We start from the raw sequence: 57,054 nt of genomic DNA, 5'->3' as shown, positions 1-57,054 counted from the left end.
CCGCCAGTCGGTGACCGGCGCGCCCGCGACCGCCGCGTGGAAGACGTCCGGACGGCGCAGCACGGCGAGCGCGGCGAGGTAGCCGCCGTACGACCAGCCGCGGATCGCGACCCGGTCGAGGTCGAGCGGGAACTCCTCGGAGAGCGCCCGCAGCGCGTCGACCTGGTCGTCCAGGGTGGCCCCGGCGAAGTCGAAGGCGATCGACTTCTCCCAGGCCGGCCCGCGCCCGGGGGTGCCCCGGCCGTCGGCGACGACCACCGCGAAGCCCTGGTCGGCGAACCACTGCGAGTTGAGGTGCGGGTTGTGCGCCTGGACGACGCGCTGGCCGTGCGGGCCGCCGTACGGGTCCATCAGGACGGGCAGCAGGCCGTCCCGCTCGCGGTCGTAGCCGGTGGGCAGGAAGACCGCGGCGGGGATCCGGCGCTCGCCGGCGAAGCGGAACACCGGGCGGGCGGTGATCACCGGGGCCTCGGCGAAGGAGGCGATGGTGGCGATGTCGTCCACCACGACGCCCTCCGGCAGGTCCCGGGCGACCTGCACCAGGGTGCCGGGCAGGTCGGGCTCGGCGGTGGCCCGCACGGTGATGCCGGCCGCGTGCACGGCGGTGCTGACGGAGGTGAACGGGCGGCCGTTGGCGGCCTCCCAGGAGAGCCGCTTGCCGTCGTGGCCGATCCGGCCGACGGCGATCCAGCCGGGCTCGGGGTCGGTCTCGGCGGCGCCGCCGGAGGCGGTGAAGAGGACCTCCTCGGCGGTGACCGCGAGCACCGAGCGCAGGTGCAGGTCGGGGCCGGTGACGGTGTGCTCCCCGACGACCAGCGCCCGGGCGCCGGACTCGTCGGAGATCCGCACCAGCTTGCCGTCCGGGGTCCAGGCCGGGACGCCCCGGAACAGCTCCAGCCAGGCCTCGTCGCGCTCCTCGTGCAGCGGCTCGGTGGCGCCGGTGGCGGTGTCCAGGCCGAGGATCCGCTGGACCCGCTGGTCGCGGGACTGCACGAGCAGCAGCGGCACGCCGCCCTGCGACCAGTGCACCCGGGCCAGGTACGGGAACGCCGCGCGGTCCCAGAGCACCTCGGTGCGGCCGCCGTCCAGGTCGAACAGCCAGAGGCCGACCTCGGCGTCGGCGGTGCCGGCCGCCGGGTAGGCGACCTCGGCGGGCTCGCGGTCCGGGTTGGCCGGGTCGGCGATCCACCAGCGGTTGACGGGGGTGTCGTCGGCCCGCTCGACGAGCAGCCGGTCGCTGTCCGGCGACCACCAGTGGCCCCGGTCGCGGTCCATCTCCTCCTGGGCGATGAACTCGGCCTGGCCCCAGGTCACGTTCGGGCCGTCGGGCTCGGCGAGGGCGCGGTCGCCGGTGCCGTCGGTGCGGGTGAGCCGCAGCTCGCCGGCGGTGGTGGCGTAGGCGACGTGGGTGCCGTCCGGGGAGAGGCGCGGGTCGACCAGCGGGCCCTCGGCGGGCAGCTCGGCGGTGGTGCCGGCGACCAGGTCGGCGACGAACAGGCGGCCGGAGAGCGCGAAGGCGGCGAGCCGGCCGGCGCCGTCCAGGGTGTAGCCGACGATGCCGGCCGAGCCCTCGCGGCTGCGCTCGCGGCGGGCCTTCTCGGCCGGGGAGAGGTCCTCCTCCCCGCCGCCCAGCAGGACGGCCGGGTCGGCGGCGATCCGCTCCTCGCCGGTGGCGGTGTCGAGGGTCCAGAGCAGGTTGGCGCGGTCGCCGCCGGAGGGCGAGCGCAGGAAGACGACCCGGGAGCCGTCGGGTGCGACGGAGAACGACCGGGGGGCGCCGACGGTGTAGCGCAGGGTGCGCGCGTACTGCCTCGGGAAGGTGTCCGCTGAGGTATGGGTGGTCATGGCACCAGACCCTATGACGCGGTCCCCCCGGCGGTGATCACTCGTTCGGAGCATCGTGCGCAAGTACGCCCGGAAGGGGGCCGCACCCCCTCCGACCGGCCCATGCGCCCCACGAGTGCCCCTGTGCCCCGGGGTGTGCGGACTCACTCCTCGTAATGGCCGACTCACTCATCGGGTATGACTGGTGCACGAGTGATCGTCGGGCCCCGTCCCGGACCCCGGTCGCCCGACCGCAGGTCCCGCAAGTCCCGCAGTCGCCCGACCGCAAGTCCCGCACGGTACGACCGCCGCCCCTCCCCCAAGGGGGTGGCGCACCCGGAAGGGGTGTGAGCCGCCATGGCCCTGTCCATCTCCGCAGCCATGCTGATGCTGGTCATCGTGGTGGTGCTGATCCGCCGCTCCGGTCTGAAGCTCGCGCACGCGATCGTCTGCGCGCTGCTCGGCTTCTACCTGGCGTCCAGCTCCATCGCCCCCTCGATCAGCCAGGTCACCAGCAACCTCGCCGGGATGATCAACGGTCTGAAGCTCTGACCCGCCGCATGCGGCCGCCGGGCCCCGCCCGGTCGTTAGGCTTCCTCCCATGACCGCGACTACCGGCCGCCGCCTGCTCCTGGTGCACGCCCACCCCGACGACGAGTCGATCAACAACGGCGCCACCATGGCCCGGTACGCCGCCGAGGGCGCCCACGTCACCCTGGTGACCTGCACCCTCGGCGAGGGCGGCGAGGTGATCCCGCCCGAGCTGGCCCACCTGACGGCCGACCGGGAGGGCACCCTCGGCGCGTACCGGATCGGCGAGCTGACGAAGGCGATGGCCGAACTCGGGGTCACCGACCACCGCTTCCTCGGCGGCCCGGGGCGCTACCGCGACTCCGGGATGATGGGGGTGCCCGACAACGACGCGCCCGGCTGCTTCTGGCGGGCCGACCTGGACGAGGCCGCCGACCGGCTGGTCGCGGTGGTCCGCGAGGTGCGCCCGCAGGTGCTGGTCACCTACGACGAGGACGGCGGCTACGGCCACCCCGACCACATCCAGGCGCACCGGGTCGCGATGCGCGCGTACGAGCTGGCGGCCGACCCGGCCCACCGGCCCGAACTGGGCGCGGCCTGGCGGATCGCCAAGGTGTACTGGAACCGGGTGCCCCGGTCGGTGGTCCTGCGGGCCCTCGCCGAGACCGCCGAGAAGGCGCCGTTCCCGGGCGTGGCGGAGCCCTCGGACATCCCCGGGGTGGTCGACGACGAGTTGGTCACCACCGTGCTGGACGGCGCGGCGTACACCGACCGCAAGGCCGCCGCGCTGACCGCGCACGCCACCCAGATCACCGTGGACGGCGCGTACTTCGCGCTCTCCAACCACCTCGGCCAGCCGCTGCTCACCACCGAGTACTACCAGCTGGTGCGCGGCCAGGCCGGGCCGCGGCTGCCGGAGCAGGACCTCTTCGCCGGCCTGGACCTCGACGCCCCGGCCACGGCCGCGGCCTCCGCCCCCGAGGAGGGTGCCCGATGACCGCGACCGACGCCCGGCCCGCGCGCCGTTCGATCCCGGCGAGGCTGCTCGGCACCCGTGCGGAGCGGCTGAAGGAGCCCCAGCCCCCGCGCGCCGCACGGATCGCGGCTTATGTCCTGTTCTTCCTGCTGGGCATCGCGGTGTCGATCTGCGGAGCCTTTGTGCAGGCCTTGTGGCCGCCGGTGGGAGTCCTGCTGGCCCTCGCCGCCACCGCCGCGACCTTCTACGGCGGGCTGCGGGTGACCGGCACCCGGCTCGGCGCGGGCGTCCCGGCGGCCGGCTGGTTCCTGGCCCTGCTGCTGGTGATGGTCCCCCGCCCGGAGGGGGACAACGTGCTCTGGACCAATGCCACGTCGCTCTGCTGGCTGTTCGTCGGATCGATCCTGGGCGTGATCTGCGCCACCCTGCCCACCCGCGCCGGCTGGTTCCCCGGAGTACCGGGGCCGCCGCGCTGACCCGGGCGGGCACCCGCGTACGGTGGCCGGTACGACGGGCAGTCAGCACCGCCCGGTCGTACTCTCATACCGGAGGAACCGGACGTATCGGGATCTGTCCGAACCCGTTCACCGGTCGGTTCTTCCCAGTATGGTGGTGCCGCAGAACGCCGTACCCGACGCCGCCCGCCTGGTCCGGCGCCGACGAACCGCGGTCGCGCCGCACGGCCCGGCCCGCGAACCCGGAGCAGAGCAGCATTGAGCAGCCGCGAATCTGACAACGCCCACCCGACGCCTCGGCGCACGGGCCCGGACGCCTACCCGTCGGGCACCCCGCCCTACGGCACACCGGGGTTCCCCGGCGGCGACCGCACGGGTACCGGCGCCGCCAACGGCTCGGCTCCGGAGGGCGAGGACGAGACCCCCAAGACCGAGACCACCCTCACCACCCGCGTGCGGATCAACATCCCCGGCTCGCGCCCGATCCCGCCGGTGGTGGTCCGCAGCACGGTCAAGAACGAGGACGGCCCCGGCGAGGACGCCCCGGCGCCCGCCCCCGAGCCGGCCGGCCCCCGGCACCGCTCCGCCGCGCCCGCCTCCCCGGTGCTCGGGGTGATGGACGGCGGCAACCGCTCCACCCCGCCGGACCTGCCGCCGGAGTGGGAGATCCCGCCGGCCCCCTCCGAGGCCGAGTCGACCGGCGCCTGGTTCCGCCCCCGGCAGAAGAAGGCCGCGGCCGACGGCGCCGCCCCGGTGCCGGCCGGCGCCACCGCCGCCGCCACCGCCGCGCCCGCTGCCCCCGCCGCCCCCGCCGCGGCGCAGCGCGGCGCCACCCGGCCGAACGGCGCCCACCCCAACGGCAACCGCCCGCAGAACGACCGGCCCCAGAACGACCGGCCGCAGAACGACCGCCCGCAGACCGAGCGTCCCGCCGCGGCCCGTGCCAACGGCCGCCCGGTGCCCGCCCAGGCCCAGGCCCCCGGACCGCGTCCGACCGGCGCGCCCGCCTCCCCGTACGGCGGCCCCGAGCTGCCCGCCGACGAGGCCGGCGTCTACGCCGACACCCCGGCCGACGCCTTCGCCCCCGGCGCCGACCCGTTCGCACCCACCGGCCCGACCGACCCCTTCGGGACCACCGGACCGGCCGACCCGTTCGGCCCGGGCGCCGGCCGGCCCGGCGGCGCCCCGCAGGGCCCGGGCCACCGCCCGGCCCCCGGCGGGCCCGGCACCGCGAACCCCGAGGACACCTCGGTGGACGGCTTCGCGCCGATCCGCGACAACGCCCCGGCCGCCCCCATACCCGGCTCCCCCGCCGGCCCGAACGCCGGCGGCCCGAACGCCGGCGGCCACCCGCAGCCCGGCCTGTTCGCCTCCGCCCCGCCCACCGCCGACCCGTTCGCCACCCAGCGCCCGCCGGTCGCCGGCCCGAACAGCGCCCCGGCACCCGCCGGCCTCTTCCCCGGTGCCCCCGGCCGCCCCGGCGGGCCCGGCCCCGCCGGCTGGCAGGAGGGGCCCGGCGCCGCTCCCGCCCACCCGCGCCCCGCGGGCGCGCACACCGAGCCGCCCGCCGGCCCGTCGCCCGACGCCGCCCCCGCGGCGGACGGCCCGTCCGGCCCGAAGCCCGCGCCGGCCGCCAAGCCCGCCGCGGCCGCCAAGCCCCGGCCGAGCGCCGCCAAGAAGCTGGTCAAGCTCGCCACCTACGCCGTCGCCGGGGTGCTCTTCCTCGGCGCCGCCGCCTACGGCACCGGCCTGATGCTGAACCAGTCCGACATCCCCAAGGGCATCGTGGTGCTCGGCACGGACATCGGCGGCAGCAACCGCGACCAGGCCATCCACCAGCTCGACGAGAGCGTCGGCAAGGCCGGCCAGCAGCCGGTCAAGCTGAAGGTCGGCGACCAGACCCTGGACCTCGACCCGACCGCCGCCGGGCTGGCCTTCGACACCACGGCCACCGTGGACAAGCTCACCCAGCACTCCTACAACCCGGTGGACGTCCTCAAGTCGCTCAAGGGCGACGAGAAGGCCGTCCCGCCGGAGGTCAAGGTCGACCGGGCCAAGCTCAAGTCCGCGCTGGAGGCGCTGGCCGGCGGCTCCGGCCAGGGGCTCCAGGAGGGGTACGTCAAGTTCGCCGAGACCGGCGAGCCGGTCGTCGTCCCCGGCAAGGCCGGCCAGGCCGTGGACTCCGCCGCCGCCGTCGACCTGGTGGACGCGGCCTACCGCGACCGCGCCGCCGGCAAGCCCGAGCAGCCCGTCGCGCTGGCCGTCACGGCCGCCCAGCCGAAGACCTCGCCGCAGGCCCTCCAGGGCGCGGCGGACACCCTCGGCAAGTCCGTGACCAACGGCCAGATCCACATCCTGGCCGGGACCAAGAAGTTCGACTTCGGGCCGAGGACCGCCGCCGCGGCGCTCACCCTCGTGCCGGACGCCAACGGCAAGTTCGTGCCCAAGTGGGATCTCGACGCGCTCAACCGCCAGCTCGCCGGCGCCTTCGACAAGCTGAAGACGAAGAAGAACGGCCAGCTCGTCCCGATCACCCCGCAGGACGTCGCGGACCAGATCACCGCGCTGTTCGACAAGACGGGTGACAAGGACCGCACCTTCAAGTTCCCGGCCTGATCGAACCGTTACCGAGGGGCGGGTCCGGATCCGGATCCGCCCCTCGACAACGCCGCCCACCGGTCAGCAAGATGTGACGCCTACCGTCCGCCGCATCCGCCCCGGGAGATCCGCCATGGGCCGCCCCCCGCACCACCGCACGGCCCTGCTCGCCGGTCTCACCGCCGTCTCGCTCTCGCTGACGCTGTGCTCCTGCGCCCCCGGCGACGGCTCCGGCGGGAGCGCCCGCGCCCTGCCGAGTTCGGTCGAGACGCCCAAGCTCACCGCCGTCGACATCAACCCGCACGACCGCGCCGAGCTGCGCCAGGGCGGCACCCTGCGGGTCGCGGTCTCCCAGTACTCCACCCAGTGGTCGCCGATCCAGGCGGACGGCGGCGAGTCCTCCACCATCACCGTCACCAAGCCGCTGCTGCCGACCTTCTTCCGCTCCGACGCGGCCGGCACCCAGACACCCAACCCGGCCTATCTGCAGGACGCGCACACCGAGCAGCGGAACGGCCGGCAGGTCGTGGTCTGGACGCTCAACCCCAAGGCCCGCTGGTCCGACGGCACCCCGATCACCTGGCGCGACATCGAGGCCAACTGGCGGGCGCTGAACGGCAAGGACCCGGCCTACCGGGTGGCCAGCAACACCGGCTTCGAGCTGGTCTCGGCGGTCGAGCGCGGCAAGGACGACTACCAGGCCGTGATGACCTTCGAGCGGCCGTTCTCCGAGTGGCAGAGCATGTTCAACGGCGCCGCCAACGCCCCGCTGCTGCCGGCCGCCAAGGTCGCCACCCCCGAGCTGTTCAACACCGCCTACCTGGACGCGATCCCGGTCACCGCGGGCCCGTTCAAGGTGGAGCGGCTGGACCGGGCGGCGCAGACCGTCACCCTGGTCGCCGACCCGGCCTGGTGGGGCGAGAAGCCGCTGCTGGACCGGATCGTCTTCCAGGCGATCCTGCCCAACGCGATGGCCCCCGCCTTCTCCAGGGGCGAGATCGACCTGTTCAACAACGGCCCGGACGTGGCCGGCTACCAGCTGATCCGCAGCACCCCCGGCGCCGCCGTCCGCCGGGCCGGCGGGCCCGACTTCCGCCAGTTCACGCTGAACGGCCGCAGCCCGGCGCTCAGCGACCCGGCCGTCCGCCAGGCCGTCTTCCAGGCGATCAACCGGGACGTCATCGCCCGCTCCGACCTCGCCGGGCTCGACTGGCCGACCGTCACCCTCAACAACCACCTGCTGGTGGCCAACCAGAACGCCTACCGGGACAACTCCCTCGGCCTCAGCCGCTACGACCCGGCCGAGGCCGTCCGCAAGCTCGACGCGGCCGGCTGGAAGCTCGACGGCGACGTCCGCCGCAAGGACGGCAAGGAGCTCAACCTCTGGATGGTCATCCCGGCCGGCGTCACCCAGGCCCAGAACGAGGCCGCCGTCGCCACCGGCATGCTCAAGGAGGTCGGGATCAAGGTCACCTCGTTCACCGCCAACCCCAACGACTTCTTCGACAAGTACGTCAACCGGCGGGACTTCGACATCGCCGCCTACTCGCTGATCGGCACGCCGTTCCCGGCCAGCGGCAACCGGGCCAACTTCGTCCAGAACGGCGGCGCCAACCACGCCCAGGTCGGCAACCCGACCGTCGACGCCGCGCTCGACCGGGCCGCCGGCGCGAACGACGCGGCCACCGCCTTCGAGGCCATCAACCAGGCCGACGCCGAGCTGTGGAAGGTGGCCGGGGTGCTGCCGATCTACCAGCGCCCGCAGCTGTACGGCGCCCGCGCCGACCTCGCCAACATCGGCGCCCAGGGCCTGACCGACATCGTCTGGGAGAACGTCGGCTTCCAGAAGTGACACCCCGCCACGACGGCGGAGGTGCCCCGGAGTCGCGCGGACTCCGGGGCACCTCGGCTGCGCAGCCGGGCGCGGTCAGCCCGAGCCGATCACGTCCCGCACCTCCGCGAAGTGGCAGGCCGACTCGTGCGCGGCCGGCCCGCGCAGCGTCGACGGCACGGCCAGCAGCGGGAGTTCCTCGGTGCACCGCTCCTGCGCCTTCCAGCAGCGGGTGCGGAAGCGGCAGCCGGACGGCGGGTTGGCCGGCGAGGGGATGTCACCGCTGAGCAGGATCCGCTCGCGGTGCTCGCGCCCGCTCGGGTCGGGCACCGGCACCGCGGAGAGCAGCGCCTGGGTGTACGGGTGGGTCGGGTGGGAGTAGATCTCCTCCTCCGTCCCGATCTCGACCATCTTGCCGAGGTACATCACGCCGACCCGGTCGGAGATGTGCCGGACGATCGAGAGGTCGTGCGCGATGAACATGTACGACAGCCGGAACTCGTTCTGGAGCTGCTCCAGCAGGTTGATCACCTGCGCCTGCACCGAGACGTCGAGCGCCGAGACCGGCTCGTCGCAGATGATCACCTCCGGCTTGAGCGCCAGCCCGCGGGCGATGCCGATGCGCTGGCGCTGACCGCCGGAGAACTGGTGCGGATAGCGGTTGATGTACTCCGGGTTGAGGCCGACGACGTCCAGCAGGTCCTGGACGGCCCGCCGCCGGTCGCCCTTGGGCGCCACCTCGGGGTGGATCTCGAAGGGCTCGCCGATGATGTCGCCGACCGTCATCCGCGGGTTCAGCGAGGTGTACGGGTCCTGGAACACCATCTGGATGTTCCGGCGGACGGCCTTCAGCCCGGCCCCGGAGAGCCGGGTGATGTCCTCGCCCTTGAACAGCACCTGCCCGGAGGTCGCCTTCTCCAGGTTCATCAGCACCTTGGCCAGCGTGGACTTGCCACAGCCGGACTCGCCGACGATGCCCAGCGTCTCCCCCTTGACCAGCTCGAAGGAGATGCCGTCCACCGCCCGGACGGCGCCGACCTGCTTCTTGAGGACGATGCCCTGGGTCAGCGGGTAGTGCTTGACCAGGTCCTTGACCTCCAGGATGGGCTCAGCCATGGAGGGTCTCCTTCCAGAAGTGGCAGGCGCTGCGGCGGCCCGGCAGGTCGGCCCCCTCGGCGTCCAGCACCGGGACCAGGCGCGGGAGTTCGGTGTGGCAGACGTCCCGGGCCCGGTCGCAGCGCGGGTTGAACGCGCAGCCGTCCGGGATCCGCAGCAGGCTCGGCGGCAGGCCCTGGATGGCGTAGAGGTTCTGGCCCTTCTGGTCCAGCCGGGGGATCGAGTTGAGCAGGCCCTTGGTGTACGGGTGCGCCGGGCGCGCGTACAAGTCGTGGACGGGGGCCGTCTCCACGATCCGGCCCGCGTACATCACCGCGATCTTGTCGGCGACGTCCGCGACCACGCCGAGGTCGTGGGTGATCAGGATCAGGCCCATGTTGAACTCGGCCTGGAGCTCGGCCAGCAGGTCCATCACCTGGGCCTGGACGGTGACGTCCAGCGCGGTGGTCGGCTCGTCGGCGATGATCAGGTCCGGCTCCAGCGCCAGCGCCATGGCGATCATGATGCGCTGGCGCATACCGCCGGAGAACTGGTGCGGAAAGTCGCCGACGCGCTGGCGGGCGGCGGGGATGCGCACCCGCTCCATCAGCTCGACGGCCTTCTCCTTGGCCTCCTTGCGGCTCGCCCCCTGGTGCACCCGGAACATCTCGCCGAGCTGGTAGCCGACGCTGAGCACCGGGTTGAGCGAGGAGAGCGCGTCCTGGAAGATCATCGCGATCTTCCGGCCGCGCACCGCCCGCCGGGCCCTGGGGGTCATCGTGAGCAGGTCCTCGCCCCGGAACCGGATCGAGCCGGCCGTGATCCGCCCCGGCGGCATGTCCAGGATGCCCATGATCGCCTGCGCGGTCACCGACTTGCCCGAGCCGGACTCGCCGAGCACCGCCAGCGTCTCGCCCGCCGCGACCGAGTAGCTCACCCCGTTGACGGCCTTGGCGACGCCGTCCCGGGTGTGGAACTCGATGTGCAGGTCGTCGACCTCCAGCAGCGGCGTGCCGGGCACCAGGTTCTCCCGGCGCGCTCCGAGCACCTCCACCGCGTCCGGGTCCGGCCCCGCGCCGTCCCTCGCCGGTTTCGTCGTGTCAGTCATGGTCCGCGGCCCTCCTCAGCGCAGCTTCGGGTCGAGGGCGTCGCGCACCGCGTCGCCGAGCATGATGAACGCGAGCACGGTGATGCTCAGCACGGCGGCCGGGAACAGCAGCACGTGCGGGGCGTTCAGGAAGCGGGCCTGGGCGTCACTGATCATCAGACCCCAGGAGATCGCCGGGGACTGGATGCCGATGCCCAGGTAGGACAGCGCCGCCTCGGCGCCGATGTAGACGCCCAGGTTGATCGTCGAGACCACGATCACCGGGGCGACCGCGTTCGGCAGGATGTGCCGGCCGACGATCCGCCCGGTGCCCGCGCCGAGCGCCCGGGCGGCCACCACGTAGTCGTTGTGCTTGTTGGCCAGCACCGCCGAGCGCATCAGCCGGTAGATCTGCGGCCAGCCGAGCACGGCCATCACCGCGGAGACCGTCCAGGCGTTGCCCTCGCCCCAGGTCGACATGATCAGCATGCCGCCGAGCAGCAGCGGGATGGCGAAGAAGATCTCGGTGACCCGGGAGAGCACGCTGTCCCCCACGCCGCCGATCCAGCCGGCCCACAGGCCCAGGGCGCCGCCGACCAGGACCACCAGCGTGGTGGTCACCAGGCCGACGATGATCGAGTTGCGGGCGCCCCAGATGGTGCGGGTGTAGATGTCGCAGCCCTGGACGTCGAAGCCGAACCAGTGCGAACCGCTGGGCCGCTTCAGCGAGTCCGCCAGGTTGCAGAAGCCGCCGGCGCGCGGGTTCGCGTCGGTGAACAGCTGCGGGACGACCGCGAGCAGCACCATGAACAGCACCAGGAACCCGCCGATCAGGAACAGCGGGCTGCGGCGCAGGTCCGTCCAGGCGTCGCTCCAGAGGCTGGCGACCCGTTCGCCGCCCTTGCCGCCCGCTGCGCCGCCCTTCCCGGGGCCGGCCTGGGCGGGGCCGGCCTGGGCGGGGATCGACGCCCCCGTGTTCTCGCTCTTCGTCGGCTCACTCATAGCGGATCCTCGGGTCCAGGACGGCGTACAGCAGGTCGACCACCAGGTTGGCGAACAGGTAGACCATCACCAGGGCGCTCACGATGCCCACGACGATGGTGCGTTCCCGCAGGTAGACGGACTGGAAGAGCTGGTGTCCGACGCCGGGGATGTTGAAGATGCCCTCGGTGATGACCGCGCCGCCCATCAGGCCGCCGAGGTCCATGCCCAGGAAGGTGACGATCGGGATCAGCGCGTTGCGCAGACCGTGCCGGACCACCACCCGCAGCGGGCTGAGCCCCTTGGCCACCGCCGTCCGGACGTAGTCGGCCCGCATGACCTCGATCAGGCTGGTCCGGGTGAGCCGGGCGACGTACGCCAGTGAGGTCGAGGCGAGCACGTAGCCGGGCAGCAGGTAGGAACGGAAACCGGCCTCCTCGTTGAAGGAGACCGGGAAGAAGTCGATGCCGTAGTCGGTGTTGAGCTTCACCCCGATGAGCAGTTGGAGCACGAAGCCGATCACGAAGACCGGGATCGAGATGACCATGAGGGTCGAGATCAGCACCACGTTGTCGATGAACTTGCCGCGTCGCAGGGCGGCGACCACACCGGCGGTGACGCCCACCACCATCTCGATGGCCAGGGCGACGAACGCCAGGTTGATGGTGTACGGGAAGGCCCGCCGCATCACGTCGACGACCTCGTTGCCCCGGTAGTCCTCACCGAAGTCGCCCTTGAACAGGCCGGTCAGGTAGTCCCAGTACTGGACGAAGAACGGGTCGTCGAGGTGGTACCGGTCCCGCAGGACGGCCACCACGGCGGGGTCCTGCCGCTTCTCGCCGGCCAGGGCCTGGACCGGGTCACCGGGCAGGAGGAAAACCAGTGCGTAGATCAGGAACGTCGCGCCGAGGATCACAGGTATGGCCTGGATGATCCGGCGGACCACATAGCGGCCCATGCGGTCTCCTCATGATCGGGGACGCCGGAGCCGGGCGGCGCGGGGGTCGCCCGCACCGCCCGCCTCGGCGTGCCGTTCGGACTGGAAGGACGTCAGGCCAGCTCGACGTTGGCCAGGTCGATGCGGTTCTGGGCGTCCACGACCACGTTCTTGACGGTCTTGGCGTAGGCGGCCGAGGTCATGTAGGTGTAGACCGGGATGTACGGCAGGTCCTTGATGAGGATGTCGTCGGCCTGCTGGTACAGCTTCAGGCCGTCCTCCAGGCTCTTCGCCTGGTCGGCCTGCGAGAGCAGCGACTCGAACTGCTCGTTGACGTAGCCGCCGTAGTTCGAGCCGTTCTCGATCGCGACCTTGGAGAAGATCGGCCGCAGGTAGTTCTCCATGGACGGGTAGTCCATCTGCCAGGCCATCCGGAAGGCGCCGGAGTACTGCTTGTCGCCCAGCGCGTCCAGGATCTTGCCGAACTTCTCGAACGGCTTGAAGGTGACCTCGACGCCCAGGTTCTTCTTCAGCTGGTTGCCGACCGCCTCGATCCACTCCTTGTGGCCGCCGTCGGCGTTGTAGCCCAGCTCGATCGCGTTGTTCGGGACGCCGCCGGCCGTGGTGAAGAGCTCCTTGGCCTTGGCCGGGTCGTACTTCGCCGCGTCGCCCATGGCGCCCTTGCGGTAGCCCGGGATGATCGGGCTGATGAAGTCGTCGGCCGGGACACGGGTGCCGGAGAAGATGGTCTTGGTGATCGCCTCGCGGTCGATCGCCATCGAGATCGCCTTGCGGATCTCCGGCTTGCCGTAGGAGGCCGGATTGGTCGCGAGCGGGAATCCGATGAAGCCGACACCGGACTCCGGCTTGTAGATGTAGCGGTCGCCGAATTCCTGGGCGACCGTCGACATCGCCGAGATCGGGAGCTTGTTGGTGATCTGGATGTTGTTGGCCCGGAGGTCGTTGTAGGCCGTTTCCAGCTTGTCGTAAATCTTGAACGTGACGGAATCCAGCTTGGCCTTTCCGTCCGACTCCGGGAAGTTCTCGTAGCGCTTGACCTTGATCTGCGTGTTGTGCTCCCACTTCCCGTCCATCTGGAACGGGCCGTTGCCGATCGGGGACTCCTCGAACGCCTTCTTGTCCTGGAAGAAGGCCTTCGGCACCGGGTAGAACGCGGTGTAGCCCAGCATGACCTTGAACTGCGAGAACGGATCGGTGAGGGTCACGGTGAAGGTCTTGTCGTCGACCACCTTCAGGCCCTTGAGCTTGTCGGTGGCCGGCTTCTTGTCCTTGCCCGGGGCCAGTTCCTCGGCGCCGTCGATCTTCGAGAAGAAGGGCAGGCCCTCGGCCGCGTTGTCCTGGTTGGCGCCCCAGTTCCAGGCGTCCACGAAGGACTGGGCGGTGACCTTCTCGCCGTTGTGGAAGGTGTAGCCGTCCTTCAGCTTGATCGTCCAGACCTTGCTGTCGGCGGTCTCGATCGACTCGGCGACGCGCAGCTCCGGCTCGTTGGTCTTGCGGTTGTACTCCACCAGGCCGGCGAAGACCTGCGCCAGGACCTGGGCGCCCTCGGACTCCGCGGTGTTCTGCGGGATCAGCCCGTGCTGCGGCTCACCCGACTCGATGCTGATCGAGCCGCCCTTCTTGCCCGACCCGTTGGCCCCGTCCGAGGACTTCTTGTCGCTGCTGGTGCTGCACGCGGAGATCGCGAGCGCGGTGCAGGCCGCCAGTGCGGTCCAGCGCATCGTCTTGGTGAGCCTCATTCAACTGCTCCTCGATTTAGGGGCTTGGGAACGAACGGCGCCCCGCCACCGGTGTGCCGGGCACGGCGGGGGTCGACATCTCAGGGGCGATCCGCACAGCCGGCGAGGTGACCACTGATACGCGCAGAGCAACTATCGATCACCCGACCCCTTCGGCGGAATCGCCACCACGTCTCGTTTCAATTACATGCCGGGACCAACCCGTGACATTGCTCGGCAAATTCCGCCATATCGCGCGCGGAATTATCGGTTCCGCTTTCCGAATAGCGAACCGATAACACCGGTATTCGATGATTTACGAAGCGTAATGATCTATTTCGAAGATCCGGCAGTGGCGCCCGGCGGAATTCGCGCAGGTCGGTGGCCGGACAAAACGGGAGCGCGCCCTCCCTGAGGAGGACGCGCTCCGCCGACGGGGCCTGGCCCCGCTGTCAACCGCTTTCCGGCTGCTCCCCCGCCGCCCCCGGCTCACCCGGCGCTTTCGGCTCGCCCTGCCCGCCCGGCTCCCCCGACCCCTCCGCCCCGCGCTCGGCCGCGAAGTGGCAGGCCGACTCGTGGGCGGCGAGCCCGGACAGCCAGCCCGGCGCCGCCAGCAGCGGCACCTCCACCACGCACCGCTCCTGCGCCTTCCAGCAGCGGGTGCGGAAGCGGCAGCCGGACGGCGGGTTGGCCGGCGAGGGCACGTCACCGGTCAGCACGATCCGGTCCCGGACCTCCCGCGCGCTCGGGTCCGGCACCGGCACCGCGGAGAGCAGCGCCTGGGTGTACGGGTGCGTGGCGTGCTCGTAGATCTCCAGGTCGCTGCCGATCTCGACCATCTTGCCCAGGTACATCACGCCGACCCGGTCGGAGATGTGCCGGACGATCGAGAGGTCGTGCGCGATGAACATGTACGAGAGGTTGAACTCCCCCTGGAGCTGCTCCAGCAGGTTGATCACCTGCGCCTGCACCGAGACGTCCAGCGCCGAGACCGGCTCGTCGCAGATGATCACCTCCGGCTTGAGCGCCAGCCCCCGGGCGATGCCGATGCGCTGGCGCTGGCCGCCGGAGAACTGGTGCGGGTACCGGTTGATGTACTCCGGGTTGAGCCCGACCACGTCCAGCAGGTCCTGCACCGCCTTGCGGCGGTCGCCCCTGGGCGCCACCTCGGTGTGGATCTCGAAGGGCTCGCCGATGATGTCACCGACCGTCATCCGCGGGTTCAGCGAGGTGTACGGGTCCTGGAACACCATCTGGATGTTCCGGCGCACCGCCTTCAGCCCGGCCCCGGAGAGCCGGGAGATCTCCTCGCCCTTGAACCTCACCGAGCCGCCGGTGGCCGGCTCCAGGTTCATCAGCACCTTGGCCAGCGTGGACTTGCCGCAGCCGGACTCGCCGACGATGCCCAGCGTCTCGCCCTGCCTGAGTTCGAAGGAGACGCCGTCGACCGCCTTCACCGCGCCGACCTGCTTCTTGAACAGCACGCCCCTGGTGAGCGGGAAGTGCTTGACCAGGTCGCGCACTTCGAGGATCGGCTCACCGCGCGCGACCTCCTGGGCGAAGGCGGCCTCCACCGGCGAGTCGACCGAGTCGGGCCCGTCAACGGTCATGGAGGGTCTCCTTCCAGAAGAAGCAGGCGCTGCCCCGCCCCGCCAGCTCGATGCCGTCGTCCTCCACCACCGGGAACAGCTCCGGCACCTGCTGCCGACAGATGTCCTGGGCCCGCGGGCAGCGCGGGTTGAACGCGCAGCCCGGCGGGATCCGCAGCAGGTTGGGCGGCAGGCCCTTGATCGCGTACAGCTCCTGGCCCTTCTGGTCCAGGCGCGGGATCGAGTCCAGCAGCCCGCGGGTGTACGGGTGCGCCGGGCGCGCGTACAGCTCGTGGACGGGGGCCGTCTCCACGATCCGGCCCGCGTACATCACCGCGATCTTGTCGGCGACGTCGGCGACCACGCCCAGGTCGTGGGTGATCAGGATCAGCCCCATGTGGTACTCGGCCTGGAGCTCCGCGAGCAGGTCCATCACCTGGGCCTGGACGGTGACGTCCAGCGCGGTGGTGGGCTCGTCCGCGATGATCAGGTCCGGCTCCAGCGCCAGCGCCATGGCGATCATGATGCGCTGGCGCATACCGCCGGAGAACTGGTGCGGGTAGTCGTTGACCCGGTCCTTGGCGGCCGGGATGCGCACCCGGTCCATCAGCTCGACGGCCTTCTCCTTGGCCTCCTTGCGCGAGCTCTTGTGGTGGGCGCGGAACATCTCGCCGAGCTGGAAGCCCACGGTCAGCACCGGGTTGAGCGAGGAGAGCGCGTCCTGGAAGATCATCGCGATCTTCTGGCCGCGGATCCGCCGCCGCTGCTCCTTGTCCATCCTGAGCATGTCCTGGCCGCGGAAGCGGATCTCGCCCCGGGGGATGCGGGCCGGCGGCATGTCCAGGATGCCCATGATCGCCTGCGCGGTGACCGACTTGCCCGAGCCGGACTCGCCGAGCACCGCCAGCGTCTCGCCCGCCCGGACGCTGTAGCTGACCCCGTTGACCGCCCGCGCCACCCCGTCCCGGGTGACGAACTCGACGTGCAGGTCACGGACGTCGAGCAACGGGCCCTCGTACGGGGCCTCCCGGCGGGACGTGCCGGGGTCGACTGCTGTGGTCACGATGCGTCCCCTCGCTCAGCGAAGCTTCGGGTCGAGGGCGTCGCGCACCGCGTCGCCCAGCATGATGAAGGCCAGGACGGTGATGGAGAGCGCCGCGGCCGGGAAGAAGAGCACGAACGGCGCCGTCCGGATCACCTTCTGGGCGGAGGAGATGTCGATGCCCCAGGAGATGGTCGGGTCCTGCAGGCCGATGCCGAGGAAGCTCAGCGTCGCCTCGGTGGCGATGTAGCCGCCCAGGGCGATGGTCGCCACCACGATCACCGGGGCCACCGCGTTCGGCAGGATGTGCCGGAACATCAGCCGACCGGTGCCGGCGCCGAGCGCCTTCCCGGCCATCACGTAGTCGGCCTGCTTGACCGTCAGGACGGCGCCGCGCATGACGCGGGCGATCTGGGTCCAGCCCAGCACGCCCAGCGCGACGACCACGGTCCACACCGTGCGGGTGGCGAAGGCGTTCAGCAGCACCAGCGCGCCGAGCAGCAGCGGGATGCCGAAGAAGATGTCGATGATCCGGGAGAGCACCGCGTCCACGGCGCCGCCGAAGTAGCCGGCCACCATACCGGTCAGCCCGCCGAGCAGGGTGACCGTGGCGGTCACGAAGATGCCGACGGTGATCGAGGCCCGGGCGCCGTAGACCACCCGGGCGTAGATGGACCGGCCCTGGCCGTCGTAGCCGAACCAGCCCGCGCCGAAGAAGTCCGTCCAGTCCGGCCGCTTGAGGTAGTTGTTGACCAGGTCGGCCTTGCGCGGGTCGGCGTCGGTGAACGCCCCGGGGAAGATCGCCATCACGACCAGCAGCACGATCAGCACCGCCGAGATCAGGAAGATCGGGCGCCGCCGCAGGTCCCGCCAGGCGTCGCCCCAGAGGCTGCGGGCCTGCTCCCGTTTGACCGGGTCCGGCTCGATCAGGGTCTCCTGCTCGACCGCCATGCCCTGCTCGCCGGCGTAGTCCAGGTGGTCCACGCCCGGCTTGGGGTGCGGTTCGAAGGAGCCCTCGTCGTGCATGTCAGGCATAGCGGATCCTCGGGTCCAGGACCGCGTAGAGCAGGTCGACGACGAGGGAGGCCACCAGGTAGACGATCACCAGCACGGTGACGATGCCGACCACGGTGGGCCCCTCCTTCTGGTTGATCGCCCGGTACAGGACGTTGCCGACGCCCTGCACGTTGAAGATCCCCTCGGTCACGATCGCGCCGCCCATCAGCGCGCCGAGGTCGGTGCCGAGGAAGGTGACCACCGGGATCAGCGAGTTGCGCAGCAGGTGACGGGTGATGATGGTGCGCCGGGGCAGGCCCTTGGCGACCGCCGTACGCATGTAGTCGGCCCGCAGGTTCTCGCCGATCGAGGTCCGGGTGAGCCGGGCGACGAACGCGAGCGAGAGCGAACCCAGCACGATGGCGGGGAGGATCAGCTGGGAGAGGTCCTTGGAGTCCTGCACCGTCGGGGTGACCCAGCCCAGGTTGGTGGCGAACACCGTCTGGGCGATGTACGCCAGCACGAAGACCGGGATGGAGATCACCAGCAGGGTGAGCACCAGCACCAGGGTGTCCTGGACGCTGCCGCGCTTCAGGCCGGAGAGCAGGCCCAGCAGCAGACCGAAGACCATCTCGAAGGCGAAGGCCAGCAGGGCCAGCCGGATGGTGACCGGGAAGGCGTCCGCCATGATGTCGCTGACCGGGCGGCCGGTGAAGCTGGTGCCGAAGTCGCCCTGGAAGAGGTTCCCCATGTAGTGCAGGTACTGCTTCCAGATCGGCTGGTCCAGGTAGTACTTGTGCTTGATGCTGGCCACCACGGCGGGGTCCGCGGCCTTGTCCCCGAACAGCGCGGAGACCGGGTCGCCCGGCAGCGTGTAGACCATCAGGAAGATCAGCAGCGTGGTGCCGAAGAACACCGGGATCATCTGCAGCACCCGCCGCAGCACATAACTGCCCATTCGAGCCTCCTTCCTGGAGATGTGATCGAGTGCCCGGGGCCCCGCCCTCCGTACGGGAAGGGCGGGGCCCGCGCGGGAGAGCCCGTCAGCCCTTGACCTCGACCTGGGTCCAGGCCGGGTTACCGAAGGAGTCGAACTTCACGTCCTGGACCTTGGTGGAGTAGCCCGAGGTGGTGCGGTAGTACCAGAGCGGGATGGCCGGCATGCCGCTGGGCAGCACCGCCTCGGCCTTCTGGTAGCCGGTCGCCGAGTCGGCCACGCTGGCGGCCTCGTCGGCCTGGGTGGAGAGCTGGTCGAACTCCGGGTTGCTGTAGCCGAAGTCGTTGGACGCGGCGCCGGTGCGGTAGACGTCGGACAGGAAGTTGGCGTTCAGCGGGTAGTCCTGGACCCAGCCGGTGCGGAAGGCGCCGTTGACCTGGTGGCCGGTGATCGCCGCGCGGGCGGTCTTGAAGTCGGGCTTCGGGTCGCCCACGCAGTCCACGCCGGTGCTCTGCCGGATCGAGTTGCAGACCGCGTCCACCCACTCCTTGTGGCCGCCGTCGGCGTTGTAGGTGATCGTCAGCCGGTTGCCGGGGACGCCGCCGCCCTCGGTGACCAGCTGCTTGGCCTTGGCCGGGTCGAACGTGCAGAAGTCACCGCACTGGCCTTCCTTGTAGCCCTCGACGCCCTCGGCCACCCAGGCGCTGGCCGGCTTGCGCGAGCCCTGGAGCACCGTCTTGGTGATGGTGTCGCGGTCGATGCCCATCGACAGGCCCTGCCGGACTTTCGCCTTGTCCGGGGAGGACCAGTCGGCCTGGTAGAGCGTGAAGCCGATGTTCTGGATGGCGCCCTGCGGGGAGTCGACGGCGCGGTCGCCCAGGTCGGTCTTGTAGGTGGCCAGGGCGGAGGGCGGCACCTGGTCCATCACGTCCAGGTTGTTGGACTGCAGGTCGGCGTAGGCGGCCTCGGCGGTGCTGTACATCTTGAAGACGACGCCGCCGTTCTTCGGCTTGTCCACGCCCTGGTAGTCCGGGAAGGCCTTGGTGACCAGCTGCTGGTTGTGGTCCCAGCTGACGAACTGGTACGGGCCGTTGCCGACCGGCTTCTGCCCGTACCCGGCGGGGTCGTTGAAGAAGGCGTCCGGCAGCGGGGAGAAGGCGATGTAGCCGAGCTTGTACTCGAAGTACGAGACCTTGCCGCTCAGCTTGACGGTGAAGTGCAGGTCGTCGGTGACGGTCAGCCCGGACATCTTGGTCGCGGTCGGCTGTCCGCTCTCCGGGTGGACGTCCTTGTAGCCCTCGATCTCGGCGAACCAGGAGCTGTTGATCTGGTTGTTCGCGGTGGTCGCGCCCCAGTTCCAGGCGTCGACGAAGTTCTTGGCGTGCACCGGGGTACCGTCGTGGAACTTCCAGCCGTCCTTCAGCGTGATGTTGAAGGTCTGCGAGTCGCTGGTGTCGATCTTGTCCGCCACCTGCATCCGGATCTTCGCGTTCGAGGGGTCGTAGTCGACCAGCCCCTTGAAGAGGTTCTGGATGATGCGCCCGCCGCCGGTCTCGTTGGCGTTGGCCGGCTGCAGCGGGTTCTGCGGCTCACTGCTCTGATAGCTGAAGGTCTTGCTGTTGTCCGACGAGCCGCTGCTGCTGCTTCCGCCGCCCCCGTCGCTGCTGCACCCGCTGGCCACCAGGGCCACGGATGTCGCTGCGGCGAGGACCCATCGAGCACGGGTGGCCACGGGCATGGAGGTCCCTCCTCAAGGTGTGTGACGCATCACACCCCATGAGAAGCGCGGCACCATGGCGGCGCGAGTCGGGTACCCCCGGACGGGTGCACGGCGCCTGACCTCGGTTGACACCCCCGACCCGGCCCGGGAACGCCGGAGGGGCCCGTGCCGCGAACGGCTACGGGCCCCTCAGGGCGGATCCGGCGCGGATCCGTCGCGGATCGGACGCGGAATCAGACCGCGGCCGCCTCCCGGACGGCGGCGAAGTGGCACGCCGACTGGTGCTTGGCCGCACCGCTCAGCACCTCGGGCACCGCGAGCAGCGGGACCTCGGTCGAGCAGCGCTCCTCCGCCTTCCAGCACCGGGTGCGGAAGCGGCAGCCGGACGGCGGGTTGGCCGGCGAGGGGATGTCACCGGTCAGGATGATCCGGTCGCGGGACTCGCGCGCCGCCGGGTCCGGCACCGGCACCGCGGAGAGCAGCGCCTGGGTGTACGGGTGGGTGGCGTTCTCGTAGATCTCCTCGTCCGTGCCGATCTCGACCATCTTGCCGAGGTACATCACGCCGACCCGGTCGGAGATGTGCCGGACGATGGAGAGGTCGTGGGCGATGAACATGTAGGAGAGCTCAAAGTCGTTCTGCAGCTGCTCCAGCAGGTTGATCACCTGGGCCTGGACGGACACGTCCAGCGCGGAGACCGGCTCGTCGCAGATGATGATCTCGGGCTTGAGCGCGAGGCCGCGGGCGATGCCGATGCGCTGGCGCTGGCCGCCGGAGAACTGGTGCGGGTACCGGTTGATGTACTCCGGGTTCAGGCCGACGACGTCCAGCAGGTCCTGGACCGCCTTGCGGCGGTCGCCCTTGGGCGCCACCTCGGGGTGGATCTCGAAGGGCTCGCCGATGATGTCGCCGACCGTCATCCGCGGGTTCAGCGAGGTGTACGGGTCCTGGAACACCATCTGGATGTTCCGGCGGACGGCCTTGAGCGCCGCGCCGGACAGCTTGGAGATGTCCTCGCCCTTGAACAGCACCTCGCCGGAGGTGGCCCGCTCCAGGTTCATCAGCACCTTGGCCAGCGTGGACTTGCCACAGCCGGACTCGCCGACGATGCCGAGCGTCTCGCCCTTCGCCAGCTCGAAGGAGACGCCGTCGACGGCCTTGACGGCGCCGACCTGCTTCTTGAACAGGATGCCCTGGGTCAGCGGATAGTGCTTGACCAGGTCCTTGACCTCCAGGATGGGCTCAGCCATGGAGGGTCTCCTTCCAGAGGTGGCACGCGCTGCGGCGGCCGGTGAGCTCCTTGCCGTCCTTGTCGGTCACCTGGTGCAGCGTCGGGATCTCCGAGCGGCACAGGTCGGTGGCGACGTCACAGCGGGGGTTGAACGCGCAGCCGGCCGGAACCTTCAGCAGGTTCGGGGGCAGGCCCTTGATCGCGTACAGCTCCTGGCCCTTCTGGTCCAGGCGCGGGATCGAGCGGAGCAGGCCCTTGGTGTACGGGTGCGCCGGGTTGGCGTACAGCTCGTGCACCGGGGCGGTCTCGACGATCCGGCCGGCGTACATCACGGCGATCTTGTCCGCGACGTCGGCGACCACGCCGAGGTCGTGGGTGATCAGGATCAGGCCCATGTTGTACTCGGCCTGCAGCTCCGCGAGCAGGTCCATCACCTGGGCCTGGACGGTGACGTCCAGGGCGGTGGTGGGCTCGTCGGCGATGATCAGGTCGGGCTCCATGGAGAGCGCCATGGCGATCATGATGCGCTGGCGCATACCGCCGGAGAACTGGTGCGGGTAGTCGCCGACGCGCTGACGGGCGGCGGGGATGCGCACCCGCTCCATCAGCTCGATGGCCTTCTCCCGGGCCTCCTTCTTGGAGGCGCCGCGGTGCACCCGGAACATCTCGCCGAGCTGGGCGCCGACGGTCATCACCGGGTTCAGCGAGGAGAGCGCGTCCTGGAAGATCATCGCGATCTTCTGGCCGCGGATCTGCCGGCGGTCCTCCTCCTTCATCGTGAGCATGTCCTGCCCGCGGAAGAGGATCTGGCCCTGGCTGATCTTGCCGGGCGGCATGTCGAGGATGCCCATGATGGTCTGGGCGGTCACCGACTTGCCGGAGCCGGACTCGCCGAGCACCGCCAGGGTCTCACCGGCGGCCACGGAGTAGTTGACGCCGTTCACGGCCTTGGCGACGCCGTCCCGGGTGTGGAACTCCACGTGGAGGTCCTTGACCTCCAGCAGCGGGGTGCCAACTTCGAGCCGGCCGCTCTTCTGGTTCTTCTCGATCACGGTGGTCATCGGGTCGTCACCTCTTCTCTCAGCGGAGCTTCGGGTCGAGGGCGTCGCGGACCGCGTCGCCGAGCATGATGAAGGCCAGCACGGTGATGCTCAGCGCGGCCGACGGGAAGAGCAGGACGTGCGGGGCCGCCAGGAAGCGGACCGACGCGTCGCTGATCATCAGGCCCCAGGAGATCTCCGGGGACTGCACGCCGATGCCGAGGTAGGACAGCGCCGCCTCGGCCCCGATGTAGACACCCAGGCTGATCGCGGAGACCACGATGACCGGCGCGATGGCGTTCGGCAGGATGTGCCGGAAGGTGATCCGGGCGCTGCTCGCGCCGAGCGCGCGGGCCGCCATCACGTAGTCGTTGTGCTTGTTGGAGATCACCGAGGCGCGCATGATGCGGAAGATCTGCGGCCAGCCGAGGACGGCCATGACCAGCGAGACGGTGTAGGCGTTGCCCTTGCCGAGCATCGACATGATCAGCATGCCGCCGAGCAGCAGCGGGATCGAGAAGAAGATCTCGGTGAAGCGCGACAGGATCGAGTCGACGATGCCGCCCTTCCAGCCGGCCAGCAGGCCGAGGAGCGCGCCGACGACGGTGACCAGCAGCGTGGTCAGGACACCGACGATGATCGAGTTGCGGGCGCCCCACACCGTACGGGTGTAGACGTCGCAGCCCTGCACGTCGAAGCCGAACCAGTGCTCGGCGCTCGGGCGCTTGAGGGAGTTGGCCAGGTCGCACGCATTGTTGGCGTTCGGGCTGCCGTCGGTGAACAGCTGCGGCACGGCCGCCATGACCAGCAGGAACAGCACCAGAGCGGCACCGATCATGAAGACCGGATTGCGGCGCAGGTCGACCAGCGCGTCCGTCCAGAGGCTGGCCACCCGCTCCGGCTTCTGCTTCTTCTCCGGGGCGTTCTTCGGGCTGTTGTCCTCGGACGGGGCCTCGCTGCCCACGGTGATGGTGTCACTCATAGCGGATCCTCGGGTCGAGCACGGCGTACAGCAGGTCCACGAGCAGGGTGGTGATGAGGTAGATCATCACCAGCAGGGTGACCATGCCGACGATCACCGTGCCCTGCTTCTGGTACACGGACTGGGCGAGCAGGCCGCCGATGCCGTGCATGTTGAAGATCTTCTCGGTGATGACCGCACCACCCATCAGGCCGCCCAGGTCGGCACCGAGGAAGGTGACGATCGGGATCAGCGCGTTGCGCAGGGCGTGACGGCCGATCACCCGACGGCGCTTCAGGCCCTTGGCGACCGCGGTGCGGACGTAGTCCGCGCGCATGGTCTCCATCAGGCTGGTGCGGGTCAGTCGGGCGACGTACGCGAGCGAGGTGGACGCCAGCACGAAGGCCGGCAGCAGGTACGCCCGCAGTCCGTCCTCCTCGTTGAAGGAGACCGGGAAGAAGTCGAAGCCGTAGTCGTTCTTCAGCTTCACACCCAGCAGCAGCTGGAGGACGAAGCCGGTGACGAAGACCGGGATCGAGATCACGAACAGCGTGCTGATGAGCACCAGCTGGTCGATGAACTTGCCCTTGCGCAGGGCCGCCATGACACCCGCCAGCACACCGATGACCGCTTCGACGACGAAGGCGACCAGGGCGAGGTTGACGGTGTACGGGAACGCCTCACTGATCATGTCGGTCACGGAGCGACCGGTCAGGCTTTCACCGAGGTTCCCCTGGAAGACCCCCGAGATGTAGTTCCAGTACTGGAGCAGGAAGGGGTCGTTCAGGTGGTACTTCTGGCGGATCATCTCCGCCACGATCGGGTCGGCTCGCTTCTCGCCGGCCAGCGCCTGCACCGGGTCACCGGGCAGGTAGTGGACCAGCGCGTAGATCAGCAGCGTCGCACCGAGCAGAACAGGGATCGCCTGTATCAGTCGGCGGATGACATAGCGGCCCATCAGACCTCCATACTTTCGGACAAGGAAGGGAGGCGGGAGGACTCGGACTGTAGTCCGGTCCACCCGCCCCCGTTCGTCTGACTACCGGATCAGCCTGCGAGCTCGACCTTGGCCAGGTCCATGCGGCCCTGGGCGTCGGTGTCGAAGTTCTTGATCTTCTTGCTGTACGCGGCGGAGGACATGTAGGTGTACACCGGGATGTACGGCAGGTCCTGGATCAGCACGTCGTCGGCCTGCTGGTACAGCTTGATGGCCTCGTCGTCGGTCTTCGCCTGGTCGGCCTGGTCCAGCAGGGTCTCGAACTTCTCGTTGACGTAGCCGCCGTAGTTGGAGCCGTTGTCGATCGCGACCTTGGAGAAGATCGGACGCAGGTAGTCCTCGATCGACGGGTAGTCCATCGACCAGGCCATGCGGAAGGCACCCGAGTACTGCTTGTCGCCCAGCGCGTCCAGGATCTTGCCGAACTTCTCGAACGGCTTGAAGGTGACCTCGACGCCCAGGTTGTTCTTCAGCTGGTTGCCGACGGCCTCGATCCACTCCTTGTGGCCACCGTCGGCGTTGTAGCCCAGCTCGATGGTGTTGTTCGGCACACCGCCGGCCTCGGTGAAGAGCGCCTTGGCCTTGGCCGGGTCGTACTTGGCCGCGTCGCCCATGGCGCCCTTGCGGTAGCCCGGGATGAGCGGGTTGACGAAGTCGTCGGCCGGGACGCGGGTGCCCGAGAAGATGGTCTTGGTGATCGCCTCGCGGTCGATCGCCATCGAGATCGCCTTGCGGATCTCCGGCTTGCCGAAGGCGGCCGGGTTGGTGGCGATCGGGAAGCCGATGTAGCCGACGCCCGACTCCGGCTTGTAGATGTAGCGGTCGCCGAACTCGCTCTTGACGGTCGACATGGCCGAGATCGGCAGCTTGTCGGTGGCCTGGATGTTGTCGGCGCGCAGGTCGTTGTACGCGGTGTCCAGGTTGTCGTAGATCTTGAAGGTGACGCCCTGGAGCTTCGCCTTGCCGTCCGAGGCCGGGAAGTTCTCGTAGCGCTTGACCTTGATCTGCTTGTTGTGCTCCCAGCTGCCGTCCATCTCGAACGGGCCGTTGCCGATCGGCTTGTCGCCGAAGCCCTTCGGGTCGGCGTAGAACGCCTCCGGCAGCGGGTAGAACGGGTTGTACCCGAGCATCGTCTTGAACTGCGAGAACGGCGCCTTCAGGGTGACGGTGAAGGTCTTGTCGTCGACGACCTTCAGGCCCGAGAGCTCCGTGGCGGTGGGCTTCTTGTCCTTGCCCGGGGCCAGCTCGTCGGAGCCCTCGATCTTCGCGAAGAAGGGCAGGCCCTCGGCGGCGTTGTCCTGGTTGGCGCCCCAGTTCCAGGCCTTGACGAAGGACTTGGCGGTGACCTTCTCACCGTTGTGGAAGGTGTAGCCGTCCTTCAGCTTGATCGTCCAGACCTTGCTGTCGGTGGTCTCGATCGACTCGGCCACGCGCAGGGTCGGGGCGTTGGTCTTGAAGTCGTAGTCGATCAGGCCGGCGAAGAGGGCGTTCTCGACCTCGGTGCCCTCGGACTCGGCGGTGTTCTGCGGCACCAGACCGTGCTGCGGCTCACCGAGCTGGACGGCAATGGTGCCACCACCGGACGCGGCGCTGTCACTGCTCTTCGAGCTGGTGCTGCAAGCGGTCGCCGTGAGGGCGATCGCGGTCGCCGCGACGAGCCACTTGGTCTGGGTTGCACCGCGCATGGGGGGATGCCTCCTGAATTCGACTTTCCAACGAGGAGAGCACTGCGGGCGGTTGATCCGGTCCGCCGTGCCGTCCGCGCTCGGGGTTTCGGCGCGCACCCCTGCGCGTTAACCCTTGACCCGAGGCTGACTGCACCCACTATGTGTCACCGACGGACACGAAAGTGACCAATGCCGATCTCAATTAGGTCACATGAACGGTCGGTAAGTTTCGAAAATCGGACATATAAGACATACTCAGACAGGCATCAACCGGACAGTCGTCATGAATGACGGACTGTTACGTTCGCTCAGCGGACACCTGACCGTGGTAATCGCTATTCCGTTTATACGCGCGTCGACAACTTGGAGTAGTTGAAAACGATCACCCCCCTCTCCAGTGGAAAGGGGGGCGATCGGTTCAGGCCAAGGGCCTTTTAAACCCGGGCGTCAGGCCTTCTTGGCGCGCGAAGCAGAACGGCCGCGCTCCTTCTGGTCCAGGACGACCTTACGGATGCGCACGGTCTCCGGGGTCACCTCGATGCACTCGTCCTCGCGGCAGAACTCCAGCGACTGCTCCAGCGAGAGCTTGCGCGGCGGCACCAGGTTCTCGGTGGTGTCGGAGGAAGCGGCACGCATGTTGGTGAGCTTCTTCTCCTTGGTGATGTTGATGTCCATGTCGTCCTGGCGCGAGTTCTCGCCGACGATCATGCCCTCGTACACCTCGGTGGTGGGCTCGACGAAGAGCGTGCCGCGCTCCTGGATGCCCATCATCGCGAACGGCGTCACGACGCCCGCACGGTCCGCCACCAACGAACCGTTGTTGCGCATCCGCAGCTCGCCGAACCACGGCTCGTGGCCCTCGAAGATGCTGTGCGCGATGCCGGTGCCGCGGGTGTCGGTCAGGAACTGGGTGCGGAAGCCGATCAGGCCGCGCGACGGGACGATGAACTCCATGCGGACCCAGCCGGAGCCGTGGTTCGTCATGGTCTCCATGCGGCCCTTGCGGGTCGCCATCAGCTGGGTGATCGCGCCGAGGTACTCCTCGGGGCTGTCGATGGTCATCCGCTCGACCGGCTCGTGGGTCTTGCCGTTGATGACCTTGGTGACGACCTGCGGCTTGCCGACGGTCAGCTCGAACAGCTCCCGGCGCATGGTCTCGACCAGGATGGCCAGCGCCAGCTCGCCACGGCCCTGGACCTCCCAGGCGTCCGGACGCCCGGTCGGCAGCACGCGGAGCGAGACGTTACCGATCAGCTCGCGGTCCAGGCGGTCCTTCACCATGCGGGCGGTGACCTTGTGGCCCTTGCCGCCCTTGCCGACCAGCGGCGAGGTGTTGGTGCCGATGACCATCGAAATGGCCGGCTCGTCCACCGTGATGAGTGGCAGAGCGACCGGGTTCTCCAGGTCGGCCAGGGTCTCGCCGATCATGATCTCCGGGATGCCCGCGACGGCGCAGATGTCGCCGGGGCCGGCCACCTCGGCCGGCTTGCGGGTGAGCGCCTCGGTCATCAGCAGCTCGGTGATCTTGACCTGCTGGACCGAGCCGTCCCGCTTCATCCACGCGACCTGCTGGCCCTTGCGCAGCTCACCCTGCTCGACGCGGCAGAGCGCGATACGGCCGAGGAAGTTGTCTGCGTCCAGGTTGGTGACGTGGGCCTGGAGCGGCGCGTCCTCGTCGTAGGTCGGGGCCGGGACGTGCTCCAGGATGGTGGAGAAGAACGGCTCCAGCGAGTCGCTGTCGGCCGGCACGGTGCCGTTCTCCGGCTTGGTCATCGAGGCGACGCCGTCACGCGCACAGGCGTAGACGATCGGGAACTCGATCTGGTCCTCGGTGGCGTCGAGGTCCAGGAAGAGGTCGTAGGTCTCGTTGATGACCTCGTCGATCCGGGAGTCCGGACGGTCGGTCTTGTTGATGCAGAGGATGACCGGCAGCTTGGCCGTCAGTGCCTTGCGGAGCACGAAGCGGGTCTGCGGGAGCGGCCCCTCGGAGGCGTCGACCAGGAGGACGACGGCGTCCACCATCGACAGACCGCGCTCGACCTCGCCACCGAAGTCGGCGTGGCCCGGGGTGTCGATGATGTTGATGGTGATCGGCGCGCCACCTTCCTTCGGGTGGTACTTGACCGCGGTGTTCTTCGCGAGAATGGTGATGCCCTTCTCGCGCTCGAGGTCGTTGGAGTCCATCATCCGGTCGTCCAGCTGCTGGTGGGCAGCGAAGGCTCCGGCCTGCTTGAGCATGGCGTCAACCAGGGTGGTCTTGCCGTGGTCGACGTGGGCGACGATGGCGACGTTACGGATGTCGTTGCGCGTGGGCATGCCTAGCGGATTCTCCCGGAATCGTGGGTTTCGGCGCCCGGCTGCGTGACGCGCACTTGCGACCACTGTTGGTCGCCGCCGCCCGTTCCGCCTGCTACTACCGGTCCACCCGCCGGGCAGGACATGCCACGGCTTCCTCCTATCGTACGGGGAACGGCCCAGCTCGGCCGAAACGGGCGGTTCCGGGGGATCAAGATCACAGCTGGGCGACCCGTTTTCACCGGGCCTTCGGCCCGCGGTCAGCCCGTCGACCACCCGATGTCCTGGAGGCGCGGGCGGCTGAAACCCCACACCCCGGCGCCCGCCACGCCCTCGCGGACCGCCAGCAGCTCCGGGCGCTGGAAGAGCGGCACGGAGTGGCCCAGCTGCCAGATCCGCACGTCGGCCTCCTGGAGGAGGGCCCGACGGGCGGCCGGGTCGGGCTCGGCGGCGGCGCGGTCGAAGAGGCGGTCGATCTCCTCCGTCCCGGCCCGGGCGTAGTTGCTGCCGGGCACCGGGGTGCCGTCCGGGCCGGGGCGGGGCTTGGCGTAGACGGGCCGCTGCTCGCCGGCCGGGTCGGAGCCGGCCGGCCAGGAGAACAGGGCGAGGTCGTACTCCCCGGTGGCCAGGTGGTCGCGGAGGAAGGCCTCCGGCGGCGCCTCCGTCACCCGGACGGCCACCCCGGCCGCGCCGAGGTCGGCCGCCACCGCGTCGGCCGCCCGCCGGAGGGTCGCCGAGCCCGCCGGGACCAGCAGGCCGAGCGCCAGCGGGCGGCCGCCCCGGGCCCGGGTGCCGCCGCGGGAGGGCCGCTTCCAGCCCGCCGCGTCCAGCATCCGCCCGGGGTCGGCGGTGCCCAGCGCGTCGGCGTTGTCCCGGTAGCCGGCCTGGTCGCCGGCCAGCAGGTGGTGGCCGAGCGGCGCGGCCGGCAGCCCGAGCGGGGTGAGCGCGGCGTCGGCGGCGTGCCGCCGGTCGACGGCGTGGGCCAGGGCGCGGCGCAGCAGCGGGTCGGTGAGCGGTTCGCGGGCGGCGTTGAGGGTGAGCTGGGTGAGGCCGGTGCCGGCCGCCCGGTGCAGGGCGGTGCCGGGCAGTGCCTCGGCCCGGCGCACCGCCTCGGCGGGGTCGGCGCCGGCGCGGTCGACCGCGGTGGTCAGCGGGGCGAGGTCCAGCCGGCCCTCGGCGAGGTCCGGGCCGCGCCGGTCGGCGGGGGTGGCGAGGAAGTCGATCCGGTCGGCCTTGGCCGGCTCGCCCCACCAGTACGGGTTGCGGACCAGGGTGGCCCGTCCGGCGGCCGGGTCGTAGCCGGAGACCAGGAAGGGGCCGGCGGTCGGGTGGGCGGCGCCGCCGGGCAGCGGGCGGCCGAAGGCGGCGGCGGTGGCGGTCTCGGCGGCGGGGTAGAGCGGGCCGAACAGGGCGCGCCACTCGCCGCAGGGGCGGCGGAAGGTGACCCGGACCTCGTGCGGGTCGGCGCCCTGGACGATGGAGTCGATGGCCGCGTAGCCGGCGGGCCGGGCGGCGGTGTAGGCCGGGTCCAGGCCGGAGAGCGCGGCCCGCTGGGCGATGAAGTCGGCGGCGGAGAGCGGGGTGCCGTCGCTCCAGACCGCGCGCGGGTTGAGGTGGTAGGTGACCACCTGGGGCTGCTGGCCGGGCGGGGTGGCCTCGGCGGCGGTCAGGTAGTCCGCGTCCGCGGTCCACTCGCCGTGCGCGTCCGGCCGGAACAGCGCCGGGTAGAGGGCCTGCGCGAGCAGCGCGGAGTCGGCGGTGGCGGTGGGCTGGTAGACGTTCAGGGTGGCCGGCACGGCGTCGACGGCCCAGCGCAGCGCGCCGCCGTCCGCGACGGCGGCCCGGTCGGCCGGGCGGACGTCCCCGGTGACGGCGGCGGGGGCGGGCGGCGCGGGATCGGGGGTCCGGGCGGTGCGGGCCGGGTCGGGGCCGCCGAGGCAGCCGGCCGTGGCACCGAGGGCGAGCAGCAGCGCGGCGGCTGCGACGGGGAGGCGGGCGCGCATGGCGGCCATCGAACGCCGCCGCCCGGCCCCGGGCGGCGCCGACACGGCGGCCGACCGGGCGCGGCACCCGATCGGCGGTACGCCCGGCCCGGGGCCGGGGGTGGCCTACAGGCCCAGTTCGAACCAGACGATCTTGCCCTTGGGCGTGCGCCGGCTGCCCCAGCGCTCGGCGAGCAGGCTGACCAGCTGGAGCCCGCGCCCGCCCTCGTCGGTCTCGTGGGCGCGCCGCTGCCGGGGCTGGGCGTAGCCGTCGTCCCAGACCTCGCAGACCATGGTCCGGTCGCGCAGCAGCCGCAGCCGGATCTCGCCCCGGCCGTGCCGCAGGGCGTTGGTGACCAGCTCGCTGACCAGCAGCTCGGTGGTGTCGACCAGCTCGTCCAGGCCGCGGGCGAGCAGCCAGCTGCACGCGGCCTCGCGGGCCTTGGCGACCGAGGTGGGCTCGGGGGGCAGGAACCACTGGCCGACCGCGTCCGCCGGGAAGGCGTGCACCCGGGCCATCAGCAGGGCGATGTCGTCCTCGCCGTGGTGCGGGTTGAGCTCGCCGAGGACGTGGTCGCAGAGGTCCTCCAGGCCCTTGCCGTCGGCGGAGAGCGCGGCGCGGAAGGCCTTCAGGCCCTCGTCCAGCTGGTGCTTGCGGCTCTCCACCAGGCCGTCGGTGTAGAGGCCCAGCACGGCGCCGTCCGGCAGGGTCAGCTCGACCTCCTCGAAGGGCTCGCCGCCGACGCCGAGCGGCAGGCCGGGCGGCACGTCGAGCATCCGGGCGCGCTCGCCGGGGCTGAGCAGCACCGGCGGCAGGTGGCCGGCATTGGCGAAGATGCAGCGCCGGGTGACGGCGTCGTAGACCGCGTAGACGCAGGTCGCCAGGTAGACCTCGCGGGCCTCCTCGTCGGCCGTCGAGGTGAGCCGCCCGTACGCGGTGGGCGGACCGGCCGGCACCGAGTCGTCGCCGAGCCCGCGGGCGATCTCGTCCAGGGCGGTGAGCACCTCGGCCGGGTCGAGGTCGAGCATCGCCAGGGTGCGGACGGCGGTGCGCAGCTGGCCCATGGCGACGGCGGCGCGCAGGCCGCGGCCCATCACGTCGCCGATGACCAGCGCGGTGCGGTTGCCGGGCAGCGGGATGACGTCGAACCAGTCGCCGCCGACCTCGGTGTTGTTGTTGCTGGGCAGGTAGCGGCAGGCGATCTCCAGGCCGCTGGCGGCCGGGTTGCCCGGGGGCAGCAGGCTGCGCTGGAGGATCAGCGCGCGCTCGTGCTCGCGGCGGTAGAGCCGGGCGTTGTCGATGCAGACGGCGGCGCGGGCGACGAGCTCCTCGGCGATCGCGACGTCACGGGCGTCGAAGGGCTCGCTGCCGATCGCCCGGGAGAGCTGGACCAGGCCGAGCACCTGGTCGCGGGCGACCAGCGGGACGACCAGGGTGGAGCGCAGCAGCGGGTCGGGGCCGGGCTCGGGGATGACGCTGCGCCCGGTCCGCAGGGCTCGGGCGTGCGGGGAGCGGCGCGGGTAGCAGAGGGTGCCGCCGGCCTCCGCGATGGGCAGGCCGGTGACCGAGCCGAGCACCGAGGAGGCGCCGCCGACCACGCTGGAGACGGCGACCCGGCGCAGTTCGCCGCTGCCGTCGGTGAGCACCGTGTCGCCGAGCCGGCCGGCGCTGGGCACGGTCTCGCCGGAGAGCAGCGCGGTGTACAGGTCGACGGTGGCGAGGTCGCAGAACGGCGGGACGACGACGTCCAGCAGCTCCTTGGCGGTGGTCTCCAGGTCGAGGGTGGAGCCGATGTGGGCGCTGGCCTCGTTGAGCAGCGCGAGGTTGCGGCGGACGCCGTCGGCCTCGCGTTCGGCGACGTGCCGGCTGGTGACGTCGGAGACCTGCCCGGCGACGCCCATCGGCTGGCTGGCCGGGCCGTTGAGGCGGTAGAGCGAGACGGCCCAGAGCCGGTTGCCCTCGCGGGTCGGGACGGCGGCGTGGAAGCGCAGGTCGAAGACCGGCTCGCCGCTGGCGAGGACCTTGCGCAGGGCGGCGGTGAGCCGGTCGGCCTCGGGGCCGGGGAAGATGTCGTGCGGGGTGAGGCCCTCCAGATCGGTGGGGGCCAGGCCCATTCCGGAGGCGAACGCGTCGTTGACCCGCTGGAGGCGGAGCCGGTCGTCAAAAAGGACGAAACCCGTCGGAGTTTGGCCGAAAACAGCCTCCGAGGCGGCCAGGTCCGTCTCGATCCGGCGGAGCCGGCCGAGGTCGACCGCGAGGCAGGTGGCACCGGCGGTGGGCAGCGCGCTGTCCGGCATGAGGTAGAGCTCGGCGAGCCCCTCCCCGCCGTCGGCGTGCCGGTACGGGGTGGTGCCGACCCACTCCTCGCCGGCCAGGGTGCGCTCCAGCCTGGTCCGGCCGCGCTGCCAGAGCTCGCGCGGGACGAAGGTGGTCACCGGGTCGGCGCCGACCGCCTCGACGGCGGGGACGCCGAAGAACTCGGCGGCGCGCCCGCTCCACTGGCTGATCCGGCCGTCGGGGCCGATCGCGAAGGTCGCGACCCGGATGTAGTCGTAGATCGAGCCCGGATCCCCGGCGCCCCAGCGCTGCCCCTCGGCGACCGGCCGGGCGGCGGCCCGGACGGGTGCCGGCAGGTGCTGGGCGGGGGCAGGCACGGGTTGGGCGCCAGCCTGCCCGGGTACAGCGGCATGACCGCTGCTGCTCGGCGCATTGCGCGCCGGGGTGCTGTTCACGGACCGACCCCTCCAAACCCGCGACCGTCCGGATGTCGAGAAGACCGAGTATTCATCATCGAGGGGTCCGTTCACACGCCCTCAACATCACAACATCAGATCGGGCGAAGGTTTTTGTCCTACCGCCCGCGCAACCACAGTGCCACGCTCGCGCCCCCTGCCGGAGCGCGCGCTCCCCCGGGGGCCTCCGGTGGCATATGCAGCAACGTTTCCGCGCCCGGCGTCGCGCGGCCGTCCCCCGCACCGCCCCCGCACCGCCCCCGTCCGGACCTCCGTCCGGACCTCCGTCCGGAACTCCGCCCGGACGTCCGGCCGTTACTCGGTCTGCGGGCTGCCCGGCAGCGCCTGTTCGAACCAGACCACCTTGCCCATCCCCTCGGCCCTGGCCCCCCAGTGCAGCGCCAGCCGGGCGACCAGCTCCAGACCGCGCCCGCCCTCGTCCGCCTCGGCCGCGTGCCGCTCGCGCGGCGGGTCCGGGAGCGGGTCGGAGATCTCCACCAGCAGCGTCTCACCGAGCGTCAGGCGCACCCCGATCGGCGCGCTCGCGTACCGGACGGCGTTCGTGACCAGCTCGCTGACCAGCAGCTCGGCGGTGTCGGTGAGCGCCTCGACGCCCCACTCGGCCAGCGTCGCGCGGACCAGCCGACGGGCCCGGGCCACCGCGGTCGGCTCGGCCGGCAGGGTCCAGCCGGCCGTCGGGGTGCCGGACTGCCCGTGGCCGAGCCGGGCCAGCAGCAGCGCCACGTCGTCGGGCTCGCGGCCCTGCTCCATGGTGTCCAGCACCGCCTCGCAGGCCGCCTGGATCGACGCGTAGGGCTCCTGGAGCACTGTCACCAGCCGGCCGAGCCCCACGTCCAGGTCCTTGTCCCGGGACTCCACCAGGCCGTCGGTGCAGAGCGCCAGCAGACTGCCCTCGGGGATCTTCAGCTCGACCGACTCGAACGGGACGCCGCCGACCCCGAGCGGGGCGCCCGAGGGCAGCTCCAGGATCCGGCCGCCGCCGCCGGGCAGCGGGCTGCCGGTGCGGGTCGGCCCGTCCGCCTCCTCCCCCGGCACCACCAGCACCGGCGGGATGTGGCCGGCCTTGGCGACCGTCAGGGTCGCGGTGGCCGGGTCGAACACCGCGTACACGCAGGTGGCGAGCAGCGCCTCGTCCGGCCCCTGGGCGAGGTCGTCGGTCAGCTCGTGGACGTGCCGCAGCAGCACGTCCGGCGGCAGGTCGAGGGCGGCCAGCACCCGGACGGCGGTACGCAGCCGGCCCATGGTCGCGGCGGCCCGCAGGCCGTGCCCCATCACGTCGCCGACCACCAGCGCGGTGCGGTCGCCGGGCAGCGGGATGACGTCGAACCAGTCGCCGCCGACCTCGGTGCCGATACTCCCGGGCACGTACCGGTAGGCGACCTCGACGCCGGTCGGCTGCGGCACCTGCTGCGGCAGCAGGGTGCGCTGGAGGGTGAGGGCGGCGGTACGCTCCCGGGCGTAGAGCCGGGCGTTGTCCAGCGAGGAGCCCGCCCGGTCGGCCAGCTCGACGGTGAACGCCAGGTCGTCCCGGTCGAAGCCCTCGCGGTAGCCGGCCCGGCTGACCAGCAGCAGGCCGATCACGATGCCCCGGGCCCGCAGCGGCACCACCAGCATCGCGTGCACACCCAGGTCGTACGCCGCCTGCATCTTCGGGTCGCCGGCGTAGGTGACGTCGCTGAGCCGGTCGGCGCCGGAGAGCAGCTCGGGGACTCCGGTGCGCAGCACCCGGCCGCAGGCGGAGTCCTCGGCGAAGGTGATCCGGGCGCCGCGCCGCAGCATCACCTCCACCTCGGGGCCCTCCTGGACGGAGGCCGTGCCGAGCTGGAGCAGCGAGGTGCGGCGGTCGTGGCCGTGTCGGGGCAGGTCGTCACCGTGCGCGACGGCCTGGAGCAGGATGACGGCGGCGTGGTCGGTCAGCCGGGGGACCACCGCGGTGGCCAGCTCCTGCGCGATCCGGGAGGCGTCCAGCAGGTCACCGACGCGGGAGCCGAACTCGTTGAGCAGCGAGAGCCGACGGCGGGCGTGCTCGACCTTGGAGACAGCCCGGTAACGCTCGGTCACGTCCATTACGGTGCCGGAGATGCCGAGGACCCGCCCGGAGCGGTCGGTCATCCGGCTGTAGGAGATCGAGCGGTACCCCGAGCGGGCGGTGACCGGCGAGGCGAGCGTGACGTCGATGACCGGCTCGCCGGTGGCCAGCACCTGGCGCTGGATCGCGGTGATCTCGTCGGCGGCCCGCTCCGGCAGGGTCTCGCCGGTGGTGCGGCCGACGTGCTCCTCCGGCACCACGCCGTTCATCTCGGCGAGGGTGTGGTTGACGGCGGTGTAGCGCAGCTCGGTGTCGAGGATCGCGATGCCCAGCGGGGACTGCTCGAACAGCGCGTCCCGCACCGCGAGGTCGCGCTCCACCGCCCGGACGGCCGCCGCCTCGGCCAGGTTGACCTGCAGAAACGGCGTGCCGTCGCCGTCCACCAGGAGCGAGATCCGGGCGTCGACCAGCACCGGAACGCCGTCGCGGTCGCGCAGCTCGGCCGGGCCGGACCAGCGGCCGTGCTTCAGGGTGTCCCGGATCGCGGCCCGGATCCGGGACACCTGGTCCTCGTCGGGGATCAGCTCGTCGATCCGGCGCCCGACCAGCAGCTCGCTCGGCCAGCCGAGGAGTTCCTCGGCGGCCGGGCTCCAGAGCACCACCCGCCCGGCGGTGTCGAGGATCGCGATGGCCACCTTGACCACGTCGAAGAGGCTGCCGCCGGTGCCCTCGGCGGTTCCGGTTCCGGTGCTTGGGCCGGCCCGGCCGGGGGCCTCCGGGACGGCGCGCGGTCCGCCGGGGAACGGCCGGCCCGGGCGGCTGCGTACGCCGGGCGGCGGGGCCGCGTCGGGCACCGTCAGGGACGGCGCGGGCCGCGCCGCCTCCGGGGCCTCGGGGCCGCCCTCGCCGCGCCTCCGGGCCGGCGACGGGCGCACCCCCCGGGCGTCGGCCCGGGTGCCCGCCACGGCGCGGTTCGCGCCGCGCCGCAGCCGGGCGCGGGCGGCGGCGCTCCCCCCGGTGCCCGCCCGACGCGCTCCCCCGCCGCCGTTCCCGGTCCTCGACACCGACGGGGCCTCCGGCTCTGCTCGGGATCGGCGTCGCCGGCTGGGGCGGCTCACCGATGGTGACGAATGGTACCGAAAAGTGACATACCCAGCAGGACCAAGGCTATCCCGACCGCCGCTTCGGCCTTTCCGATTGCCGGACGGCCACCGCACGCGTCGCGCGCCGTTCGGGTTCGGGGGGTGACGGGCTCAGGCGGTGGTGAGGAGGCGGGCGACCTCGGGCAGGACCTCGCGGTCGTGGTCGAGCCAGTCGACGTCGGCCAGCTCGGCGGCGCCCAGCCAGCGCAGCTCGTCGTGCTCCAGGAGCGGGCGCGGCTCGCCGGAGAGCAGCTCGGCCGCCCAGAGCCGCAGCTCCAGACCGGGCCGCACCAGCCACGCGCCAGGCAGCCGGGTCAGCGCCCGGGCCCTGACCCCCAGCTCCTCCATCAGCTCGCGCTCCAGCGCCTCGGTCTCGGTCTCACCGGGCTCGGCCTTGCCGCCCGGGAACTCCCAGCGCCCGGCCACCTCGGCGGGCCTGCTGCGCCGCGCGGCGAGCACCCGCCCCCGGTGGATCAGCGCGCCGCCGACGACGATCCGGTTCTCCGCTGCGGGGTCGGCGGCTGCCGCCGACCGCTCCATGGCCTCATCCATGGACGTCGACCTTACGGCGTGCCGTTCACCCGCGCGGTCCCCGCGCCTCGGAGGCGCCCGCGGGCTCGGCCTCGACCCGGTACAGCTGCTTGTGGCCGCGCGCCTCGAACTCCGCCGCGAGCCGTTCGGCCGCCTCCCGCTCGATCCCGCCGACGACCAGGAAGCGATTGCCGTTGTCGTCCTGCCGCATCACCCGAAAGGTGTCCATGCGGTCCAGGCTAGGTCGGGTCCGGGGGCGCGCCCCCGGGGCCCCGGCGCCGACCCGCGTGGGGGTCGGGTCGGGGCCGGGGCTTCTCGGGACGCTACGCCCGGTTCGCTACCGCCCGGTACGGGCGCTGTTAACAGCCGGTAAGGCAGCAGCCGGGCCGGGCCCGGGCCGGGGATCAGACCCGGATGTCGGCGGCCTGCTCGCCGGTCGACAGCCCCAGCGCGCGCCGGATGTCCACCGCGAGCTTGGCGCTCTTGGTGGACAGCGCCCGCGCCTTGGCGACCTCGCGGTCCAGGGCCTCCGGGTCCGTCGTCTTGGCCGCGGTGTCCCAGGCGTTGGCGGCGTCCAGCTTGTTCGCGCCCAGCTCGACCAGCTTGGCCCTGGCGCCCTCGGGCCAGTCGATCCCGTTGGCCGAGAGCTCCGTGACCTCCTTGCGGCACGCGGCGGCCATCGTCTTCGCCCAGGCGCGGTAGTCGGCGGGCGCCTCCTCGACGTCCTTCTCCGGCTCGGCGAACAGCGCGTTGTTGTAGGCGAGCACCGCGTCCAGGTAGGTGCGCTGGGCCTGGGTGAGCTTGGTCCGGTCGGTGTGGACGCTGCCGGTGTGCTGCCGCTGCTCGTCCTGGAAGGTGCAGGTCACCCGGCGGTCGCCGGTCGCCCAGCCGTTGACGCTCGGGTAGTAGTAGTACCCGTCCATCCCGTCGGGGACGAGCCAGGAGTCGAGCGCGTACTCGTCGCGCACCGGGGCGCAGAGCTTCTCGGCGCCGGCGCTCATCTCGCTCCGGGTGGGGTACTCGGCGCCCCGGCCCGCGAGGACGGTGACGCCCGCGACCTCGGCGTGGTGCGGCGCGGAACAGGGCACCACGCGGACCCAGTAGATCCCGGCGGACTCCGAGTCCCGGCCGGGGCTGACGGGCGGCTGGTTGAAGCAGTCCCCGGCCTTCAGGTCGTTGACGGCCACCGAGCCCTTCGGTCCGCGGCGGGCGTCGCCGTAGCGCTCCTCGTCGAGGCCGAGCGCGGCGAGCCCGATGAACGCGACCAGGGAGACGATCACCGCGAAGACGCTGAGGACCAGGCCGGAGACCGCCAGGCCCCGGCCCTTCTGGTTCCGGCGGGGTATCTGGACCAGCGCGACGATCGCGAAGACGAGCGCCAGCGGCCACAGGCAGAACAGGGCGGTGGCCAGCGAGGCGATCGCGAAGCCGTTGGTGCCGGTCGGGGCCGGCGGGTAGGCGAACCCGGGCTGGAAGCCGCTCTGGGAGGCGGGGGCGACGGCCGCCCAGCCGGTCGGCCGCGGCGCGGCGGGGTCGGCCGGGGGCAGCCCACCGGTGGGGGCGGCCCACGGGTCGGCGGCGAAGGCGGCGGGGGCCGTGGGAGCGGCGGCCGGGGCGGCCCACGGGTCGGCCGGCGGTGCGGGCGCGGCTTCCGGTGCGGGCTCGGGCGCGGCTTCCGGTGCGGGCGCGGCTTCCGGTGCGGGCGCGGTTTCCGGCGCCGGCTCGGCCGTCGGCAGGGGCGCGGCCGGCGTCGCCGCCAGGTACTCGATCCTCGGGTCCGGCACCGGTCCCGCGGCGGGCTTGGTCAGCGCGACCCGCTCAGGAGCGGCGTCCTCGACGGAGGAGGTGTCCTCGGCGGACGGAGCGTCCGCGACGGGGGGCGCCGGCTCGGGCGCGGGCGCCGGGGCAGCGGCGTCGGACTCGGGCTTGGACACGTGCGATCTCCCCCGGCCCGCGGCAGGCGGGCGACAACTCGGCAGGACGGCACCCGCGGAGCCCGCGGACGGAGCGCGGCGGCCCGTCGGGTACGGGAACAGGCGCGCGACTCTACCGGATCTTGCGAAACACTCGAGCACGCTTTCCCGCCCCACGAACCACCCCCGCGCCGCACCGCCCGCGCCCGGTTCAGCGCCGGGCCAGCACCTCCCCGTGCAGCATCGCGAACCACCCGTCCTCGTCCGCCGCCCAGTCCTGCCACCCGGCCGCGATCCGGGCCAGTTCGGCCTCGTCCGCGAACCCCTCGGCCACCGCCGCCCGGGCGATCCCGGAGTCCACGATCCGCTCGGCCCACAGCCCGCCCCACCAGGCCCGCTGCTCGGGCGTCGCGTACGTCCAGCTGCTCGACGTGGCGGCGACCTCGGTGAAGCCGGCCTCCCGGGCCCAGGACAGCAGCCGCCGTCCGGCGTCCGGCTCCCCGCCGTTGTGCCGGGCGATCCGCCGGTACAGCTCCAGCCAGCGGTCCAGCGCGGGCGCCTCCGGATACCAGGTCATGGTCGCGTAGTCGACGTCCCGGACGGCGACCACGCCGCCCTCGGCGGTGACCCGGCGCAGCTCGCGCAGCGCGCCCACCGGGTCGGTCACGTGCTGCAGCACCTGGTGGGCGTGCACCACGTCGAACTCCCCGTCCGCGTACGGCAGGTGGTGCACGTCGGCGACCTCGAACACGACGTTGGACAGGCCGCGCCCGGCGACGTACCGGGCGGCCTCGTCCAGTACCTCGGCGGAGGCGTCCGCGGCGACCACCCGGCCGTCCGGGCCGACCAGTTCGGCCAGGTCGGCGGTGATGGTGCCGGGGCCGCAGCCGATGTCCAGCACGGCCTGCCCGGGGCGCAGGTGGTCGCGCAGGTAGGCCGCGGAGTTCTCGACGGTACGGGAGCGGTGCGAGCGCAGCACGGGCTCCTGGTGGCCATGGGTGTAGACGGCGGGCTTCGATGCGGTCATGGTGACGTCCCCCTCGGGATCTGACGGGTCCTCGGTGTCTCCGACGCTACTCCTCGTCCCGCATTGCGAGAAGATTCGTCTCACATTCCGATCACCGCGCCGACCGCCGGGCGCCCCGGGCCGTACCGTGGACGACACCCGACCGAACGCCCCACCCACTGAAGGGCTCGCCCCATGCCCGGCCCCCGCCCCTTCGTCCTGCTGAGCGCCGCGATGTCCCTCGACGGCTTCCTCGACGACGCCTCGCCCGAGCGGCTGCTGCTCTCCGGCGCGGCCGACTTCGACCGGGTGGACGCCGAACGGGCCGGCAGCGACGCGGTCCTGGTCGGCGGCAACACCCTGCGCGCGGACAACCCGCGCCTGCTGGTCAACGATCCGGGGCGCCGCGCCGCCCGGCTGGCGGCGGGCCGGCCCGAGTACCCGCTGAAGGTGACGCTCAGCGCGAGCGGCCGGCTGGACCGCGCGCTGCGGTTCTGGCACACCGGCGGCGAGCGGCTCGCCTACACCACGGACGCCGGCGCCGCCGCGCTGCGCCCGGAGCTGGCCGGGCTGGCCGAGGTGGTCGCGCTCGGCGCGGCGGTGGAACTCGGCGCGGTGCTGGACGACCTCGGCGCGCGCGGGGTGCGGCGGCTGATGGTCGAGGGCGGCAGCGGGGTGCACACCCAGTTCCTGGCCCAGGGGCTGGCGGACGAGCTCCAGCTGGTGGTGGCCCCGCTGCTGGTGGGCCAGGAGCGGGCGCCCCGGTTCGTCGGCCCGGCGGACTTCCCCGGCGGCCCGGCCCGGCGGATGCGGCTGCTGGAGGCCCGTACGGTGGGCGATGTCGTCCTGCTCAGGTACGCCCCGAAGGAGCCCGCCCCGTGACCGAGCCCCACCCCGCCCCCGGCGCCCCCGCCGACGCCTCCGCCGACCTCCGCTTCCTCCGCCGGGCCGTGGAGCTCTCCCGCCACTGCCCGCCCTCGCGGACGGCGTTCTCGGTCGGCGCGGTGGTCGTCGCCGCCGACGGCACGGTGCTGGCCGAGGGCTTCAGCCGCGAGGCGGACGAGCACAACCACGCCGAGGAGGCCGCCCTCGGCAAGCTCCCGGCCGGCGACCCCCGGCTGCGCGGCGCGACCGTCTACAGCTCGCTGGAGCCCTGCGGCCAGCGGGCCTCCCGCCCGGTGCCCTGCGCCGAACTGCTGATCGCGGCCGGCGTCCCACGGGTGGTGGTGGCCTGGCGCGAGCCGGCCACCTTCGTCGCCGAGACCCGGGGCGCCGGACTGCTGGAGGCGGCCGGCATCGAGGTGGTCGAGCTGCCGCAACTGGCGGAGGAGGCCCGCGCGGTCAACGCGCACCTCCCGGGCTGAGGCCCGGGCCGGCGTGCGGGGGTCGGCGCGCACCCGCGCGCTCGCGCACCGGCCCCCGCCCCCGCCTCAGCGGTGGGCGCGGTCCGCCAGCCAGCCGGCCATCGCCCGCACGCCGATGCCGATCGCCCGCTCGTCCGGTGTGAAGGTCTCGTAGTGCGGGTAGCTCGTCTCGATGCCGGCGCCCGGGGTGCGCACCCCGAGGAAGCTGTAGGTGCCCGGGACCCGCTCCAGGAACAGCGCGAAGTCCTCCCCGTTGAACGGGAAGGCGGTGTGGTTCACCGTCACCGCCCCCGCGCCGAACTCGCACCGCAGCCGCCGGGCCAGCGCGTTCGCCGCGTCCTCCGGGCAGAGCAGCGCCGGGAACGGGTCCCGCGGGTACGTGACCACCGCCCCCGGGTACGTCTGCGCCAGCCGGCGGAACTCCTCCCGCACCTCGGCGTCCCGCTCCGGCGGCCAGCACCGGAACTTCGCCTCGACGACCGCCCGCCCCTCGGCGTCCGGCGCCGGCGCCACCCGCGCGCCGGTCACCAGGAAGCGGGCCAGCGGCCCGTCCGGCGTCTGCACGTCCCGGACCATGGCCTCCAGCTCCGCGGGGACCCGCGGCAGCGGCACCGTGCCGAGCGCGGCGATCCCGCCCACCAGCCGGGCCGCCGCCGCGGCCGCGTCCGGACCGCCGATCGCGATGTTCACCCAGTCCTGGCCCGGCAGCCCGCTGCCCGGCGTCACCGCGAACTGCCCGACCGGGTACGGCCCGGTGTGCAGGGCGTGGATCTCCTCGACGCCGGTCCGCTCCAGCCACCCCTGCGCGATCATCGCCCGGGCGCCCACCAGGAGCTCCTCCCCCGCCTGGAAGAAGAAGACCACCGTGCCGCTCAGCCGGTGCCGCAGCCGGGCCAGCGTCAGCGCGACGCCCACCCCGACCGCGGTGTGGATGTCGTGCCCGCAGGCGTGCGCCGCCGGCCGGCCCTTCTTCTGCGGCATGATCCCGTCGCCCGGCACCGCGTCCATGTCCGCCCGGTAGGCCACCGTCCGGCCCGGTCGCGCCCCGCGCAGCACCGCTACCACCCCGGTCCCGGGCACCGGCGTCCCGTCCGGCAGGGTGGTCGCGCCGATCCCGGCGGTCACCTCCAACCCCGCCGCCCGCAGCCGCCGCGCGACCTCCCCGGCGGCGTACGTCTCCGCGCCCGTGGTCTGCGGCTTCTCGTACAGCGCCCGCCGCAGCGCGACGAGTTCGCCCTCCAGCCGCCCCACCACGGCGTCCACCGCCGCCTGGTCGACCGGATTCCGCCGCCCGACCGACTCCGCCCCGGCCGTACCGGCCCCGACCCCCAGCACCGCGCCGGCACCGGCCACCGCGGCCCCGCCGAGCACCGCCCGCCGCCCGACCCGCGCCACGTCCCCGTTCGCCATGCGATCCCCCCAAGTGATCATCAAGAAGCTGATCGTCAGTCAACCAGCAGACCGCCCGAGGCCGTCAACCCTGAGATCTCCCCCAGTACTCCGGCGTACTCCGGCCGCCGGAACGGCGCGCGGGCACGGACTGCGCCCGGCCGGGACCTGTGTTTCCCTGAGAACGCCTGGCCGGGCCACTCATCCATTCGCACACGATCGACGGAGGATTCCCACCGTGCCGGAGAACACGCCGACCCAGCTCTGCAACTTCACCACCGCCCGGCCGACCCTCAAGAAGGGCGCGTCCGGCGACGCGGTGAAGCAGGCGCAGTGCTACCTCAACTCCTCGCTGACCGGCGAGAAACTCCTCGTGGACGGCGAATTCGGCCCGGTGACGGACGCCGCGACACGACGCTTCCAGGTGTGCGCCAAGATCACGGTCGACGGCATCATCGGCGCCCAGACCTGGTCGTTCCTGACCTTCTGGTCCAACTCCCCGGGCTTCGTCTGCTGACCCCCCGCACACCCGCCCCGGAACACACCGAGCCGGAACACACCGAGAGGCCGCCCGCCCCGCGCTCCCGCGGACCGGACGGCCTCTTCGCACCACTCGGGCGTTGATCAGACGTTGAAGCGGAACTCCACGACGTCGCCGTCCTGCATGATGTAGTCCTTGCCCTCGATGCGGGCCTTGCCCTTGGCGCGGGCCTCGGGGAGGGAGCCGGTCTCGACGAGGTCGGTGAAGGAGATGACCTCGGCCTTGATGAAGCCCTTCTGGAAGTCGGTGTGGATCACACCGGCGGCCTCGGGGGCGGTGGCGCCCTTCTTGATGGTCCAGGCGCGGGATTCCTTGGGGCCGGCGGTGAGGTAGGTCTGCAGGCCGAGGGTGTTGAAGCCGACCCGGGCGAGGGTGGCGAGGCCGGGCTCCTCCTGGCCCATGGACTGGAGGAGTTCCAGGGCCTCGGCGTCGTCCAGCTCGATCAGCTCGGACTCGATCTTGGCGTTGAGGAAGATCGCCTCGGCCGGGGCGACCAGCTCGCGCTGGGCCCGCTTGAAGTCCTCGTCGGCCAGCTCGTCCTCGTCCACGTTGAAGACGTAGAGGAAGGGCTTGGCGGTCAGCAGGTGCAGCTCGCGGATCGGGGCGGTGTCGAAGCCGGCCTCGAAGAGGGTCTTGCCGGTCTCCAGGATCGCCTGGGCGGCCTCGGCGGCGGCCAGCACGGGCGCGGTGTCCTTCTTGAGGCGCGCCTCCTTCTGGAGCCGGGGCAGGACCTTCTCGACGGTCTGGAGGTCGGCCAGGATCAGCTCGGTGTGGATGGTCTCGATGTCGTCCTTGGGCGACACCTTGCCGTCCACGTGCACCACGTCCGGGTCGGTGAAGGCGCGCACGACCTGGCAGATCGCGTCCGACTCCCGGATGTTCGCGAGGAACTTGTTGCCCAGGCCCTCGCCCTCGCTGGCGCCGCGGACGATGCCCGCGATGTCCACGAAGTCGACGGTGGCCGGGAGGATGCGCTGCGAGCCGAAGATCTCGGCGAGCTTGGTCAGCCGCTCGTCCGGGACGCCGACGACGCCGACGTTGGGCTCGATGGTGGCGAACGGGTAGTTGGCCGCCAGCACGTCGTTCTTGGTCAGGGCGTTGAACAGGGTCGACTTGCCGACGTTCGGCAGGCCGACGATTCCGATCGTGAGCGACATGAAGCGCAGTCCCGTGGGCTTGGAGGAGTTGGGGCCGGCCCGCTCGCCGGACCGATCCCCCAGTCTACGGGCAGCGGGTCAGGCGTCCGCCGCCGCCGGAGACGGCGACGGCGAGGGCTCCAGGAACTCCAGGCGGTTGCCGAGCCGGTCGCTGGAGTGGAACCGGCGGTGACCGGGCAGGTTGTCGTCCCAGACGACCTCGTGGCCGTGGGCGGCCAGCCGCTCGGCGAGCGCGTCCAGGTCCCCGACCTGGAAGCCCGGGTGCCCCTTGCGGGACGGCCGGAACTCCGGGACCACCCCGAGGTGCACCTCCACCCCGCCGCCGCGGAACCAGCAGCCGCCGCGCGCGGCCAGCACCGGGGGCTTGGCCAGTTCGGTCATCCCGAGCACGCCGTGCCAGAAGGCGCGGCACTCGTCCTCCGCGCCCGCCGGAATGTCGAGCTGGACGTGGTGCAGGCGTTCGAAGGTGAATCCGCTGGTCATACATTCCCCCGGTTCGGTTGAGCGACGGTCACATCAATACGCCGTCCGAAGACACGGAGCAAGCCCCGACAGCCCATTACACAGTGTGGCGATGATCGGACCGTACGTTGGGTGGGTGGAGCAGAGCATCCGTACCCAGCCGCCAGGGCCCAGACGCCGACCGCCGAACGGCGCGGCCGGGGCCGCCGTCCCCGGGCCGGGCCGCGCCCCCGAGAACACGGGCGAGCCGGCCGTCCGGCCCGCCGGGAAGGCCCCCAAGGCCCCCGGCAGGGCGGCCGGGAAGGCCTCCGGCAGGACGACGGGGAAGGCCTCCGGGAAGGCGGCGGGGCGGGGCGCCGACCCCGGGTCCCGACTACGCCCCGTGTCCGGCCCGCCGTCGCGGGCCCGGATGGCCGGGCGGCTGTACGGGCGGCGGCGCAACGGCCGGCCGACCCGGCTGACCGCCGTCGGCGCCGGGGTGGTCGCGCTGCCGGCGACGGTCGCGGTGGCCGGCCTGGACCGGCTGGCCTTCGGCGGGCTGGGGCTCCTGTTCGGCGTCGGCTACCTGCTGGTCTGCTTCCAGCTGGCGGTCCGGGTCCGGTACGCCGACCTGCTGGCCGCGCCGATCAGCGGGCCGATCGCCTTCGCCGCGGCGCTGCTGCTGTTCGGCCCGGTCACGTCCTCCGGGGTGACGGCCCAGGTGGTGGGGCTGGCGACCAACCTGGCCACCCGGGCCGGCTGGCTGTTCTCCGGCACCGGGCTGGCCGCGGCGATCGTGCTGGCCCGGTTCGTGGCCCAGCGCCGGATCCACCGCGCCCGCTGAGGCCGGGAGGCACGGCCTCCCGCCCCTCGGCGCGCGCGGGGGCCCGGACCGGTCAGTCGGTGGCGCGGGCGGCCGCCATGGCCGCGCCGACGATGCCGGCGTCGTTGCGCAGCTCCGCCGGGACGACCCGCGCGCCGCGCTCGCGCAGCAGCGGCAGGAACTTCTCGTGCTTGCGGCTCACCCCGCCGCCGATCACGATCAGCTGCGGCGAGAACAGCATCTCCACCAGGTCCAGGTACTCGTCCACCCGCCCGGACCACTGCTCCCAGTCCAGCCCGTGCCGCTCCTTGGCCGCCGAGGAGGCCCGCCGCTCGGCGTCCTTGCCGCGCAGCTCCAGGTGGCCGAGCTCGGTGTTGGGCACCAGCACGCCGTCCGCGAACAGGGCGCTGCCGATGCCGGTGCCGAAGGTCAGCACCAGCACCACGCCCTGCTGCCCGCGGCCGGCGCCGTGGGTGGTCTCGGCGAGGCCGGCCGCGTCGGCGTCGTTGAGCACCACGGCCGGCAGGTCGAGCGCCTCGCGGAACAGGCCGGCGGCGTCCAGGCCGACCCAGCCCTTGTCGACGTTGGCGGCGGTTCTGGTGTGCCCGTCGACGACCACGCCGGGGAAGGTCAGGCCCACCGGGCCCTGGTGGTCGAAGTGGCGGACCACCTCGCGGACGGCGGCGACCACCGCCTCCGGCGCGGAGGGCTGCGGGGTGAGGACCTTGTGCCGCTCCTGGGCGAGCACCCCCCGGGCGAGGTCGACGGGGGCTCCCTTGATGCCCGATCCGCCGATGTCCACACCGAATACCGCCGTCATGACGACCGCCTCCACCGAGAAGTTGTCCACAGGCCTGTGCATGGCCGTGCACAAAACTTACGAGAGCGCGCCGGGCCGCGCACAGCGGAAGGCCCGGCACCCGAAGGGGTACCGGGCCTTCCGGCCGGACCGGCCCCGAGCCGGGCCGGATCGTGCTACAGCTTGCCCGCGGCCTCGGCGCGCAGGTCGCGGCGGAGCTCCTTGGGCAGCGAGAAGGTCAGGTGCTCCTCGGCGGTCTTGACGGTGGAGACCTCGTCGTAGCCGCGCGCGGCCAGCCAGTCCAGCACGCCCTCGACCAGGATCTCCGGCACCGAGGCGCCGCTGGTCAGGCCGACCGTGGTGACGCCGGCCAGCCACTCCTCGCTGATCTCCTCGGCGAAGTCCACCAGGTGGGCGGCCTTGGCGCCGTACTCCAGGCCGACCTCGACCAGGCGGACGGAGTTGGAGGAGTTCTTCGAGCCGACCACGATCAGCAGGTCGGTCTCCGGGGCCATCTGCTTGACGGCCACCTGGCGGTTCTGGGTGGCGTAGCAGATGTCGTCGCTGGGCGGGCTGACCAGCAGCGGGAAGCGCTGCTTCAGCTCGCCGACGGTGGCCATGGTCTCGTCCACCGAGAGGGTGGTCTGGGAGAGCCAGACGACCTTGGACTCGTCGCGGACCCGCACGTTGGCGACGTCCTCGGCACCGTCCACCAGGTGGATCCGGTCCGGGGCCTCGCCCATCGTGCCGATGACCTCCTCGTGGCCCTCGTGGCCCACCAGCAGGATGTCGTAGCCCTCGTCGGCGAAGCGGACGGCCTCCTTGTGCACCTTGGTCACCAGCGGGCAGGTGGCGTCGACGGTGGCGAGCTTGCCGGCCCGCGCCTCGTCGTGGACGGACGGGGCGACGCCGTGGGCCGAGAAGACCACGATCGAGCCCTCGGGGACCTCCTCCGTCTCGTCGACGAAGATCGCGCCCTTCTTCTCCAGGGTCTGCACCACGTACTTGTTGTGGACGATCTGCTTGCGGACGTAGATGGGGGCCCCGTACTGCTCCAGGGCCTTCTCCACGGCGATCACTGCGCGGTCGACGCCCGCGCAGTAGCCCCGGGGGGCGGCGAGCAGGACACGGCGCTGCGCGGTGTTGGAGGACATGGCTCCATCGTACGGGCGGGACGGGGCCGCGCCGACGGGAGTCGCGTTCCCGTCGGAACGGGTTGCGGATGCCGGGAGCCGGCTGTCGGCAGGCGCCGCTAGCCTCGTACGCATGGCCAATCCCAGCTCCCCCGAAGCGCCGCTCCCGGTCGGCAAGGTCTCCGCGCTGATCGGCGGCTGGATCGACCGGCTCGGCGCGGTCTGGGTGGAGGGACAGATCACCCAGCTCAGCCGGCGGCCGGGGGCGGGCGTGGTGTTCCTGACGCTGCGCGACCCGCAGGCGGACGTCTCGCTGACCGTGACGTGCTTCCGCTCGGTCTTCGACGAGGTCGCGGACGCGGTCCAGGAGGGCGCGCGGGTGATCGTGCACGCCAGGCCGGAGTGGTACGCGGCGCGCGGCCAGCTCTCGCTGCGGGCCTCGGAGATCCGGCTGGTCGGTCTTGGCGAGCTGCTGGCCCGGCTGGAGCAGCTGAAGCGGCGGCTGGCCGGCGAGGGCCTGTTCTCGGCGGACCGCAAGAAGCCGCTGCCGTTCCTGCCGCAGTGCGTCGGGCTGGTCACCGGGCGGGGTTCGGCGGCGGAGCGGGACGTCCTGGAGAACGCCCGGCGGCGCTGGCCGGCCGTCCGCTTCGAGATCCGCAACGTGCCGGTGCAGGGCGTCAGCGCGGTGGAGCGGGTGAGCGCGGCCGTCCGGGAGCTGGACGAGCACCCCGAGGTGGACGTGATCGTGGTGGCCCGGGGCGGCGGCAGCGTCGAGGACCTGCTGCCCTTCTCGGACGAGGGCCTGGTCCGGCTGGTCGCGGCCGCCCGGACCCCGGTGGTGAGCGCGATCGGCCACGAGCCGGACCAGCCGCTGCTGGACTTCGTCGCCGATCTGCGCGCCTCCACTCCCACCGATGCCGCCAAACGGGTGGTTCCGGACGTCGGCGAGGAGCTGGCCAAGGTCCGGCAGCTACGCGACCGGGCGCGGCGGCACGTGCTGGCCCGGGTGGAGCGGGAGCAGCACGGGCTGGACGGCGTGCGCAGCCGGCCGGTGCTGGCCGCGCCGCGGCGGATGCTGGGCGGGCGGGGCCAGGAGGTGGCCGGGCTGCTGGAGCGCTCCCGGCGCACGCTGCGCCACCGGCTGGACCACGCGCAGAGCGATCTCGGGCACACCCTGGCCCGGGTGGTCGCGCTCTCCCCGGCGGCCACCCTGGAGCGCGGGTACGCGGTGCTGCAGCGGCGGGACGGCACGGTGGTGACCGATCCGGCGCAGGTCGCGGCCGGCGAGGGGCTGCACGCCCGGGTGGCGGGCGGCGGCTTCGACGTCACGGCGGACGGCGCCTAGCCGCAGGCCTGGAGTGGAGCGCGGGCGGGGCGGCGCGTCCGGGCGGTACGGCTGTCGGTGCGGCCCCCTACGCTGGCTCCCATGGCAGACGAGGAGCAGAACGCGGCGGTGGCCGCGGAGACCCCGACCGCGGACGACGCGCTGGGGTACGAGCACGCGCGGGACGCGCTGCTGGAGGTGGTCCGGCAGCTGGAGAACGGCGGCACCTCGCTGGAGGAGTCGCTGGCGCTGTGGGAGCGCGGCGAGCAGCTGGCGAAGGTCTGCCAGCGCTGGCTGGACGGCGCGCGGGCCCGGCTGGACGCCGCGCTGGCCGCCGAGGAGGGCGCTCCGCCGCAGGGGTGACGCGGGTCACGTCGGGAGCGGGGAACAGTTGAATGTTCACCCATGTTGGGACCGTCTGACCGGCTGCGGCCGGTCACCGCGACAAAGACGAGCCCCCCGCTCCTTCCTCCCCCGAGGTGCACAGACATGACCACCGACACCCTGGTTCTCGACGCCGCCGCCCAGGACCTGCTGTTCCGCGAGGCCCGTACGGCCAATACCTTCACCGACGAGCCGGTCTCCGACGAGCAGATCCAGGCCATCTACGAGCTGGTCAAGTTCGGTCCGACGGCGATGAACCAGCAGCCGCTGCGCATCGTCCTGGTCCGCTCGACCGAGGGCCGCGAGCGCCTGGTCCAGCACCTCGGCGAGGGCAACAAGGCGAAGACCGCCGCCGCCCCGCTGACCGCCATCCTGGCCGTGGACAACGAGTTCCACGAGGAGCTGCCGACCGTCTTCCCGCACTTCCCGGCCGCCAAGGACTACTTCGCCGAGCGCCCGGTCCGCGAGGCCTCGGCCGCGATGAACGGCGCCCTGCAGGCCGGCTACTTCATCGTCGGCGTCCGCGCCGCCGGCCTGGCCGCCGGCCCGATGACCGGCTACGACGCCGAGGGCATCAACAAGGAGTTCTTCGCCGACGGCGAGCACTCGGTGCTGGCCGTGGTGAACATCGGCAAGCCGGGCGAGGACGCCTGGTACCCGCGCTCGCCGCGCCTCGCCTACGACGAGGTCGTCACCACCGTCTGAGCCCGGTCGTCCGGTAAGGACGATACAGAGGACGACGCGAGGGCCCCGCACGCGACGGCGTGCGGGGCCCTTCCACGTCCACGACGGCGCGCCCTCCGCTCCGGGGGGCGGGACCCGGACTACTTCAGCGCCTGCGCCAGCGCCGCCAGCTCCTCGTAGGAGGCGGTGCCGGCCAGCACGGTGGTGGCGTCGCCGTTCTGCACGGTGATCGCCCGCGCCTTGGGGCCCTGCACCCGCTCCCAGGCCTGCCCGGCGACGTCCACGGTGCCGTCCGGCTTGCCGCCGGCCACCGCGGCCTTGAGCATGTCGCCGCGGGCGATGTCGCTCTGCTCCACGGCCGCGTACTGGCCGGCGGGGGTGACGAAGCCCAGGTGCCAGGCGTTGCCCTTGCCGTTGCTCAGCGCCGCCGGGTTGTACGTGACCGAGGTGGCCCGCCACTGCGCGGGCAGGCCCTCCGGGACGAGCAGCGGGTACGGGGCGGCGCGCTTCGCCGAGGCCGCGGCCACCCGGTAGTCGACCGTGTGCACCCCGTCGCCCTCCGCGTCGTGCGGCAGGAACAGGTACCCGGACCAGACCACGATTCCGACGGCCAGCATCGACAGGACCATGTCCCGCACGGTCTGCCGGCCCTTCATGCCCTTGCTCTCTCCAGCCACCCCCACATGGTGACTCATGCCGGACCGGCCGCCCGCACCCGGGGGTGCCGCGGCGGGGCGGAACGGGGCGAAAGCCGCCGGTCCTGCCCCGCCGAGGGACCCGCGCCACAGACAGTCATCTCATGGGCGGATACGATCGCACCACCCTCACCACGGCGTTCGACCAGGCAGTAGTCGGGCGCTTACTGGCCGTCGCGTACAGAGAGGTAACGACGATGACCACGCAGTACCCGCACCACCTTCCCAGCTCCCTGGAGGTCGCGCCGGAGGCTCCTGACCGGAACCTCGCGCTCGAACTCGTCCGGGTCACCGAGGCCGCCGCGCTCGCCGCCGGCCGCTGGGTCGGCCGTGGCGACAAGAACGGCGCCGACGGCGCCGCCGTCCGGGCCATGCGCACCCTCGTCTCCACCGTCTCGATGAACGGCGTCGTCGTCATCGGCGAGGGGGAGAAGGACGAAGCCCCGATGCTCTACAACGGCGAGCGGGTCGGCGACGGCACCGGCGCCGAGTGCGACGTCGCGGTGGACCCGGTCGACGGCACCACCCTCACGGCCAAGGGCATGAACAACGCGGTCGCCGTCCTGGCAGTCGCCGACCGCGGCACCATGTTCGACCCGAGCGCCGTGTTCTACATGGACAAGCTGGTCACCGGGCCGGAGGCCGCCGACTTCGTCGACATCACCGCCCCGACGGCCGTCAACATCCGCCGGGTCGCCAAGGCCAAGGGCATCGCCGTCGAGGACGTCACCGTGGTGGTCCTGGACCGCCCGCGGCACCAGGGCCTGATCCAGGAGATCCGCGAGGCCGGCGCCCGGATCAAGTACATCTCCGACGGCGACGTCGCCGGCGCCGTCATGGCCGCCCGCGAGGGCACCGGCGTCGACCTGCTGATGGGCATCGGCGGCACCCCCGAGGGCATCATCGCCGCCTGCGCGATGAAGTGCATGGGCGGCGTGATCCAGGGCCGGCTCTGGCCCAAGGACGACGCGGAGCGCCAGAAGGCGATCGACGCCGGGCACGACCTCGACCGGGTGCTCAGCACCGACGACCTGGTCAGCGGCGAGAACGTGTTCTTCGTCGCCACCGGCATCACCGACGGCGAACTGCTGCGCGGCGTGCACTACCGCCAGGAGACCGCCACCACCAGCTCGCTGGTCATGCGCTCCAAGAGCGGCACCATCCGCGAGGTCCACGCCACCCACAAGCTGTCCAAGCTGCGGGCCTACAGCGCGCTCGACTTCGACCGCGCCAACTAGGGCCTGCCGCCCGCAGGCGGCAGGCCACGACGAACCCGCGGCCTCGGCGAAATCCCCCTTCGCCGAGGCCGCGGGCGTGTGGTGCGGCGGCTCGTCACCCGCCGCCGGACGCTCCCGGCCCGGGGCCGGTGATCACCCCGCGATCCGGCCCCGCGGCCCCGGCACCTCGACCAGCTCGACGTCCCGGCGACGGCGGCGCGCCAGCACCACCCGGCGCTCGGCCGCCGTCAGCCCGCCCCAGACCCCGTACGGCTCCGGCTGCGCCAGCGCGTGCTCCCGGCAGTCCAGCAGCACCGGGCACCGGGCGCACACCTGCTTCGCCTGCTCCTCGCGCGACAGCCGGGCCGCGGTGGGCTCCTTGGACGGCGCGAAGAACAGACCCACCTCGTCCCGCCGGCAGGCCGCGGCGGTGTGCCACGGATTGTCCTCGCCGGCCGGCTGCGGGGCCGGGGCCCGCTCCAGCAGCTGCGCCGCGACCACCGGCGAGGCGGCGGCGGACGGCCGCGCGACCGGCGACGGGGCAGCCGGCGACGGGGCGGCGGACGAGGTGGTGCGGGACTCGATCGGATGCAGCACGGCCGTACTCCTGACGAGGCTCTCGGACACGGGGGAAGCTCGCTCCCCTGCCCAGCTGCGGGCCCCCGTTCACACCCCCGGGCCGGCCTCAGGCCGCCTCCGGTACGCAGCCGTACAAGAAGCGATGTGCCAGAGGAACTACCCACGCCGACGCGATTCATGCACACTGCACGCAACCGACTACAGCGTGCACGCGACACAACGCCGAGTGCCCGGCCGGGAGTTGTTCCCGGCCGGGCACCGGACCCACCTCGGGTGGGCGGAGTCCGTCGTTCCGCACGCGTCGCCCGGGGCACGAAGGACCAGGGCGAGGCGCGCGGGCTCAGTCGGCGCCGAGCTGCTTGCGCACCCACTCCTTGAGCTTCTTGCCCCGGCGCGGCTTGGCCTCGCAACCGCCGAACACCGCGGTGCCCTTGACCCGCACCACCGGCGCGTACGGGTCCGCCGCGGTCTGCTCCTTGACGTCGAACCCGCCGAAGATGCCGACCCCGCCACCGTGCAGGCTGACGTTCTCCGGGACCTTGATCTCCACCCCGCCGAAGATCGCGACCACGTCGATCACCACCTCGGGCGACTCGAACACGGCGTCCGTCAGGTCGATCTCGACCCCGCCGAAGATCGCCACCGCCCGGAGGTTCGACCCCACCCGCCACCGCCCCTTGCGGGACGAGCCGCCGAAGACCGCCAGCATGGTCGGCGCCTCGTTACGGGCCGGCAGCCGCACCGGGCCGTCCGGGCGCGGGGCCGACGCCGGGGCGCCCAGCGGCGGCTTCTCGAAGGAGACCTCGCGGTGCACCGGGAGGTCCCGGGTCAGCGGCACGAGCTCGCCCAGGGTCTTGGCCGCGTAGGCCGCCTCGATCCGCTCGGCGTGCTCGTCGACGTCCAGCCGCCCCTCGGCGTAGGCGTCGCGCAGCAGCTCCGCCACCCGTTCGCGGTCGGCGTCCGAGGCCCGCATCTCGGCCTCCGCCACCGGGTCGTACGCGGGCCGGGCCGGCGGCGTCCCCCCGGACTTGGTCATCGGTACGGGCCCCTGCCCCTGATCGTCCATCTGCTGGTCCTGCGGGTCCTTCGACGGCGAGTAGTCCACGGGGCAAGCCTAGTCAACCGGGCAAGCCCCGTGCCCACCGGCGGGTGACCCTGGTCACGCAGGCGGACCTCCCCGCGTCCGCGCTATCGGCGGGTCCTACCCTTGAGGGTGCTTTCGCCCTCCAGGGTGCTTCGCCGACGCAGCCGGAACACTGGCAACACTGGATACTAAGGACCGCCCCCATGGCTCCCACGCCGGACTTCGAGTACAGCGACCTGCTCCCCCTGGGCGCTGACCCGACCCCCTACCGCAAGCTCACCTCCGAAGGCGTCTCCACCTTCGAGGCCGGCGGCCGCACCTTCCTCCAGGTCGAGCCCGAGGCCCTGCGCCTGCTCACCGCCGAGGCGATGCACGACATCTCGCACTACCTGCGCCCGGCCCACCTCGCCCAGCTGCGCCGCATCCTGGACGACCCCGAGGCCAGCCCCAACGACCGCTTCGTCGCGCTGGACCTGCTGAAGAACGTCAACATCTCGGCCGGCGGCATCCTGCCGATGTGCCAGGACACCGGCACCGCGATCGTGATGGGCAAGCGCGGCCAGCAGGTGCTCACCGCGGGCGGCGACGAGGCCGCCATCGCGCGCGGCGTCTACGACGCGTACACCAGGCTCAACCTGCGCTACTCGCAGATGGCGCCGGTCACCACCTGGGACGAGAAGAACACCGGCAACAACCTGCCGGCCCAGATCGAGCTCTACGCCACCGACGGCGACGCCTACAAGTTCCTCTTCATGGCCAAGGGCGGCGGCTCGGCCAACAAGTCGTACCTGTACCAGGAGACCAAGGCCATCCTGAACGAGGCCAGCATGCTCTCGTTCCTGGAGCAGAAGATCCGCTCGCTGGGCACCGCCGCCTGCCCGCCGTACCACCTGGCCATCGTGATCGGCGGCACCAGCGCCGAGTTCGCGCTGAAGACCGCCAAGTACGCCTCCGCGCACTACCTGGACAACCTGCCGACCTCCGGCGACGCCAAGACCGGCCACGGCTTCCGTGACCTGGAGCTGGAGGCCAAGGTCACCGAGCTGACCCAGAAGATCGGCATCGGCGCGCAGTTCGGCGGCAAGTACTTCTGCCACGACGTGCGCGTCGTCCGCCTGCCCCGGCACGGCGCCTCGCTGCCCGTCGCGATGGCCGTCTCCTGCTCGGCCGACCGCCAGGCGCTCGGCAAGATCACCGCCGAGGGCGTCTTCCTGGAGCAGTTGGAGACCGACCCCGCCAAGTACCTGCCGGACACCACCGACGAAGCCCTGCTGATCAGCGGCTCCGCCGGGGGCGCCGACGACGTGGTGCGCGTCGACCTCGACCAGCCGATGTCCGCGATCCGCGCCGAGCTCTCCAAGTACCCGGTGAAGACCCGCCTCTCGCTCACCGGCACCCTGGTCGTCGCCCGCGACATCGCGCACGCCAAGATCAAGGAGCGCCTGGACGCCGGCGAGGGCATGCCCAAGTACCTCCAGGACCACCCGGTCTACTACGCCGGCCCGGCCAAGACCCCCGAGGGTTACGCCTCCGGCTCCTTCGGCCCGACCACCGCCGGCCGGATGGACTCCTACGTCGACCAGTTCCAGGCCGCCGGCGGCTCCATGGTCATGCTCGCCAAGGGCAACCGCTCCAAGCAGGTCACCGACGCCTGCGCCGCGCACGGCGGCTTCTACCTCGGCTCCATCGGCGGCCCGGCCGCCCGCCTCGCCCAGGACTGCATCAAGAAGGTCGAGGTCCTGGAGTACGCCGAGCTGGGCATGGAGGCCGTCTGGCGCATCGAGGTCGAGGACTTCCCGGCCTTCATCGTGGTCGACGACAAGGGCAACGACTTCTTCCGGGAGACCACCGAGGGCCCGCTCATCACCAGCCTGCGCGTGCGCTCCAAGGAGTAGCGGCGAGGGTCCCCACCCGCACCGCCCCGGCCGCCCCGCGCGTCCGGGGCGGTGGCGCGTCCGGGGCTCGTCGGGCGGGCGAGTGTCAGGCGTCGAAGTCGTACTCCAGGACGTAGGAGGCCGCGTCCAGGATCATCTCGTTCAGCTCGACGACCTGGCCCTCGTCGGCGAAGGCCGTCCGGCAGATGAGGATGACCGGCGTGCCCGCCGAGAGTTCCAGGCGGGCGCCCTCCTCGCCGCTCGGCATCCGGGAGCGGACCTCCTCGCGGAAGTGCACCGGCTTGGCGCCGATCTCGGCCAGCCGCGCGTAGGTGCCGCCCGGGCCGGTGTCCTCGCGGGTGATGGCCGTGCCGGCGACCAGTCCGGCCGGCAGGTAGGAGGTCGACAGCAGCACCGGCTTGCCGTCCAGCACGAAGCGCCGGTGCCGGACGCACATCGGTTCGCCCGGGTCGACGCCGAGCACCCGGGCCACGTGCTCCGGCGCGCCCCGCTCGGTGACCGAGACCTGGTCGACGAGCAGGCTGCGGTTGTCGATGTCCGCCGACCATATCGACCGGCCCGAACCCCACTGCCCCTGGGCGAGCCGCTGGATCCCGCGCCGGCGCAGCGGCCGGAAGTCCCGGACGAAGACGCCCGCCCCGCGGCGGGCCTCGGCGATGCCCTCGCTCTGCAGCACGCCGAGCGCCTGGCGGGCGGTCATCCGGGCCACGCCGTAGGCGTCCATGAGGTCGTTCTCGCCGGGGAGCCGGTCGCCCGCCCGGTACTCGCCGGAGTCGATGGCCGCCTTCAGCGTGTCGGCGATCCGTTGGTACTTGGGCTGCTTCTCGCCGCTGCTGCTGCCGACCATCGCGCTCTCCCTCGTCCTTCTCGGAAATCGTAGGCGCGCCCGCGGTCGCCGGTAAGCCGATAGGACCGGCTGGACCGTTGACATCTCTAGAGATATTAGCTTCTCTAGAGATGCTGGGTAGTCGCCGAGCAGAGCCGAACCACAAAGCCAAGCCACGACAGCGACCAGGGCCGGCCACCACCGTCGCCGCGCCCGCACCGGAGCAGCAAGGAGCAGCGCGGTGAGCATCCGAAAGCGCGCCGCCGCGGCCTACCGGCCGCGCGTGGGGGAACCCGTCCTCGACACCAGGACCGGCCGCACCGGCATCTACATGGACACCATCGGCGGGGAGCACTACCTCCGCCCGGCCGAGGGCGGCTGCGAGTGGACCGCCCGCCCCGAACACGTCACCCCGGCCGGCCCGGCCGACGGCGGGAACGGCGCCGACGACGACGCCGAGTCGGCCGACCCCACGAGACCCACCGGCCGCGCCGGCCCCGCACCGGCCGCACCCGCCCACGCGGCCTGACCTCCACCCGGCCGGGGGCAAGCCCGCCGACGAGTTCCGGCCACCGGGCCGTTCACGGCCTCGGCGGCGGCCGGTCCTCGGACGCCCCCGCGCGGACTATGTGCCACCGGCACGTGCCGGTATTTCCGGTGAATGCTCCGACGGCCCGAGCCGTACGACTCACGGGCCCGACGGCGGGCGCCGCAAGATCGACTCGTATACACAGAGGTGATTTCCGCCGATATCAACCGGGAATTGTCGATCCCGAATCCTCACACCCCATCGAACAGTCATACGACCGGGACGCGCGAGCGCCCCGCACCCC

The 57,054-nt window shown here is 72.1% G+C and carries 46 protein-coding genes and 1 pseudogene (1 of these 47 only partly in view); 14 read left to right on the top strand and 33 right to left on the bottom strand.

Features of this window, described 5'->3' with window-relative positions; translation table 11 throughout:
* Window positions 1-1,845 carry the 5' portion of a S9 family peptidase gene (locus ACFP3U_RS05315; protein WP_380224010.1) on the bottom strand. The gene continues 309 nt to the left of window position 1, outside the view, so the window shows 1,845 of its 2,154 coding nt (coding positions 1-1,845); its start codon is at window positions 1,843-1,845; the stop codon falls past the left edge of the window.
* Between the two features lie 336 nt (window positions 1,846-2,181).
* Here ACFP3U_RS05315 and ACFP3U_RS05310 point away from each other — a divergent pair, with 336 nt between their 5' ends.
* From ACFP3U_RS05310 to ACFP3U_RS05290, 5 genes are all read left to right on the top strand, one after another.
* The gene (locus ACFP3U_RS05310; protein WP_030307746.1) at window positions 2,182-2,376 is read left to right on the top strand and encodes a DUF2304 family protein; all 195 of its coding nucleotides are present in this window, start codon (window positions 2,182-2,184) and stop codon (window positions 2,374-2,376) included.
* A gap of 49 nt (window positions 2,377-2,425) precedes the next feature.
* On the top strand, window positions 2,426-3,352 hold the full coding sequence (gene mshB, locus ACFP3U_RS05305; protein WP_380224009.1) for an N-acetyl-1-D-myo-inositol-2-amino-2-deoxy-alpha-D-glucopyranoside deacetylase: 927 nt from the start codon (window positions 2,426-2,428) through the stop codon (window positions 3,350-3,352).
* The gene (locus tag ACFP3U_RS05300; protein WP_380224008.1) at window positions 3,349-3,807 is read left to right on the top strand and encodes a DUF6113 family protein; all 459 of its coding nucleotides are present in this window, start codon (window positions 3,349-3,351) and stop codon (window positions 3,805-3,807) included. The genes mshB and ACFP3U_RS05300 overlap by 4 nt, the downstream gene beginning before the upstream one ends.
* A gap of 237 nt (window positions 3,808-4,044) precedes the next feature.
* Entirely contained in the window at window positions 4,045-6,402 is a 2,358-nt protein-coding gene (locus tag ACFP3U_RS05295; protein WP_380224007.1) for a hypothetical protein, read from the top strand.
* 115 nt (window positions 6,403-6,517) lie between these two features.
* Window positions 6,518-8,236: an ABC transporter family substrate-binding protein gene (locus tag ACFP3U_RS05290; protein ID WP_380224006.1), complete on the top strand. Its 1,719-nt coding sequence runs from the start codon at window positions 6,518-6,520 to the stop codon at window positions 8,234-8,236.
* 75 nt (window positions 8,237-8,311) lie between these two features.
* On the opposite strand, the gene ACFP3U_RS05285 is transcribed toward ACFP3U_RS05290, so the two are convergent.
* The 23 genes from ACFP3U_RS05285 to ACFP3U_RS05175 form a co-directional block, all read right to left on the bottom strand.
* On the bottom strand, window positions 8,312-9,331 hold the full coding sequence (locus tag ACFP3U_RS05285; RefSeq protein WP_380224005.1) for an ABC transporter ATP-binding protein: 1,020 nt from the start codon (window positions 9,329-9,331) through the stop codon (window positions 8,312-8,314).
* The gene (locus ACFP3U_RS05280; protein WP_380224004.1) at window positions 9,324-10,418 is read right to left on the bottom strand and encodes an ABC transporter ATP-binding protein; all 1,095 of its coding nucleotides are present in this window, start codon (window positions 10,416-10,418) and stop codon (window positions 9,324-9,326) included. Before ACFP3U_RS05280 ends, ACFP3U_RS05285 begins: the two co-directional genes overlap by 8 nt.
* 15 nt (window positions 10,419-10,433) lie before the next feature.
* A complete protein-coding gene (locus tag ACFP3U_RS05275) occupies window positions 10,434-11,399 on the bottom strand; it encodes an ABC transporter permease (RefSeq protein ID WP_380224003.1) in 966 nt (321 codons plus the stop codon).
* Window positions 11,392-12,336 carry an ABC transporter permease gene (locus ACFP3U_RS05270; protein WP_380224002.1) on the bottom strand — a complete coding sequence of 315 codons (945 nt, stop codon included), beginning with the start codon at window positions 12,334-12,336 and terminating at the stop codon, window positions 11,392-11,394. Before ACFP3U_RS05270 ends, ACFP3U_RS05275 begins: the two co-directional genes overlap by 8 nt.
* Before the next feature lie 92 nt (window positions 12,337-12,428).
* Window positions 12,429-14,075 carry a peptide ABC transporter substrate-binding protein gene (locus ACFP3U_RS05265; RefSeq protein ID WP_380224001.1) on the bottom strand — a complete coding sequence of 549 codons (1,647 nt, stop codon included), beginning with the start codon at window positions 14,073-14,075 and terminating at the stop codon, window positions 12,429-12,431.
* Window positions 14,076-14,506: 431 nt separating this feature from the next.
* On the bottom strand, window positions 14,507-15,664 hold the full coding sequence (locus ACFP3U_RS05260; protein ID WP_380224000.1) for an ABC transporter ATP-binding protein: 1,158 nt from the start codon (window positions 15,662-15,664) through the stop codon (window positions 14,507-14,509).
* Window positions 15,654-16,706 carry an ABC transporter ATP-binding protein gene (locus tag ACFP3U_RS05255; protein ID WP_380223999.1) on the bottom strand — a complete coding sequence of 351 codons (1,053 nt, stop codon included), beginning with the start codon at window positions 16,704-16,706 and terminating at the stop codon, window positions 15,654-15,656. The genes ACFP3U_RS05260 and ACFP3U_RS05255 overlap by 11 nt, the downstream gene beginning before the upstream one ends.
* A 15-nt stretch (window positions 16,707-16,721) precedes the next feature.
* A complete protein-coding gene (locus ACFP3U_RS05250) occupies window positions 16,722-17,636 on the bottom strand; it encodes an ABC transporter permease (protein ID WP_380224153.1) in 915 nt (304 codons plus the stop codon).
* Between the two features lie 76 nt (window positions 17,637-17,712).
* A complete protein-coding gene (locus tag ACFP3U_RS05245) occupies window positions 17,713-18,639 on the bottom strand; it encodes an ABC transporter permease (RefSeq protein WP_380223998.1) in 927 nt (308 codons plus the stop codon).
* A gap of 85 nt (window positions 18,640-18,724) precedes the next feature.
* Complete coding sequence (locus ACFP3U_RS05240) at window positions 18,725-20,356, bottom strand: peptide ABC transporter substrate-binding protein (RefSeq protein WP_380223997.1); 1,632 nt, start codon at window positions 20,354-20,356, stop codon at window positions 18,725-18,727.
* Window positions 20,357-20,571: 215 nt separating this feature from the next.
* Window positions 20,572-21,588, bottom strand: coding sequence for an ABC transporter ATP-binding protein (locus ACFP3U_RS05235; protein WP_380223996.1), 1,017 nt, complete (start codon window positions 21,586-21,588; stop codon window positions 20,572-20,574).
* Entirely contained in the window at window positions 21,581-22,630 is a 1,050-nt protein-coding gene (locus ACFP3U_RS05230) for an ABC transporter ATP-binding protein (protein WP_380223995.1), read from the bottom strand. The genes ACFP3U_RS05235 and ACFP3U_RS05230 overlap by 8 nt, the downstream gene beginning before the upstream one ends.
* 19 nt (window positions 22,631-22,649) lie before the next feature.
* A complete protein-coding gene (locus tag ACFP3U_RS05225; RefSeq protein WP_380223994.1) occupies window positions 22,650-23,591 on the bottom strand; it encodes an ABC transporter permease in 942 nt (313 codons plus the stop codon).
* A complete protein-coding gene (locus ACFP3U_RS05220; protein WP_380223993.1) occupies window positions 23,584-24,528 on the bottom strand; it encodes an ABC transporter permease in 945 nt (314 codons plus the stop codon). Before ACFP3U_RS05220 ends, ACFP3U_RS05225 begins: the two co-directional genes overlap by 8 nt.
* A gap of 89 nt (window positions 24,529-24,617) precedes the next feature.
* Complete coding sequence (locus tag ACFP3U_RS05215; protein WP_380223992.1) at window positions 24,618-26,252, bottom strand: peptide ABC transporter substrate-binding protein; 1,635 nt, start codon at window positions 26,250-26,252, stop codon at window positions 24,618-24,620.
* 429 nt (window positions 26,253-26,681) lie between these two features.
* Complete coding sequence (gene typA, locus ACFP3U_RS05210; RefSeq protein WP_380223990.1) at window positions 26,682-28,550, bottom strand: translational GTPase TypA; 1,869 nt, start codon at window positions 28,548-28,550, stop codon at window positions 26,682-26,684.
* A 239-nt stretch (window positions 28,551-28,789) separates the two neighbouring features.
* The gene (locus tag ACFP3U_RS05205; RefSeq protein WP_380223989.1) at window positions 28,790-30,532 is read right to left on the bottom strand and encodes an ABC transporter family substrate-binding protein; all 1,743 of its coding nucleotides are present in this window, start codon (window positions 30,530-30,532) and stop codon (window positions 28,790-28,792) included.
* 105 nt (window positions 30,533-30,637) lie between these two features.
* Window positions 30,638-33,166 (bottom strand): SpoIIE family protein phosphatase, encoded by a 2,529-nt coding sequence (locus ACFP3U_RS05200; RefSeq protein ID WP_380223988.1) that lies wholly within the window; start codon window positions 33,164-33,166, stop codon window positions 30,638-30,640.
* Between the two features lie 393 nt (window positions 33,167-33,559).
* The gene (locus ACFP3U_RS05195) at window positions 33,560-36,358 is read right to left on the bottom strand and encodes a SpoIIE family protein phosphatase (protein WP_380223987.1); all 2,799 of its coding nucleotides are present in this window, start codon (window positions 36,356-36,358) and stop codon (window positions 33,560-33,562) included.
* Between the two features lie 189 nt (window positions 36,359-36,547).
* Window positions 36,548-36,988, bottom strand: coding sequence for a (deoxy)nucleoside triphosphate pyrophosphohydrolase (locus tag ACFP3U_RS05190; protein ID WP_380223986.1), 441 nt, complete (start codon window positions 36,986-36,988; stop codon window positions 36,548-36,550).
* Between the two features lie 25 nt (window positions 36,989-37,013).
* Entirely contained in the window at window positions 37,014-37,196 is a 183-nt protein-coding gene (locus ACFP3U_RS05185; RefSeq protein ID WP_380223985.1) for an SPOR domain-containing protein, read from the bottom strand.
* A 175-nt stretch (window positions 37,197-37,371) separates the two neighbouring features.
* Window positions 37,372-38,901 (bottom strand): DUF4190 domain-containing protein, encoded by a 1,530-nt coding sequence (locus ACFP3U_RS05180; RefSeq protein ID WP_380223984.1) that lies wholly within the window; start codon window positions 38,899-38,901, stop codon window positions 37,372-37,374.
* Window positions 38,902-39,091: 190 nt separating this feature from the next.
* Window positions 39,092-39,907: a methyltransferase domain-containing protein gene (locus ACFP3U_RS05175; RefSeq protein WP_380223982.1), complete on the bottom strand. Its 816-nt coding sequence runs from the start codon at window positions 39,905-39,907 to the stop codon at window positions 39,092-39,094.
* Window positions 39,908-40,081: 174 nt separating this feature from the next.
* On the opposite strand from ACFP3U_RS05175, the pseudogene ACFP3U_RS05170 reads away from it, so the two are divergent.
* Window positions 40,082-41,250: pseudogene (locus ACFP3U_RS05170) on the top strand (dihydrofolate reductase family protein).
* 66 nt (window positions 41,251-41,316) lie between these two features.
* Here the strand turns inward: ACFP3U_RS05170 and ACFP3U_RS05165 are convergent.
* Window positions 41,317-42,660 carry a M20 metallopeptidase family protein gene (locus tag ACFP3U_RS05165; RefSeq protein ID WP_380223981.1) on the bottom strand — a complete coding sequence of 448 codons (1,344 nt, stop codon included), beginning with the start codon at window positions 42,658-42,660 and terminating at the stop codon, window positions 41,317-41,319.
* Window positions 42,661-42,877: 217 nt separating this feature from the next.
* On the opposite strand from ACFP3U_RS05165, the gene ACFP3U_RS05160 reads away from it, so the two are divergent.
* Window positions 42,878-43,156, top strand: a complete 279-nt coding sequence (locus tag ACFP3U_RS05160; protein ID WP_380223980.1) for a peptidoglycan-binding domain-containing protein — start codon at window positions 42,878-42,880, stop codon at window positions 43,154-43,156.
* Between the two features lie 107 nt (window positions 43,157-43,263).
* Here the strand turns inward: ACFP3U_RS05160 and ychF are convergent, their stop codons facing one another.
* Together ychF and ACFP3U_RS05150 are read right to left on the bottom strand one after the other, a co-directional pair.
* Window positions 43,264-44,337: a redox-regulated ATPase YchF gene (gene ychF / locus ACFP3U_RS05155; protein WP_380223979.1), complete on the bottom strand. Its 1,074-nt coding sequence runs from the start codon at window positions 44,335-44,337 to the stop codon at window positions 43,264-43,266.
* 78 nt (window positions 44,338-44,415) lie between these two features.
* Window positions 44,416-44,820 (bottom strand): VOC family protein, encoded by a 405-nt coding sequence (locus ACFP3U_RS05150; protein WP_380223978.1) that lies wholly within the window; start codon window positions 44,818-44,820, stop codon window positions 44,416-44,418.
* A gap of 115 nt (window positions 44,821-44,935) precedes the next feature.
* On the opposite strand from ACFP3U_RS05150, the gene ACFP3U_RS05145 reads away from it, so the two are divergent.
* Entirely contained in the window at window positions 44,936-45,622 is a 687-nt protein-coding gene (locus ACFP3U_RS05145) for a DUF6542 domain-containing protein (protein ID WP_380223977.1), read from the top strand.
* A gap of 52 nt (window positions 45,623-45,674) precedes the next feature.
* On the opposite strand, the gene ppgK is transcribed toward ACFP3U_RS05145, so the two are convergent.
* Both ppgK and ACFP3U_RS05135 read right to left on the bottom strand, forming a co-directional pair.
* Entirely contained in the window at window positions 45,675-46,463 is a 789-nt protein-coding gene (ppgK, locus tag ACFP3U_RS05140) for a polyphosphate--glucose phosphotransferase (RefSeq protein WP_380223976.1), read from the bottom strand.
* A gap of 113 nt (window positions 46,464-46,576) precedes the next feature.
* On the bottom strand, window positions 46,577-47,554 hold the full coding sequence (locus tag ACFP3U_RS05135; protein ID WP_380223975.1) for a 4-hydroxy-3-methylbut-2-enyl diphosphate reductase: 978 nt from the start codon (window positions 47,552-47,554) through the stop codon (window positions 46,577-46,579).
* 112 nt (window positions 47,555-47,666) lie between these two features.
* On the opposite strand from ACFP3U_RS05135, the gene xseA reads away from it, so the two are divergent.
* The 3 genes from xseA to ACFP3U_RS05120 all read left to right on the top strand — a co-directional run bounded on the left by xseA (window position 47,667) and on the right by ACFP3U_RS05120 (window position 49,946).
* A complete protein-coding gene (gene xseA / locus ACFP3U_RS05130) occupies window positions 47,667-48,878 on the top strand; it encodes an exodeoxyribonuclease VII large subunit (protein WP_380223974.1) in 1,212 nt (403 codons plus the stop codon).
* 81 nt (window positions 48,879-48,959) lie between these two features.
* Window positions 48,960-49,220: an exodeoxyribonuclease VII small subunit gene (locus tag ACFP3U_RS05125; RefSeq protein ID WP_380223973.1), complete on the top strand. Its 261-nt coding sequence runs from the start codon at window positions 48,960-48,962 to the stop codon at window positions 49,218-49,220.
* A gap of 126 nt (window positions 49,221-49,346) precedes the next feature.
* The gene (locus ACFP3U_RS05120) at window positions 49,347-49,946 is read left to right on the top strand and encodes a malonic semialdehyde reductase (protein WP_380223972.1); all 600 of its coding nucleotides are present in this window, start codon (window positions 49,347-49,349) and stop codon (window positions 49,944-49,946) included.
* A 119-nt stretch (window positions 49,947-50,065) separates the two neighbouring features.
* On the opposite strand, the gene ACFP3U_RS05115 is transcribed toward ACFP3U_RS05120, so the two are convergent.
* Complete coding sequence (locus tag ACFP3U_RS05115) at window positions 50,066-50,602, bottom strand: DUF4245 domain-containing protein (RefSeq protein ID WP_380223971.1); 537 nt, start codon at window positions 50,600-50,602, stop codon at window positions 50,066-50,068.
* A gap of 215 nt (window positions 50,603-50,817) precedes the next feature.
* Between ACFP3U_RS05115 and glpX the strand changes: the two genes are divergently transcribed.
* On the top strand, window positions 50,818-51,858 hold the full coding sequence (gene glpX / locus ACFP3U_RS05110) for a class II fructose-bisphosphatase (RefSeq protein ID WP_380223970.1): 1,041 nt from the start codon (window positions 50,818-50,820) through the stop codon (window positions 51,856-51,858).
* A 132-nt stretch (window positions 51,859-51,990) separates the two neighbouring features.
* On the opposite strand, the gene ACFP3U_RS05105 is transcribed toward glpX, so the two are convergent.
* Window positions 51,991-52,338 (bottom strand): WhiB family transcriptional regulator, encoded by a 348-nt coding sequence (locus tag ACFP3U_RS05105; protein WP_380224152.1) that lies wholly within the window; start codon window positions 52,336-52,338, stop codon window positions 51,991-51,993.
* A 418-nt stretch (window positions 52,339-52,756) separates the two neighbouring features.
* Window positions 52,757-53,452, bottom strand: a complete 696-nt coding sequence (locus tag ACFP3U_RS05100; protein ID WP_380224151.1) for a DUF1707 SHOCT-like domain-containing protein — start codon at window positions 53,450-53,452, stop codon at window positions 52,757-52,759.
* Window positions 53,453-53,703: 251 nt separating this feature from the next.
* On the opposite strand from ACFP3U_RS05100, the gene ACFP3U_RS05095 reads away from it, so the two are divergent.
* A complete protein-coding gene (locus tag ACFP3U_RS05095) occupies window positions 53,704-55,395 on the top strand; it encodes a fumarate hydratase (RefSeq protein ID WP_380223969.1) in 1,692 nt (563 codons plus the stop codon).
* 85 nt (window positions 55,396-55,480) lie between these two features.
* Here ACFP3U_RS05095 and ACFP3U_RS05090 read toward each other — a convergent pair whose 3' ends face one another.
* Window positions 55,481-56,242 (bottom strand): GntR family transcriptional regulator, encoded by a 762-nt coding sequence (locus ACFP3U_RS05090; protein WP_380223968.1) that lies wholly within the window; start codon window positions 56,240-56,242, stop codon window positions 55,481-55,483.
* A gap of 220 nt (window positions 56,243-56,462) precedes the next feature.
* On the opposite strand from ACFP3U_RS05090, the gene ACFP3U_RS05085 reads away from it, so the two are divergent.
* Complete coding sequence (locus tag ACFP3U_RS05085) at window positions 56,463-56,750, top strand: hypothetical protein (protein WP_380223967.1); 288 nt, start codon at window positions 56,463-56,465, stop codon at window positions 56,748-56,750.
* Window positions 56,751-57,054 lie beyond the last annotated feature (304 nt).

The sequence above is a fragment of the Kitasatospora misakiensis genome (genome assembly GCF_042656005.1).
Taxonomy (GTDB): Bacteria; Actinomycetota; Actinomycetes; order Streptomycetales; family Streptomycetaceae; genus Kitasatospora; species Kitasatospora misakiensis.
This window is presented reverse-complemented; position numbering and strand designations above follow the sequence as displayed.

Excerpts from the sequence above, each read along its gene's own strand:
- ACFP3U_RS05100 (WP_380224151.1), bottom strand. The coding sequence starts at position 53,452 with ATGACCAAGTCCGGGGGGACGCCGCCGGCCCGGCCCGCGTACGACCCG.
- ACFP3U_RS05245 (WP_380223998.1), bottom strand. The coding sequence starts at position 18,639 with ATGGGCAGTTATGTGCTGCGGCGGGTGCTGCAGATGATCCCGGTGTTC.
- ACFP3U_RS05285 (WP_380224005.1), bottom strand. The coding sequence starts at position 9,331 with ATGGCTGAGCCCATCCTGGAGGTCAAGGACCTGGTCAAGCACTACCCG.
- ACFP3U_RS05135 (WP_380223975.1), bottom strand. The coding sequence starts at position 47,554 with ATGTCCTCCAACACCGCGCAGCGCCGTGTCCTGCTCGCCGCCCCCCGG.
- ACFP3U_RS05240 (WP_380223997.1), bottom strand. The coding sequence starts at position 20,356 with ATGCCCGTGGCCACCCGTGCTCGATGGGTCCTCGCCGCAGCGACATCC.
- ychF (WP_380223979.1), bottom strand. The coding sequence starts at position 44,337 with ATGTCGCTCACGATCGGAATCGTCGGCCTGCCGAACGTCGGCAAGTCG.
- ACFP3U_RS05125 (WP_380223973.1), top strand. The coding sequence starts at position 48,960 with ATGGCAGACGAGGAGCAGAACGCGGCGGTGGCCGCGGAGACCCCGACC.
- ACFP3U_RS05235 (WP_380223996.1), bottom strand. The coding sequence starts at position 21,588 with ATGGCTGAGCCCATCCTGGAGGTCAAGGACCTGGTCAAGCACTATCCG.
- ACFP3U_RS05290 (WP_380224006.1), top strand. The coding sequence starts at position 6,518 with ATGGGCCGCCCCCCGCACCACCGCACGGCCCTGCTCGCCGGTCTCACC.
- ACFP3U_RS05150 (WP_380223978.1), bottom strand. The coding sequence starts at position 44,820 with ATGACCAGCGGATTCACCTTCGAACGCCTGCACCACGTCCAGCTCGAC.
- ACFP3U_RS05120 (WP_380223972.1), top strand. The coding sequence starts at position 49,347 with ATGACCACCGACACCCTGGTTCTCGACGCCGCCGCCCAGGACCTGCTG.
- ppgK (WP_380223976.1), bottom strand. The coding sequence starts at position 46,463 with ATGCACAGGCCTGTGGACAACTTCTCGGTGGAGGCGGTCGTCATGACG.
- ACFP3U_RS05190 (WP_380223986.1), bottom strand. The coding sequence starts at position 36,988 with ATGGATGAGGCCATGGAGCGGTCGGCGGCAGCCGCCGACCCCGCAGCG.
- ACFP3U_RS05300 (WP_380224008.1), top strand. The coding sequence starts at position 3,349 with ATGACCGCGACCGACGCCCGGCCCGCGCGCCGTTCGATCCCGGCGAGG.
- xseA (WP_380223974.1), top strand. The coding sequence starts at position 47,667 with ATGGCCAATCCCAGCTCCCCCGAAGCGCCGCTCCCGGTCGGCAAGGTC.
- ACFP3U_RS05225 (WP_380223994.1), bottom strand. The coding sequence starts at position 23,591 with ATGAGTGACACCATCACCGTGGGCAGCGAGGCCCCGTCCGAGGACAAC.
- ACFP3U_RS05275 (WP_380224003.1), bottom strand. The coding sequence starts at position 11,399 with ATGAGTGAGCCGACGAAGAGCGAGAACACGGGGGCGTCGATCCCCGCC.
- ACFP3U_RS05280 (WP_380224004.1), bottom strand. The coding sequence starts at position 10,418 with ATGACTGACACGACGAAACCGGCGAGGGACGGCGCGGGGCCGGACCCG.
- ACFP3U_RS05175 (WP_380223982.1), bottom strand. The coding sequence starts at position 39,907 with ATGACCGCATCGAAGCCCGCCGTCTACACCCATGGCCACCAGGAGCCC.
- ACFP3U_RS05205 (WP_380223989.1), bottom strand. The coding sequence starts at position 30,532 with ATGCGCGCCCGCCTCCCCGTCGCAGCCGCCGCGCTGCTGCTCGCCCTC.
- ACFP3U_RS05090 (WP_380223968.1), bottom strand. The coding sequence starts at position 56,242 with ATGGTCGGCAGCAGCAGCGGCGAGAAGCAGCCCAAGTACCAACGGATC.
- ACFP3U_RS05095 (WP_380223969.1), top strand. The coding sequence starts at position 53,704 with ATGGCTCCCACGCCGGACTTCGAGTACAGCGACCTGCTCCCCCTGGGC.
- ACFP3U_RS05250 (WP_380224153.1), bottom strand. The coding sequence starts at position 17,636 with ATGGCGGTCGAGCAGGAGACCCTGATCGAGCCGGACCCGGTCAAACGG.
- ACFP3U_RS05230 (WP_380223995.1), bottom strand. The coding sequence starts at position 22,630 with ATGACCACCGTGATCGAGAAGAACCAGAAGAGCGGCCGGCTCGAAGTT.
- ACFP3U_RS05215 (WP_380223992.1), bottom strand. The coding sequence starts at position 26,252 with ATGCGCGGTGCAACCCAGACCAAGTGGCTCGTCGCGGCGACCGCGATC.
- ACFP3U_RS05165 (WP_380223981.1), bottom strand. The coding sequence starts at position 42,660 with ATGGCGAACGGGGACGTGGCGCGGGTCGGGCGGCGGGCGGTGCTCGGC.
- mshB (WP_380224009.1), top strand. The coding sequence starts at position 2,426 with ATGACCGCGACTACCGGCCGCCGCCTGCTCCTGGTGCACGCCCACCCC.
- ACFP3U_RS05260 (WP_380224000.1), bottom strand. The coding sequence starts at position 15,664 with ATGACCGTTGACGGGCCCGACTCGGTCGACTCGCCGGTGGAGGCCGCC.
- ACFP3U_RS05310 (WP_030307746.1), top strand. The coding sequence starts at position 2,182 with ATGGCCCTGTCCATCTCCGCAGCCATGCTGATGCTGGTCATCGTGGTG.
- ACFP3U_RS05265 (WP_380224001.1), bottom strand. The coding sequence starts at position 14,075 with ATGAGGCTCACCAAGACGATGCGCTGGACCGCACTGGCGGCCTGCACC.
- ACFP3U_RS05270 (WP_380224002.1), bottom strand. The coding sequence starts at position 12,336 with ATGGGCCGCTATGTGGTCCGCCGGATCATCCAGGCCATACCTGTGATC.
- glpX (WP_380223970.1), top strand. The coding sequence starts at position 50,818 with ATGACCACGCAGTACCCGCACCACCTTCCCAGCTCCCTGGAGGTCGCG.
- typA (WP_380223990.1), bottom strand. The coding sequence starts at position 28,550 with ATGCCCACGCGCAACGACATCCGTAACGTCGCCATCGTCGCCCACGTC.
- ACFP3U_RS05220 (WP_380223993.1), bottom strand. The coding sequence starts at position 24,528 with ATGGGCCGCTATGTCATCCGCCGACTGATACAGGCGATCCCTGTTCTG.
- ACFP3U_RS05185 (WP_380223985.1), bottom strand. The coding sequence starts at position 37,196 with ATGGACACCTTTCGGGTGATGCGGCAGGACGACAACGGCAATCGCTTC.